This window comes from Rhodococcus sp. FG69, from assembly GCF_057808915.1.
Map to the genome: position 1 here is coordinate 1 of NZ_JBMDIX010000038.1, position 56,594 is coordinate 56,594.

The 56,594-nt window shown below is 63.5% G+C and carries 59 protein-coding genes; 34 read left to right on the forward strand and 25 right to left on the reverse strand.

Features of this window, described 5'->3' with window-relative positions:
• Positions 1-21: 21 nt before the first annotated feature.
• Together ACODSO_RS23570 and ACODSO_RS23575 are read right to left on the reverse strand one after the other, a co-directional pair.
• Complete coding sequence (locus ACODSO_RS23570; protein ID WP_489039095.1) at positions 22-687, reverse strand: acetoacetate decarboxylase family protein; 666 nt, start codon at positions 685-687, stop codon at positions 22-24.
• Positions 684-1,493, reverse strand: coding sequence for an SDR family oxidoreductase (locus ACODSO_RS23575; RefSeq protein WP_489039096.1), 810 nt, complete (start codon positions 1,491-1,493; stop codon positions 684-686). The genes ACODSO_RS23570 and ACODSO_RS23575 overlap by 4 nt, the downstream gene beginning before the upstream one ends.
• A 109-nt stretch (positions 1,494-1,602) precedes the next feature.
• Here ACODSO_RS23575 and ACODSO_RS23580 point away from each other — a divergent pair, with 109 nt between their 5' ends.
• Both ACODSO_RS23580 and dinB read left to right on the forward strand, forming a co-directional pair.
• The gene (locus ACODSO_RS23580; protein ID WP_489039097.1) at positions 1,603-3,468 is read left to right on the forward strand and encodes a Na+/H+ antiporter; all 1,866 of its coding nucleotides are present in this window, start codon (positions 1,603-1,605) and stop codon (positions 3,466-3,468) included.
• Between the two features lie 37 nt (positions 3,469-3,505).
• Entirely contained in the window at positions 3,506-4,687 is a 1,182-nt protein-coding gene (gene dinB, locus ACODSO_RS23585) for a DNA polymerase IV (RefSeq protein WP_489039098.1), read from the forward strand.
• Here the strand turns inward: dinB and ACODSO_RS23590 are convergent.
• Positions 4,673-6,070, reverse strand: coding sequence for a cytochrome P450 (locus ACODSO_RS23590; RefSeq protein WP_489039099.1), 1,398 nt, complete (start codon positions 6,068-6,070; stop codon positions 4,673-4,675). The genes dinB and ACODSO_RS23590 overlap by 15 nt on opposite strands.
• An 87-nt stretch (positions 6,071-6,157) precedes the next feature.
• On the opposite strand from ACODSO_RS23590, the gene ACODSO_RS23595 reads away from it, so the two are divergent.
• Both ACODSO_RS23595 and ACODSO_RS23600 read left to right on the forward strand, forming a co-directional pair.
• A complete protein-coding gene (locus tag ACODSO_RS23595) occupies positions 6,158-6,733 on the forward strand; it encodes a TetR/AcrR family transcriptional regulator (protein ID WP_068373614.1) in 576 nt (191 codons plus the stop codon).
• 21 nt (positions 6,734-6,754) lie between these two features.
• Complete coding sequence (locus tag ACODSO_RS23600; RefSeq protein WP_489039100.1) at positions 6,755-7,051, forward strand: DUF2277 domain-containing protein; 297 nt, start codon at positions 6,755-6,757, stop codon at positions 7,049-7,051.
• A gap of 91 nt (positions 7,052-7,142) precedes the next feature.
• Here ACODSO_RS23600 and ACODSO_RS23605 read toward each other — a convergent pair whose 3' ends face one another.
• Positions 7,143-7,562, reverse strand: a complete 420-nt coding sequence (locus ACODSO_RS23605; protein WP_068373556.1) for a helix-turn-helix domain-containing protein — start codon at positions 7,560-7,562, stop codon at positions 7,143-7,145.
• Between the two features lie 337 nt (positions 7,563-7,899).
• Between ACODSO_RS23605 and ACODSO_RS23610 the strand changes: the two genes are divergently transcribed.
• On the forward strand, positions 7,900-8,574 hold the full coding sequence (locus ACODSO_RS23610) for a hypothetical protein (protein ID WP_489039101.1): 675 nt from the start codon (positions 7,900-7,902) through the stop codon (positions 8,572-8,574).
• Here the strand turns inward: ACODSO_RS23610 and ACODSO_RS23615 are convergent.
• Positions 8,571-9,701, reverse strand: coding sequence for a steroid 3-ketoacyl-CoA thiolase (locus ACODSO_RS23615; RefSeq protein ID WP_489039102.1), 1,131 nt, complete (start codon positions 9,699-9,701; stop codon positions 8,571-8,573). The genes ACODSO_RS23610 and ACODSO_RS23615 overlap by 4 nt on opposite strands.
• A gap of 175 nt (positions 9,702-9,876) precedes the next feature.
• Here ACODSO_RS23615 and ACODSO_RS23620 point away from each other — a divergent pair, with 175 nt between their 5' ends.
• Positions 9,877-11,145: a cytochrome P450 gene (locus tag ACODSO_RS23620; RefSeq protein ID WP_489039103.1), complete on the forward strand. Its 1,269-nt coding sequence runs from the start codon at positions 9,877-9,879 to the stop codon at positions 11,143-11,145.
• An 86-nt stretch (positions 11,146-11,231) separates the two neighbouring features.
• Here ACODSO_RS23620 and ACODSO_RS23625 read toward each other — a convergent pair whose 3' ends face one another.
• From ACODSO_RS23625 to ACODSO_RS23640, 4 genes are read right to left on the reverse strand one after another with little or no spacing between them, the layout of a single operon-like run.
• The gene (locus ACODSO_RS23625; protein ID WP_489039104.1) at positions 11,232-12,095 is read right to left on the reverse strand and encodes a TIGR03619 family F420-dependent LLM class oxidoreductase; all 864 of its coding nucleotides are present in this window, start codon (positions 12,093-12,095) and stop codon (positions 11,232-11,234) included.
• On the reverse strand, positions 12,092-13,261 hold the full coding sequence (locus ACODSO_RS23630; protein WP_489039105.1) for a thiolase domain-containing protein: 1,170 nt from the start codon (positions 13,259-13,261) through the stop codon (positions 12,092-12,094). The genes ACODSO_RS23625 and ACODSO_RS23630 overlap by 4 nt, the downstream gene beginning before the upstream one ends.
• Positions 13,262-14,311 carry a thiolase domain-containing protein gene (locus ACODSO_RS23635; RefSeq protein WP_489039106.1) on the reverse strand — a complete coding sequence of 350 codons (1,050 nt, stop codon included), beginning with the start codon at positions 14,309-14,311 and terminating at the stop codon, positions 13,262-13,264.
• Positions 14,312-14,322: 11 nt separating this feature from the next.
• Positions 14,323-15,294 (reverse strand): Zn-ribbon domain-containing OB-fold protein, encoded by a 972-nt coding sequence (locus tag ACODSO_RS23640; RefSeq protein ID WP_489039107.1) that lies wholly within the window; start codon positions 15,292-15,294, stop codon positions 14,323-14,325.
• A 67-nt stretch (positions 15,295-15,361) separates the two neighbouring features.
• Between ACODSO_RS23640 and ACODSO_RS23645 the strand changes: the two genes are divergently transcribed.
• Both ACODSO_RS23645 and ACODSO_RS23650 read left to right on the forward strand, forming a co-directional pair.
• A complete protein-coding gene (locus tag ACODSO_RS23645) occupies positions 15,362-16,387 on the forward strand; it encodes an LLM class F420-dependent oxidoreductase (protein WP_489039108.1) in 1,026 nt (341 codons plus the stop codon).
• Between the two features lie 24 nt (positions 16,388-16,411).
• Complete coding sequence (locus tag ACODSO_RS23650; protein WP_489039109.1) at positions 16,412-17,968, forward strand: acyl-CoA synthetase; 1,557 nt, start codon at positions 16,412-16,414, stop codon at positions 17,966-17,968.
• A gap of 18 nt (positions 17,969-17,986) precedes the next feature.
• Here the strand turns inward: ACODSO_RS23650 and ACODSO_RS23655 are convergent, their stop codons facing one another.
• Positions 17,987-19,150 carry a globin domain-containing protein gene (locus tag ACODSO_RS23655; RefSeq protein ID WP_489039110.1) on the reverse strand — a complete coding sequence of 388 codons (1,164 nt, stop codon included), beginning with the start codon at positions 19,148-19,150 and terminating at the stop codon, positions 17,987-17,989.
• Positions 19,151-19,349: 199 nt separating this feature from the next.
• On the opposite strand from ACODSO_RS23655, the gene clpB reads away from it, so the two are divergent.
• The 6 genes from clpB to pyrE all read left to right on the forward strand — a co-directional run bounded on the left by clpB (position 19,350) and on the right by pyrE (position 25,974).
• Entirely contained in the window at positions 19,350-21,896 is a 2,547-nt protein-coding gene (gene clpB / locus ACODSO_RS23660; protein ID WP_489039111.1) for an ATP-dependent chaperone ClpB, read from the forward strand.
• Between the two features lie 97 nt (positions 21,897-21,993).
• Complete coding sequence (locus tag ACODSO_RS23665; protein ID WP_489039112.1) at positions 21,994-22,914, forward strand: DUF5666 domain-containing protein; 921 nt, start codon at positions 21,994-21,996, stop codon at positions 22,912-22,914.
• Between the two features lie 64 nt (positions 22,915-22,978).
• Entirely contained in the window at positions 22,979-23,869 is an 891-nt protein-coding gene (locus ACODSO_RS23670; RefSeq protein WP_489039152.1) for a hypothetical protein, read from the forward strand.
• Between the two features lie 59 nt (positions 23,870-23,928).
• On the forward strand, positions 23,929-24,741 hold the full coding sequence (locus tag ACODSO_RS23675; protein ID WP_068373520.1) for an SDR family NAD(P)-dependent oxidoreductase: 813 nt from the start codon (positions 23,929-23,931) through the stop codon (positions 24,739-24,741).
• A 66-nt stretch (positions 24,742-24,807) separates the two neighbouring features.
• Complete coding sequence (locus ACODSO_RS23680; RefSeq protein WP_489039113.1) at positions 24,808-25,377, forward strand: LemA family protein; 570 nt, start codon at positions 24,808-24,810, stop codon at positions 25,375-25,377.
• Positions 25,378-25,434: 57 nt separating this feature from the next.
• Entirely contained in the window at positions 25,435-25,974 is a 540-nt protein-coding gene (gene pyrE / locus ACODSO_RS23685; protein WP_338886663.1) for an orotate phosphoribosyltransferase, read from the forward strand.
• A 105-nt stretch (positions 25,975-26,079) separates the two neighbouring features.
• Here pyrE and ACODSO_RS23690 read toward each other — a convergent pair whose 3' ends face one another.
• The 3 genes from ACODSO_RS23690 to ACODSO_RS23700 form a co-directional block, all read right to left on the reverse strand.
• Entirely contained in the window at positions 26,080-26,571 is a 492-nt protein-coding gene (locus ACODSO_RS23690; protein WP_489039114.1) for a class F sortase, read from the reverse strand.
• 85 nt (positions 26,572-26,656) lie between these two features.
• Positions 26,657-28,453, reverse strand: coding sequence for a hypothetical protein (locus tag ACODSO_RS23695; RefSeq protein ID WP_489039115.1), 1,797 nt, complete (start codon positions 28,451-28,453; stop codon positions 26,657-26,659).
• Between the two features lie 333 nt (positions 28,454-28,786).
• Positions 28,787-29,386 (reverse strand): Rv1733c family protein, encoded by a 600-nt coding sequence (locus tag ACODSO_RS23700; RefSeq protein WP_489039117.1) that lies wholly within the window; start codon positions 29,384-29,386, stop codon positions 28,787-28,789.
• Between the two features lie 123 nt (positions 29,387-29,509).
• On the opposite strand from ACODSO_RS23700, the gene ACODSO_RS23705 reads away from it, so the two are divergent.
• Positions 29,510-30,181 carry a lysoplasmalogenase family protein gene (locus tag ACODSO_RS23705; protein ID WP_489039118.1) on the forward strand — a complete coding sequence of 224 codons (672 nt, stop codon included), beginning with the start codon at positions 29,510-29,512 and terminating at the stop codon, positions 30,179-30,181.
• Here ACODSO_RS23705 and ACODSO_RS23710 read toward each other — a convergent pair.
• Entirely contained in the window at positions 30,146-30,598 is a 453-nt protein-coding gene (locus ACODSO_RS23710) for a hypothetical protein (protein WP_489039119.1), read from the reverse strand. The two genes, ACODSO_RS23705 and ACODSO_RS23710, sit on opposite strands and share 36 nt — an antisense overlap.
• 88 nt (positions 30,599-30,686) lie before the next feature.
• On the opposite strand from ACODSO_RS23710, the gene ACODSO_RS23715 reads away from it, so the two are divergent.
• The 5 genes from ACODSO_RS23715 to ACODSO_RS23735 all read left to right on the forward strand — a co-directional run bounded on the left by ACODSO_RS23715 (position 30,687) and on the right by ACODSO_RS23735 (position 34,819).
• Entirely contained in the window at positions 30,687-31,475 is a 789-nt protein-coding gene (locus ACODSO_RS23715) for an SDR family oxidoreductase (protein WP_489039120.1), read from the forward strand.
• Between the two features lie 83 nt (positions 31,476-31,558).
• The gene (locus ACODSO_RS23720) at positions 31,559-32,164 is read left to right on the forward strand and encodes a DUF6636 domain-containing protein (protein ID WP_489039121.1); all 606 of its coding nucleotides are present in this window, start codon (positions 31,559-31,561) and stop codon (positions 32,162-32,164) included.
• A gap of 14 nt (positions 32,165-32,178) precedes the next feature.
• The gene (locus ACODSO_RS23725) at positions 32,179-32,841 is read left to right on the forward strand and encodes a TrmH family RNA methyltransferase (protein ID WP_489039122.1); all 663 of its coding nucleotides are present in this window, start codon (positions 32,179-32,181) and stop codon (positions 32,839-32,841) included.
• Positions 32,842-32,884: 43 nt separating this feature from the next.
• Complete coding sequence (locus ACODSO_RS23730) at positions 32,885-34,030, forward strand: glycoside hydrolase family 76 protein (RefSeq protein WP_489039123.1); 1,146 nt, start codon at positions 32,885-32,887, stop codon at positions 34,028-34,030.
• A 15-nt stretch (positions 34,031-34,045) separates the two neighbouring features.
• Positions 34,046-34,819 carry a trans-aconitate 2-methyltransferase gene (locus tag ACODSO_RS23735; RefSeq protein ID WP_489039124.1) on the forward strand — a complete coding sequence of 258 codons (774 nt, stop codon included), beginning with the start codon at positions 34,046-34,048 and terminating at the stop codon, positions 34,817-34,819.
• A gap of 1 nt (position 34,820) precedes the next feature.
• On the opposite strand, the gene ACODSO_RS23740 is transcribed toward ACODSO_RS23735, so the two are convergent.
• From ACODSO_RS23740 to ACODSO_RS23750, 3 genes are read right to left on the reverse strand one after another with little or no spacing between them, the layout of a single operon-like run.
• The gene (locus tag ACODSO_RS23740; RefSeq protein ID WP_489039153.1) at positions 34,821-35,471 is read right to left on the reverse strand and encodes a DedA family protein; all 651 of its coding nucleotides are present in this window, start codon (positions 35,469-35,471) and stop codon (positions 34,821-34,823) included.
• 31 nt (positions 35,472-35,502) lie between these two features.
• The gene (locus tag ACODSO_RS23745; protein ID WP_489039125.1) at positions 35,503-36,231 is read right to left on the reverse strand and encodes a VTT domain-containing protein; all 729 of its coding nucleotides are present in this window, start codon (positions 36,229-36,231) and stop codon (positions 35,503-35,505) included.
• Positions 36,228-36,395 (reverse strand): hypothetical protein, encoded by a 168-nt coding sequence (locus tag ACODSO_RS23750; RefSeq protein WP_489039126.1) that lies wholly within the window; start codon positions 36,393-36,395, stop codon positions 36,228-36,230. Before ACODSO_RS23750 ends, ACODSO_RS23745 begins: the two co-directional genes overlap by 4 nt.
• A gap of 29 nt (positions 36,396-36,424) precedes the next feature.
• Here ACODSO_RS23750 and fbaA point away from each other — a divergent pair, with 29 nt between their 5' ends.
• On the forward strand, positions 36,425-37,465 hold the full coding sequence (gene fbaA / locus ACODSO_RS23755) for a class II fructose-bisphosphate aldolase (protein WP_068373458.1): 1,041 nt from the start codon (positions 36,425-36,427) through the stop codon (positions 37,463-37,465).
• 118 nt (positions 37,466-37,583) lie between these two features.
• Here the strand turns inward: fbaA and ACODSO_RS23760 are convergent, their stop codons facing one another.
• The gene (locus ACODSO_RS23760) at positions 37,584-38,486 is read right to left on the reverse strand and encodes an Rv0361 family membrane protein (RefSeq protein ID WP_489039127.1); all 903 of its coding nucleotides are present in this window, start codon (positions 38,484-38,486) and stop codon (positions 37,584-37,586) included.
• 90 nt (positions 38,487-38,576) lie between these two features.
• On the opposite strand from ACODSO_RS23760, the gene ACODSO_RS23765 reads away from it, so the two are divergent.
• The 3 genes from ACODSO_RS23765 (at position 38,577) to ACODSO_RS23775 (ending at position 41,195) form a co-directional block, all read left to right on the forward strand.
• On the forward strand, positions 38,577-38,993 hold the full coding sequence (locus ACODSO_RS23765; protein WP_068373479.1) for a DUF3151 domain-containing protein: 417 nt from the start codon (positions 38,577-38,579) through the stop codon (positions 38,991-38,993).
• Between the two features lie 94 nt (positions 38,994-39,087).
• Positions 39,088-40,158 (forward strand): FUSC family protein, encoded by a 1,071-nt coding sequence (locus tag ACODSO_RS23770; RefSeq protein WP_489039154.1) that lies wholly within the window; start codon positions 39,088-39,090, stop codon positions 40,156-40,158.
• A 110-nt stretch (positions 40,159-40,268) separates the two neighbouring features.
• Positions 40,269-41,195, forward strand: coding sequence for a cation diffusion facilitator family transporter (locus ACODSO_RS23775; RefSeq protein WP_489039128.1), 927 nt, complete (start codon positions 40,269-40,271; stop codon positions 41,193-41,195).
• A gap of 25 nt (positions 41,196-41,220) precedes the next feature.
• Here ACODSO_RS23775 and ACODSO_RS23780 read toward each other — a convergent pair whose 3' ends face one another.
• Complete coding sequence (locus tag ACODSO_RS23780) at positions 41,221-42,213, reverse strand: GGDEF domain-containing protein (protein ID WP_489039129.1); 993 nt, start codon at positions 42,211-42,213, stop codon at positions 41,221-41,223.
• Between the two features lie 28 nt (positions 42,214-42,241).
• The gene (locus ACODSO_RS23785) at positions 42,242-42,709 is read right to left on the reverse strand and encodes a pyridoxamine 5'-phosphate oxidase family protein (RefSeq protein ID WP_489039130.1); all 468 of its coding nucleotides are present in this window, start codon (positions 42,707-42,709) and stop codon (positions 42,242-42,244) included.
• 63 nt (positions 42,710-42,772) lie between these two features.
• Between ACODSO_RS23785 and ACODSO_RS23790 the strand changes: the two genes are divergently transcribed.
• Positions 42,773-43,714, forward strand: coding sequence for a helix-turn-helix transcriptional regulator (locus ACODSO_RS23790; protein ID WP_489039131.1), 942 nt, complete (start codon positions 42,773-42,775; stop codon positions 43,712-43,714).
• 11 nt (positions 43,715-43,725) lie between these two features.
• On the opposite strand, the gene ACODSO_RS23795 is transcribed toward ACODSO_RS23790, so the two are convergent.
• Entirely contained in the window at positions 43,726-44,499 is a 774-nt protein-coding gene (locus ACODSO_RS23795; RefSeq protein WP_489039132.1) for a site-2 protease family protein, read from the reverse strand.
• Positions 44,496-45,161 carry a hypothetical protein gene (locus ACODSO_RS23800; RefSeq protein WP_489039133.1) on the reverse strand — a complete coding sequence of 222 codons (666 nt, stop codon included), beginning with the start codon at positions 45,159-45,161 and terminating at the stop codon, positions 44,496-44,498. The genes ACODSO_RS23795 and ACODSO_RS23800 overlap by 4 nt, the downstream gene beginning before the upstream one ends.
• Positions 45,162-45,361: 200 nt before the next feature.
• Here ACODSO_RS23800 and ACODSO_RS23805 point away from each other — a divergent pair, with 200 nt between their 5' ends.
• The 6 genes from ACODSO_RS23805 (at position 45,362) to ACODSO_RS23830 (ending at position 50,871) form a co-directional block, all read left to right on the forward strand.
• Positions 45,362-46,651 (forward strand): adenylosuccinate synthase, encoded by a 1,290-nt coding sequence (locus ACODSO_RS23805; RefSeq protein ID WP_489039134.1) that lies wholly within the window; start codon positions 45,362-45,364, stop codon positions 46,649-46,651.
• Positions 46,652-46,833: 182 nt separating this feature from the next.
• Positions 46,834-47,271 carry an LGFP repeat-containing protein gene (locus ACODSO_RS23810; protein WP_489039135.1) on the forward strand — a complete coding sequence of 146 codons (438 nt, stop codon included), beginning with the start codon at positions 46,834-46,836 and terminating at the stop codon, positions 47,269-47,271.
• Between the two features lie 235 nt (positions 47,272-47,506).
• Positions 47,507-48,148: a SipW-dependent-type signal peptide-containing protein gene (locus ACODSO_RS23815; protein WP_489039136.1), complete on the forward strand. Its 642-nt coding sequence runs from the start codon at positions 47,507-47,509 to the stop codon at positions 48,146-48,148.
• A 105-nt stretch (positions 48,149-48,253) separates the two neighbouring features.
• Entirely contained in the window at positions 48,254-48,808 is a 555-nt protein-coding gene (locus tag ACODSO_RS23820; protein ID WP_489039137.1) for a hypothetical protein, read from the forward strand.
• Between the two features lie 12 nt (positions 48,809-48,820).
• Complete coding sequence (locus tag ACODSO_RS23825; protein WP_489039138.1) at positions 48,821-49,384, forward strand: signal peptidase I; 564 nt, start codon at positions 48,821-48,823, stop codon at positions 49,382-49,384.
• Positions 49,381-50,871: a hypothetical protein gene (locus tag ACODSO_RS23830; RefSeq protein WP_489039139.1), complete on the forward strand. Its 1,491-nt coding sequence runs from the start codon at positions 49,381-49,383 to the stop codon at positions 50,869-50,871. The genes ACODSO_RS23825 and ACODSO_RS23830 overlap by 4 nt, the downstream gene beginning before the upstream one ends.
• A 19-nt stretch (positions 50,872-50,890) precedes the next feature.
• Here the strand turns inward: ACODSO_RS23830 and ACODSO_RS23835 are convergent, their stop codons facing one another.
• Complete coding sequence (locus tag ACODSO_RS23835) at positions 50,891-51,409, reverse strand: methylated-DNA--[protein]-cysteine S-methyltransferase (RefSeq protein WP_489039140.1); 519 nt, start codon at positions 51,407-51,409, stop codon at positions 50,891-50,893.
• 91 nt (positions 51,410-51,500) lie between these two features.
• Here ACODSO_RS23835 and yczR point away from each other — a divergent pair, with 91 nt between their 5' ends.
• The gene (gene yczR / locus ACODSO_RS23840) at positions 51,501-52,991 is read left to right on the forward strand and encodes a MocR-like transcription factor YczR (RefSeq protein WP_489039141.1); all 1,491 of its coding nucleotides are present in this window, start codon (positions 51,501-51,503) and stop codon (positions 52,989-52,991) included.
• 7 nt (positions 52,992-52,998) lie between these two features.
• Here yczR and ACODSO_RS23845 read toward each other — a convergent pair whose 3' ends face one another.
• The gene (locus ACODSO_RS23845; protein WP_489039142.1) at positions 52,999-54,075 is read right to left on the reverse strand and encodes a CaiB/BaiF CoA transferase family protein; all 1,077 of its coding nucleotides are present in this window, start codon (positions 54,073-54,075) and stop codon (positions 52,999-53,001) included.
• 166 nt (positions 54,076-54,241) lie between these two features.
• Here ACODSO_RS23845 and purT point away from each other — a divergent pair, with 166 nt between their 5' ends.
• Positions 54,242-55,378 carry a formate-dependent phosphoribosylglycinamide formyltransferase gene (gene purT / locus ACODSO_RS23850; RefSeq protein ID WP_489039155.1) on the forward strand — a complete coding sequence of 379 codons (1,137 nt, stop codon included), beginning with the start codon at positions 54,242-54,244 and terminating at the stop codon, positions 55,376-55,378.
• Positions 55,375-55,857: a DUF456 domain-containing protein gene (locus ACODSO_RS23855; protein WP_489039143.1), complete on the forward strand. Its 483-nt coding sequence runs from the start codon at positions 55,375-55,377 to the stop codon at positions 55,855-55,857. The genes purT and ACODSO_RS23855 overlap by 4 nt, the downstream gene beginning before the upstream one ends.
• Here the strand turns inward: ACODSO_RS23855 and ACODSO_RS23860 are convergent.
• A complete protein-coding gene (locus ACODSO_RS23860) occupies positions 55,850-56,584 on the reverse strand; it encodes an amidohydrolase family protein (protein WP_489039156.1) in 735 nt (244 codons plus the stop codon). The two genes, ACODSO_RS23855 and ACODSO_RS23860, sit on opposite strands and share 8 nt — an antisense overlap.
• Positions 56,585-56,594: the final 10 nt, after the last annotated feature.

Sequence of the window (56,594 nt, forward strand, 5' to 3'; positions counted from 1 at the left end):
ACGTGCAGCGGCTCGACCGAACTACATCCTGACGGCGTCCCCGAATTCCATACGTAGAGAGGGCATATGCGTCGTGAGCAGTGCGCGACGGGATAGGTTCAGCTGACGGAGCTCGGAAGCCAGCGGACCCTCGCCGAGGGTGAGTCGAGCGCCGCCCGGCCTCGTCCTGACCGTCCCCGGTGTCATCGTCCAGCTCGTGCTTCGGGTGACGCCGTCGAGACACGAGTAGGCATCGAGCGGCCGTGCGAATGCGCGGCCGGGGGCAGGCAGGCCCGCACGCAGTTCGAGTCGGAGAATCTCCCGACCGTCCTGGCTCAGTCGGCCGTCGAAAGTCGAACCGTACGAGGCGTCGAAGTCTGCCATTTCCTTGGGGAATCCCCAGATCTGTCGGCCCGCAGCCATCGTGAAGTCGCCGTCGACGGGCAGGCGATGGATGAGCACCCCCGTCGTGGTGGGGAAGATGACGCCGAATTCGTTGTACGGCCCCAGATCTCCGTCTTCGTAGCGCACGAAGATGAGCGCGCACAGCCCCCGGCCGGGACGGAACGTGCGGATCTTCAATCCCGCGTAGTCGATGGTTCGTTGTGCGCGTGCTGCATCGACGGAGAACAACGCCATCGCGGACCTGGCGCTGCGCACGTGGACCGGCATCTCGATGCGCCGTCCGAGAACGGTATGTGAACTCACGCCGTCACGCCTCTGAGGCCGTCTGCGCCGAATACTTGCTCGAGCATCGGCGTGTAGTCGGGTCCGCGGCGCAGGCTCTGGCCACCGTCGACGTTGATGATCTGGCCGGTGATCCACGACGACTGCGTGCCGAGGAGGAACAGCGCGAGAGCGGCGATGTCCGATACCTCGCCGACGCGATTCAACGGAGTGCACTGAATGTAGTCGTCGAGAATCGGTCCGCCGTCGGTGATCAACGCGACGAGATCCGTTCGAGTCAGACCTGGCCTGATGCCGTTGACGCGGACGTTGCTCGCCCCGAGCTCGTCCGCGGCGAGTTTCACGAGATGGTCGACGCCGGACTTCGACACCCCGTATGCCCCGAACCATCGATGAGTGTTGCTACTGGCGATGGACGATATCGCCACGAACGATCCGCCGCCGCCTCGCACGAGCTCTCGGGCAGAGTGTTTGAGCGTCAACATCGTTCCGGTCACGTTCAACTCGACGGTACGGCGCCACGCAGCCGCATCGATCTGCGTCACCGGTGCAATCGTCTCGTTGCCACCTGCGCAGGCGACGACGCCATCGAGCCTGCCCGTGTGCGAGGTCGCGAACGCGACAGCATCGACGACGGCATCCTCGTCGGTGACGTCGGCGGGGAAGGTTCGCAACGATGTGGCTTCGGCCGCGTCGTCGAGCTTGCTCTTGGTGCGTCCGACGATGGTGACGGTCGCACCTGCGTCGGCGAGAGCGGTGGCGATGCCGAGCCCGATGCCGCTTCCCCCTCCGGTCACAAGGATCGACTTTCCTTCGAATTCGGTCATTGCTGCCTCTCGTAGGGACTGCCGTCAATAATAAGAACAGGTTCTAGTTTGGGTGGGGTTTTTGTGGCCTGCGCGGTGATTCGGTCGGAACGGGAGCACAATCAGCGGTGTGGAAATCGCTGTCTTGCTCGTGGTTCTCGCGATCGGTGTACTCACCGTCGCGGCGCTCGCGGAACGCTTGGACGTCCCGCCTCCGCTTCTGCTGATCGCGGTCGGCGCGGCGGTGTCGTACATCCCCGGAGTGCCGGAGGTTCATCTCGAACCCGAGGTAGTCCTGCTCGGGCTGTTGCCGCCGCTGTTGTATGCCACCGCGATTCAATCTTCGCTGGTGGACTTCAATACCAATCGCCGTTCGATCCTGTTGCTGTCGATCGTGCTCGTCATCGTAACGACGTTGGGTATCGGCGCAATCGTGCATTCGATTCTGCCAGGAATCTCGTGGCCGGCCGCTTTTGCGATCGGAGCCGTCGTCGCGCCTCCTGATGCCGTGGCTGCGACGGCCATCGGACGGCGGATCGGTCTTCCTCGGCGAATCGTGACGATCCTCGAGGGCGAGTCGCTCCTGAACGATGCGACGGCGCTGGTGGCCCTCGGTACCGCGATCCTCGCGCTCGGCCATTCGCTGCAGGCATGGCGAATCGGATTGGACTTCGTCGTCGCGGCGGGCGGTGGGATTCTCGTCGGGCTGGTGACGTTCAAGATCGTCGCCACCGTGCGGAAGCGGCTCACCGATCCGGTTCTCGACACCGCGATCTCCCTCATCGTCCCCTTCGCGGCGTACCTCGTCGCCGAGGAAATCCACGCGTCGGGAGTGCTCGCGGTGGTCGTTGCCGGACTGCTTCTCGGCCACAAGGCCCCGATCCTGCAGTCGGCGCAATCGAGGATCGCCGAGCGAATCAACTGGCGCACCATCGCCTACATTCTCGAAAACGCAGTGTTCCTGCTGATCGGTCTTCAGGCATCCTGGCTGTTGCGTGACGTGGGCACCAGTTCGCTGCCGGCCACCACGATCGTCGGAGTCTGCGTCGCCACGCTCGTCGGCGTGATCGGGATCAGGATGGTCTGGGTGTTCATCGCCCGCTTCGCGCTGATCAGGCCGGTTGCCGACGCGTCGACCGGGGTCGTCCCGTCCTGGCGATACACGTTCCTGATCGGGTGGGCCGGGATGCGCGGCGTGGTCACCCTCGCCGCCGCGTTCATCATCCCGATCGGCACGGATTACCGCGAGATCCTGCTACTCATCGCGTTCACTGTCGTGGCGGGCACGTTGTTCGTCCAGGGATTGACGTTGCCGGTGCTGGCTCGCTGGTTGGAAGTGCCGTCACCGGACCCGATGGACGACGCGCTGGCCCGCGCGACGTTGCTCCAGCAGGCGTCCAAAGCCGGCTACAAGGCCCTGGACGCACTGGACTACGACGACCCTCACGGCGTGGAGGCGTTGGTTCGACAGCGAGTCGATCAGCGGAACTTCTCGGCGTGGGAGCGACTCGGCACCACCGCCGACCAAGAGACACCCAGCGAGCTCTACGCCCGCGTGCGCCTGGCGATGATCCAGGCCGAGCGTGCTCGGATCCTGGAGATCAGAAGTGCAGGCACCGTGCCGTCCGAGGTGGTCGGCGACGTGCTGGCAATGCTCGACGTCGAGGAATCGATGATCGACGTCGCGACCGAGGCCCGCCAGGACATCAGGACCGCGAACGGGCAACGGGCCCATCCGGGAGTCGGGTGTGACGAACTGGAACGGTATCCGGTGGCCGAGAACGCCTCCGACGGGACGTGCCACGAGTGCATTCGAGCCGGCACCGAGTGGGTCGCGCTACGGCAATGCCTCGAGTGCGGACACGTGGCGTGCTGTGATTCATCACCGCTGCAGCACGCCACCGCGCACTTTCACGACACGACGCACCCGGTGATGCAGTCCGTCGAACCGGGGGAGGATTGGCGGTGGTGCTACATCCACCACCTGACCGCCTGAACGTGTCGTACCCGCGTGGGAACATGAGCTGGTGATCATGCACGCCGACCTGGACTCGTTCTACGCGTCGGTCGAGCAGCGGGATGACCCACGGCTACGGGGAAAGCCTGTGCTCGTCGGCGGCGGAGTCGTGCTTGCAGCCAGCTACGAAGCCAAAGCGTTCGGAGTCCGCACTCCGATGAGCGGATCGCAAGCCAGAGCGCTGTGCCGACACGCGATCGTCGTTCCGCCGCGTATGGACGCCTACATCGAAGCCAGCAAGGCCGTCTTCGAGATCTTCCATGACACCACCCCTATCGTGGAGGGCATCTCCGTCGACGAGGCATTTCTCGACGTCACCGGCCTGCTCAAGATTCGGGGGACGCCTGTTCAGATTGCCCAGCGACTGCGCCGAGAAGTCAAGGATCGGGTCGGGCTCCCCATCACCGTGGGAATTGCCACCACCAAGTTCCTCGCGAAGGTGGCCAGCGCCGTCGGCAAACCGGACGGGTTGCTTCTCGTCGAACCCGGTCGTGAACTCCAATTCCTGCACCCTCTGAAGATCGAGCGGCTTTGGGGCGTCGGCAAGGTCACCGCCGAGAGACTCCACGCGTTCGACATCGTCACGGTCGGCGACATCGCTGCACAGTCCGAAGCGTCGATCGTCTCGATCCTCGGAAAAGGCGCAGGCCACCACCTGTACTCGCTCGCGAACAATCGTGATCCCCGACGAGTGCAGACCTACCGCGGTCGCAGTTCCATCGGTGCCCAGCATGCGCTCGGGCGAGGTCCGACATCACCGAAAGATGTCGAGGTTTCGCTCATTGCGCTGGTCGATCGTGTCACCCAGCGGATGCGTGCGGCGGACCGGACGGGCAGGACCGTCGTGCTCAGGCTCCGATTCGCCGATTTCACGACGATCACTCGTTCGCACACCCTGAACCGTGCCACGGCCGACACACAGGACATCCTCGATGCTGCGCTGACATTGCTGCGCGACGCTGCTTCCCTGATCGCAGAGCAGGGCATCACCCTCGTCGGCGTCACCGTTGCCAACATCGAGCGAAGCGGGGCCGAGCAACTCGAGCTGCAATTCGAGCAGCAACAGGATGCACCGAGCGCGTCGGCGCTCGACCTTGCGCTCGACGGCGTGCACAGCAAGTTCGGAAAGAAGGCGTTGACGAGAGGTGTTCTGCTGGGCCGTGATTCAGGTCTGTCCGTGCCGCTACTTCCGGACTGAGACCGACAGTTCGAAATTCTTCGGCATCAGTGTCAGCCGTTCCTCGATCTGCAGTCGGTACGACGGTTCGGCGGAAAACTCGAACTGCTGCAAGATCGTCCCGAGCACCAGGACAGCCTCGTGGATGGCGAATTGCCTTCCGATGCAGGCGCGTTCGCCTGTTCCCCACGGCTTGTATACGTGTCCTGGACGCGCTCGGACGGCTGCCGACAGGAAACGATCGGGGTCGAACTTCTCCGGGTCCTCACCCCACACCGGATCGCGGTGCAGTCCCGGAATGAGTACGAACGCCCAGTCGCCCTTCTTCATCTCGTGGAATCCGCCGATCACCGTGTCCTCCCGTGCCTCGCGTGCGAACGCCGGCGCGGTCGGCCACAGGCGCAGTGTCTCGTCGAGGATGCGTCGGACGAGTCTGAGCTTGGGGATCTTTTCGAAGGTGGGAGTTTCGGAACCCCATACCTCGTCGACCTCTGCCCGAGCGGCGTCGAGGAGATGCCGATTCTGCGCCAGGTAGTAGAGCGCGAAGGACAGTGCCCCCGAGGTTGTCTCGTGACCGGCAATGAGAAACGTCAGAATCTGTTGCCGAATGTTGACCTCGTCCAGCGCATTCGGATTCGTGGAATCGCGGGCGGCGTCGAGCATGATGTCGAGCAGATCGGAAGTGCCAGTGGTGCCCGGTGAGGCGGAGTCGCGGCGGGTTCTCACGATGTCGTCGAGGACCTGTTCGAGGAAGAGCTGATTCTCGGCGTTCGTGCGGTCGGCCTTTCGGAACACCAAGTTCGCGAGCCACGGAATCGGGATGAATTCCCGACGTTGGTTGTGCGAGAGAACGCCGACCATGGCGTCGACGAAGGGGTGTGGTGTGTCCCGGGTGAACGAGTCGAAGGAGTAGCTGAACCCGGTTCGACCGATAGTGTCGAGAGTCAGTTTGGTCATGTCGGAGGACACGTCGACCGTGCTGTGTGCGCGCCAGTGCGCTACGAGGTCGGACGCGACGTCGAGCATGATCCCGTGGTAGCTACGCATCGCGCTCTGGGCGAATGCGGGCCGCAGCAGATCGTGTGCCTTGCGCCAGTTCGGTTCGTACGAGTGGGCGGTGAACAGGCCGTCTCCGCCGATGGACCGGAGGCCTTCGATCGCGGGGGAGACGTGTTTGACGAACCTCTCTTCGTCGCACAGTTCGCCGGCCAGGTCGGCGCCCGACACCAGGACGTACTGACGCCCGAGGACGACGCGTTCGAAGATTGGACCGAGTTCCCTGGACAGGGCGATCGAATCCTGGACAGGTGTCGACGGGTGCACCCCGACGACGTCGCCGAGCAACGGCAACCGCCTCGGGGGGTGCGGCAGAGCCGAGGCCCGGGGAGCGACGTCGGTGACCATGGCAAACCTCTTCGTTCGTTACTGAACACCAATTCAACAACGAACGTACCCGCTACTGAATCCATGTCAAGTAGCATGGACCGGGATATGACCAGCCCCCGCAAGCGATTGTCACCGGACGCGCGAAGAACCCAGCTCCTCGACATCGGTTCTCGCTTGTTCGCCGACCGGCCGTACGAGGACGTCTGGATCGAGGAGGTTGCCGATCTCGCCGGGGTCTCGCGCGGGTTGATGTACCACTACTTCGCGTCGAAACGCGATTTCTTCGCGGAGATCATGAGGGTGGAATCCGCGCGGATTCTCGACACCACGGCACCCGACACGTCGCTACCGGTCACCGAACAGGTCGCCGCGGGTCTCGACGCCTACATCCGATACACGGTCGAACACGAACACGGTGTGCGAGCGATCAATCGGGGAGCGATGCTGGGTGACGCGGAGATCCAAGCGATCCTGACGGCAGAGCTCGAGGTGCAGCAGGAACGCATACTGGCCGCATTGCCTGCCGAAGTGCGGGAAGACGAAATCACCAAGACTGCGCTTCGTGGGTGGGTCTCGTTCGTTCGGGCGGTGTGCATGGATTGGCTGGATCGTAAATCGATCACCGAATCCGACGTCAGAGACCTGTGCCTTCGTGCGCTCGAGGGGCTGCTCGAGACCTGAGGTAAGAGCTATCGTGGCGGCATGTGCCGAAATATCACCACCCTGCGCGGGCTCGAACCCCACGCCACGGACGAGGAGATCGAAGCCGCGGCAAGGCAATACGTGCGCAAGATCAGCGGTGTTCAGAAGACATCCGACACGACCCGCGATGCGTTCGAGATCGCCGTCGCCGAGGTGACCGCGACGACCCACCGACTGCTCGATGCGCTCCCCGAGCGCAGGCAGCCTCCTCCGACGGTTCCACCGCTACGCAGGCCGGAAGTTCAGGCGCGGATCGCGGCGAAAGCTACACCCTGGAGTCGGCCCACCTCGCTGTAGAACGGGGTCGTACTCAGTGACGACGTGATGGATGCGCCGTTCTGGAAGACCGTGGGCTATCTCGTGGCTATTGTGTGCTCGCGGCACGCGCTCACCGAGTGCTGTCGGGGGGAACCTCCGGCAGTCCTTCGCTTGCGCGCAGTTTTTCGGCCATCGAACTGAGCAGATTCTGCGATTCCTCGGACAAATCGAACGCGCGAGTCGACAACCGACGAAGGCCGTAGCCTTGCAGCTGAGTCACGAGATCGAGATCGGTCTCGATCTGCGCGGCATAGATGTCGTCGAAGAAGTAGTCGGGCTTGACCTTGAAGAATCGTGCGAGTGCGGCGACGGTCTCCTCCGACGGGTTCGTCCTCTGGCCGGAGCGGAGCTGCGATATGTACGGCTTCGAAATCTGGTATCCGCCGTTGGCCAAAGCCTCGGCTACCTCGGCGTTGGTATGGGGCTTGCGGCCGGGTGGGTGCACCTTGTCGAACAGTGTGTTCAGCCGCGAGGCGAAGTCTGCAGGCATCGGGATCTACTAACACCCTTCTCGGTTCACCCGAGCCGTACTCATGTTGACCCGGTAATGATAACGAGTAGGTAACCATATTCGTCGGCAGCTGGTTGATTCGACTCGCCAACCGGTCGTGCGCGCCGTTTGAGCTCTCGCATCCGCGCATAGGTCGACCGGTCGGCCTGTTTTCAGGCTCGACGCGTCATTCGCCCGACCGACACGTAGTCCGTCGAGGGAATTCAATCCTCTCTGTGTGGTTGCTGAAAGTTAGCCCTTCCGGTCTACTTGTGGGTGAAATGCGGCAGTTCGAACGAAGATTTTCGATGGTTGGCGAAATGGGATGGGGGTGCTCATGAACGACAATCGCCGTCGAACATTCGAAACCGGTAGCGGCGGGATGGAGGTCGCGTCGCCCCTCGTGCGGGCAGTCCTGTCCTACGCGCCGTGCGACGAACGCGAGCCGATGCTTCCGACCGAGTGGATCGAACTGTCGGACGAGGGCGCCGGGCCGGTAGACGGTGAATCGTCTGTGCGAATGCGGTTGAGTTGTGCGCCGCAACTCGGTCGCGGAGTTCCGGGCCCTTTCGGATCGATGTTCTATGCCGGTGACCACTTCGAGGTCATCGTGCCGCGGCGTACCGCCGAGCAGGGCGCACTCCTGATGATCAACCTGCTCGACGCCTCGGCGCCGACTCGATTCGAATTCGACACGGAGCTTCCGGCCGGATGGAGTTTTCGAGTCGAACGCGACGGGTCGGTCTCGATCGTCGACGACTACGAGGTGTCCCGAATCTTCATCGGTGCAACGTGGGCGATCGACTCACGTTCGGCTCGCGTCGGGACTCGCTACACCTGTGAGCGGGGGAAACTCGTTCAGAATATCGACGTGAGCGTCGGAACTTCGTTTCCCGTGCTTGTCGACCCGGATCCTGATGCGATCTTCACTCCTGACGGCTACCTCGTCACCGCCACCTGGGAACCTCGCTTGATTCCCGGCGAGACCGACATAGCGGTCGGCGAAGCCTAGATTCGCTCGATGATCGTGCCGGTGGAGAGCGCACCACCCGCACACATCGTGATCAACGCGGTCGAGGCGTCACGCCGTTCGAGTTCGTGCAGAGCAGAGGTGATCAGTCTCGACCCGGTACTGCCGACCGGATGCCCGATCGCGAGTGCGCCACCGTTGACGTTGACCTTGTCCATATCGGGCTTGTGTACCGACGCCCAGGACAGCGGAACCGATGCGAACGCTTCGTTCACTTCGAAGAGATCGAGGTCGCCGATCTTCATGCCGCTCTGCTCGAGAACGCGGGTTGTTGCCTGCACCGGTCCGTCCAGATGGAACTCGGGTTCGGCGCCGACCAGGCACTGCGAGACGATCCGCGCTCGCGGGATGTAGCCCAGCGCTCGGGCGCGGTCCTCGTCCATCAGAATCACGGCGGCGGCGCCGTCGGATATCTGCGAGGACGTTCCGGCGGTGTGGAGACCGTCCTCCATGACGGGCTTCAACCGCGCCAATGACTCGGCCGTGGTGTCGCGCAGTCCTTGATCCCGTGTGACGAGCTCGTCACCTACCCGGACCGGAACTACTTCGCGGTCGTACCTGCCCTGGTCCCACGCTCGTTTCGCGAACGCTTGCGATCTGACTCCGAGAGACTCCAGGTCCGCGCGGGTGAGGCCGCGGCGTCGGGCGATGCGTTCGGCCGCTTCGAACTGATTCGGGAGATCGATGTTCCACGAGTCAGGGCGTCGCGGACCTGCATTCTCGCCGACGTTGGCGCCCAACGGCACACGACTCATCGCCTCGACCCCGCAGGCCATGCCGGCGTCGATCGCGCCGATGGAGATGAGGCCGGCCACAAGGTGATTGGCCTGCTGGGCCGAGCCGCATTGAGCGTCGACCGTCATGCATCCGCTCTGCCACGGTAGGCCCGCGTGAAGCCAGGCCGTCCGGGTGATGTTGTTGGATTGTTCGCCCGCCTGGGTGACGCACCCGCCGATCACCTGCTCGACATCCTCGGCGGCGATCCCGAGCCGATCGATGGCGCCACGTTGGACAACGCCCAGTAGTTCGGCGGCGTGGAGCCCGGCCAACCAGCCTCCTCGCTTGCCGATGGGGGTGCGCACTGCTTCGACGATGACGGGATTGCCCACGGTGGGCTCCTTTCTGGTCACCATGAAAGTAGAACATGTTCTCGAAAGATGGCAAGTGATTGCCTTCCCAGTGGGGCGGGGTTGTGTTTGAATGAATCTAGAACGTGTTCCACAAGTGTCCGCCCCTAGCCTGGTCCGGCTTGCGGAGTGACCCGAATACTGTCAGGAGAACCCAGTGACAGATGTACACCAGGACGTTGCGCGTCCCGATCTGCCCGAGGGCTTCGACCCCACCGATCCGGGCATCTACGAACAACGAATACCGGTCGAAGAGTTCGCGGAGTTGCGTAAGACGGCACCGATCTGGTGGTGTCCGCAACCTCCGACTGTCGGCGGCTTCCACGACGACGGATACTGGGTTGTCACGAAGCACGCCGACATCAAGGAGATCTCCAAGCGCAGCGACGTCTTCTCGAGCTTCGAGAACACCGCCCTGCCACGCTTCAACGACGACATCACCCGCGAACAGATCGAGCTTCAACGCTTCGTGATGCTCAATCAGGATGCGCCGCAGCACACGAAGACGCGCAAGCTGGTATCCAAGGGCTTCACTCCCAAGGCCATCAACGGCCTTCGCGCGGAGTTGGAACGGCGCGCGAACGAGATAGTGAAGAACGCCGCAAAGAACTCCACGGGTGACTTCGTCACCGAGATCGCATCGGAGTTGCCGCTGCAGGCGATTGCCGACCTGATCGGCGTTCCTCAGGAAGATCGCCAGAAGATCTTCGACTGGTCCAACGAGATGACGTCCTACGATGACCCGGAATTCGACATCGACCCGGTCGAGGCGTCGACGCAAATCCTCGGTTACGCCTACCAGATGGCCGACGAGCGACGTAAGTGCCCGAAAGACGACATCATCACCACGCTCATCAATGCCGATATCGACGGTGATCACATGGCGCCGGAAGAATTCGGGTTCTTCGTCATCATCCTGGCGGTGGCAGGCAACGAGACGACCCGCAACGCGATCACCCACGGTATGGCCGCCTTCATGGACAATCCTGAGCAGTGGGAGCTGTACAAGAAGGAGCGTCCGGACACCACTGCCGACGAGATCGTGCGGTATGCAACGCCGATCGTCGCTTTTCAGCGAACGGCCAAGGAAGACTTCGACCTCGGGGGTACGACGATCCAGGCCGGTCAGCGAGTGGCGATGTTCTACAGCTCCGCCAACTTCGACGACGAGGTGTTCGAGGATCCGTACAAGTTCGATATCCTGCGAGACCCCAACCCGCACGTGGGATTCGGTGGACATGGTGCGCATTACTGCATCGGCGCGAATCTTGCTCGGATGGAGATCAACTTGATGTTCAATGCGATCGCCGATCACATACCCGATATCTCCAGGCTCGGCGATCCGCGGCGGTTGCGGTCCGGGTGGCTCAACGGGGTCAAGGAGTTTCAGGTCGACTACACCGGTAAGTGCCCGGTCCAACACTAGCCGCTGTCGCCACTGGCGGCTCCGCCGCCAGTGGCGCGGTCAAGTGTCATGGAGTGCACTCAATCGCGCCACTGGGGCCGGAGGGCCTAGCGAATATACGTATCGGCGAACTTTCGCATCGAGTCCTTCTTGGCTTCCAGCGGACCGTCGAAGCCGATGCCGTCGAAGATCCAGGGCACGGTGATGATGTCGGTGACACCTGCCTCCTCCAGTTCGGCGTACCCGTCCTTGCCGAATCGGTCGATGCACACCGTCTGAATCTCGTAGGGTTCGTCGGCCTTCCCGTACTCGGTGCGTAGCTCTTTCAGCCGGGCGATGACGGACACCAGATCGTCGAACTTGATCATCGCCGACGTCCAACCGTCTCCGACGCGCGCCGCTCGCCGCAACGCGACGTCGGTGTGGCCGCCCACGTAGAACGGAACCGGTTTCGTCGGTGCAGGACTCATCTGCAGCTTGTCGAAGTCGTAGAAATCACCGTGATGCTCGACCATCCCGCCGCCGAGGATCAACTTGATGACCTCGATCATCTCGTCGACGCGCTTCCCACGTTTGGCATAGGGCACTCCGCACCACTCGAATTCCTCGGGCGCCCAACCGATACCGACGCCGAATCCGAACCTGTTGCCCGTCATCGCGGCAACCGATCCGACCTGACGTGCCAGGAGAACTGGATTGCGCGAACCCAGCTTGAGTACCTGGGTGTAGAACTCGATTCTCGTCGTGACCGCGCCCATCGCAGCGGCCGCGATCAGCGGGTCGACCCAGGGAGTCTCCTCGTTCCACATCCGCGAACCGTCGGGCGTGTACGGGTAGTCCGCAGACTGAGTTTGCATGTAGAACAACGAATCCGGAAGAGCAATCGACGTGAAGCCGCACTCCTCCGCGGTCTGTGCCAGTGCCGTCAGCTCATGCAACGGTGTCATCGCGATTCCGACGGTGTACTTCATGGCTGCTCGCTCCCTACTACCCACATCGAAAAGTACTGGGACCCTCCGCCGTACGCGTGGCCGAGGGCCTTCTTGGCGTTTTCGACCTGGTGATCGCCGGCTCGATGCATCACCTGCATCGCAGCTTCGGCGAACCGAATCATCCCCGACGCGCCGATCGGATTGGACGACAGCACGCCGCCCGAGCAATTGACCGGCAATTGTCCGCCGATGGCGGTGTCTCCGGCTTCGGTGAGCTTCCACCCTTCACCTTCGGCCATGAACCCGAGGTTCTCGAGCCACATCGGCTCGAACCATGAGAACGGAACGTAGATCTCCGCGACGTCGATCTCCGACAGCGGGTCGATGATACCGGCCGCCTTCCACAGCGCGGCCGCGGCGTCGCGTCCGGCCTGGGGGTTCACCTGATCTCGCCCGGCGAACGTCGTAGGCTCGGTCCGCATCGCCGTCGCATGGATCCAGGCGACCTTCTTCCCATCGGCCTCGCGTGCGCGCGCAGTCTCCTCGTCGCCGATGACGATTGCACAGGCGCCATCCGAGGACGGGCAGGTCTCGTCGTATCGAATCGGGTCCCACAGCATCTGCGACGCCTGCACCGATTCCAGGGTGATGTTCGGCTGCTTGAGGTGCGCGTAAGGATTGATGCTGCCGTTCAACCGATCCTTGACGGCGACCATGGCGCCGATGTGCTCAGGTGCATGGGACCTACGGATGTACGAGCGCACATGGGGCGCGAAGTAGCCACCCGCGCCTGCACCGACCGGCATGTTGAACGGAACCGGAATCGACAACGCCCACATGGCATTACTCTCGGACTGCTTCTCCCATGCCACCGCGAGTACGCGTCGATGCACGCCCGACTGCACGAGTGACGACGCCACCACCGCAGTCGATCCACCCACGGACCCGGCGGTATGGACGCGAAGGAGCGGTTTGCCGGTAGCGCCGATGGCGTCGGCCATGAACAACTCCGGCATCATGACGCCTTCGAACAGGTCAGGTGCCTTTCCGACGACGACGGCGTCGATGTCGTCCCAGGTCACCTCGGCGTCCTGCATGGCACGATCGATGGCCTCACGGAGGAGCCCGGACATCGAGACGTCGTGACGCTTGGCGACGTAGTGTGTCTGGCCGGTGCCGAGGACGGCGGCGGGGTGCTTACTCACTTACTTTCCCTCCATGACAGCGACCAGATTCTGTTGCAGCAGAGGCCCGCTCGTCGCGTGTGCGAGAACTCTGCTGTCCTTGCCGTCGAATATCCGGGTTGCGGCGTGGCCGATGCGCTCGAGTCCTGCAGAGAACATGGCATTCCCGACGAGGGTGCCCCCGGATGGGTTCAACGTCGTTCCACCTGGCAGCCACTCCGACAGAATCAATTCCTGATGGGTGAACGGTGCGTGCAATTCCGCTGCCGAGATGCTCGACAGATCTCCACCGGACGCCTTCAGTGCTGCGTTGTACGCAGACGGTGCGGTCGTGAGATCGCGAGCTCCGAAATTGGGGGAGTCGACGAGATGCTCGATCCCGGTGATCCATGCCGGGTTCTCCCGCAGCGAGCGCGCCCGGTCACCGGCTGCGAGGACGATCGCCGACGCCCCGTCGGTCACGGGTGCGCAGTCGTGCGCACGAAGTGGGTCCGCGATGTACTCGGTGGCGAGCAACTCGTCGACATCGAGGACGCCGGTGAGTTGTGCGAGGGGGTGCGCATTCGCCCGATTGCGTACGGCGACCTCTGCCATCGCGCGCTCGTCCCACTTACCGGCATCGATCCCGGCACGTGCTTGAATCCCGGCCAGCGACAGCGAGTCCGGCCACAACGGTGCGACGAGATACGGATCGAGTTGCAACGCGAGAACCTTCGCGAGTGTGCCGGCGGAGGACTTGCCGAACCCGTAGACGAGGGCCGTCTCGACTTCTCCCGTCATCAACTTGATCCACGCTTCGTAGAACGCCCACGCCGCGTCCATCTCGACGTGTGACTCGTTGATCGGCGGTACGGCACCGATCGCATCTATGGCGGAGATGAACGAGAACGCTCGACCTGCCAAGTAGTCCGAGGATCCGGAACACCAAAAGCCTATGTCGGACTTGCTGATTCCAAGTTCGGCGTACAGCTGCTGAAAGCACGGAACCAGCATTTCGACGCCATTGGTGGTGCCTGCGGTGTGCGCGACGTTGGGTGCCTGTGCGAAGCCCACCACTGCGATATCGGTCATTGCTCGCCTCTCTACAGGTGGTGCTTGTAGGTGTCGTAGTCCGCGTCGGGCTCACCCGTCGGGCGGAAGTACTCGATGTTTTCGAGGGTGTAACCCCACTCCTCACGCGGCTTCCACTTCGCTGCCACACGCATGCCCATCCGCACTTCCGAGGGCTCGCACTCCAGAATCAGATGCAGAAACGCGATGTCGGCACCGTCGAGCAGCACGTAGGCGGCGATGTAGGGCGGCTTGATGCGTTGGCCGAGGAACGGGACGTTGACGATGCAGTACGTCGTGACGACGCCTGTATCAGGAAGTTCGACCTGCTCTGCCGTCGGCCGCCCGTCGGTGGGGCTGGCGCCGCGAGGGGGGACGTAGACCTTGCCCTCGGAGTCGGTTCGGCCACCGAGGATGCGGCCCTCGGCGAGTCCGCGCAGGTAGTAGCTCTCTTCGGCCGACGCGGAATGCATGTACTGCAGCCGGACCGGGGTGGTGATCATGGTGACGGCCTCGGCGCCGGGATCAGGCCCGGGATCAGAACCGGAATCAGGCTGGTCGCCGCCCTCTCCGGGTTCGAAGAACGCTATGTCATGGATATCGCCGACTCGATCCTCCGCCCATCGGGCATGGACGCGCATACCCGTCGACATGTTCGCCGACGAACCGGCGTCGACGGCATGCAGCAGCGCGGTGTCGGCTCCGTCGAGTTGGATCAGGGCGAAGGCGAAGGGATGTTCGAGCGGCTGCCCGTCGTACGGCACAGGTACCCACGACCACGACACGACGGTGCCGGAAGATCCGACGTCGATGAATTCCGTGATCGGTTCCATTGTGGCGGAATCGAATTCGGGAGGTGGTACGTAGACCCTCCCGTCGCTTCCGCGTCCGCCGATGATCTGTTTGCGGCGCAAGCCCGTCAAGAACTCTCCGATTGTCGGCCCGACCGAGCGGGTGTAATCGAAGGCGTTGTTCAGAGGTGCGCTGAGTGGTGTGTTCACCATAGTCACATTTTTAGTAGAACAGGTTCTTATTATGGTGGCAAGACCGGTCGGATGGAAGGCGTGCGAAATGAAGCTCGGATTGCAACTCGGATACTGGGGCGCGCAGCCACCGTCGGGAGTGGGGGAGCTCGTCGACGCGGCCGAGGCGGCGGGATTCGACGCCATCTTCGCCGCCGAATCGTGGGGATCCGATGCATTCGGCCCGCTTGCGTGGTGGGGGTCGCGGACGACGACTGTGCGGCTGGGGACCTCGGTGGCGCAGCTGTCGGCCCGGACGCCGACGAGCTGTGCAATGCACGCGCTCACGCTCGACCACCTGAGCGGCGGCCGCGCGATCCTCGGCCTCGGTGTGTCCGGGCCGCAGGTCGTCGAGGGGTGGTACGGGCAGCCGTTCGCAAAGCCGTTGGCGCGCACCCGCGAATACGTCGACATCGTGCGTCAGGTTCTCGCGCGTGAAGGTCCGGTGACCAGTGATGGCCCGCACTATCGGCTTCCCGTCGGCGGGACTGGTCTGGGTAAAGCACTCAAGCCGATCACCCACCCGCTTCGGGCGGACCTGCCGATCTGGCTGGGTGCCGAGGGGCCCAAGAACGTCGCACTGACAGCGGAGATCGCCGACGGGTGGCTCGCGATCTACTACTCCCCACGGCTCGCGCCGATGTACGACAAGTGGCTCGACGAGGGGTTCGCGCGTCCCGGCGCTCGGCGAACTCGGCAGGATTTCGAGATCGCCGCAACGTGTCAGGTGGTGCTCACCGACGATCGGGTCGCGGCAATCGCCGAGCTCAAGCCCACCATTGCGTTGTACGTCGGTGGCATGGGTGCGCCCGAACTCAACTTCCATGCGCAGGTCTATCGCCGAATGGGGTACGAGCGCGAGGTCGACGAGATCGGAAGACTGTTCATGTCCGGCCGCAAAGCGGAGGCCGCGGCCGTCGTGCCCGACGAGATGGTGGCCGAGACGATGATCATCGGTGACGCCGATCATGCCCGTCGCGAAGTGAAGCGCTGGGAGGATGCGGGGGTGACGATGTTGTTGGTGACTGCGCGCACTGCGTCGGAAGTGACTGACATCGGGGCCTTGCTCAACTAGTAGAACACGTTCTAGATTGGGGGCATGACGACTGCGACGCGAACGGGTGGACTCTGGAATATCGCCGCCGAGGAACCGGACCGGATCGCCTTGGTCGACGCCGGCCAACCGGGTGGCGTGAGCTACACCTACGGCGAGTTGGTCTCCGACGCCAATAGATACGGACGGGGTCTGCAGGACATGGGGCTGCGACCCGGTGACAGTGTGGTGATGATGCTCCACAACAGCGCCGATCTCGTAGCGTTCTATTTCGCTGCGTTCCAGACCGGCCTCTACATCGTCGCGGTCAACTGGCATCTCACCGGACCCGAGGTCGCGTACATCTTGAAGGACAGTGAGGCGAAAGCCTTTGTCGCATCGGAGCGTTTCGCCGACGCCGCTCGCCAGGCCGCCGACGAGGCAGGCACCCCGGGTAGGTTCTCGGTCGGATCGATAGACGGGTTCACGCCGCTGCGCGATCTCGGTGGTTCCGACGAGCGACCCGATATTCGTACCGCCGGTGGGCCGATGCTGTACACGTCGGGCACGACCGGAAAGCCGAAAGGCGTCAGGCGCCCGCTCACCGGTGCAGATCCGGATCAGGTGCCTCTGGCGTCGAGCGGATTCTTCGGGATATTCGGAATCGAACCGTTCGACGATCACGTCCATATCTGCGGTTCTCCGCTCTATCACACGGCAGTGTTGAACTTCGTTGCGATCTCGATTCAGTTGGGACACAAAGTAGTTCTGATGGATCGGTGGGATCCGGAAGAGATGCTCGCGCTGATCGAGCGGCATCGCGTCACGCACAGCCACATGGTCCCGACACAATTCCATCGGCTGCTTGCGTTGCCGGACGAAGTCCGTGCGAAGTACGACGTGTCCTCGCTGCGGGTGATGATTCACGGAGCTGCGCCGTGTCCGCAGGAGGTGAAACGACGGATGCTCGACTGGTGGGGGCCGGTCGTCACCGAGTACTACGCCGCGACCGAGGGCGGGGGCACGGTCATCTCAGGTGAGGAGTGGCTGCGCAAACCAGGTTCCGTCGGCACTGCCTGGCCGAATTCGGTGGTCAAGGTGCTCGGCGACGACGGCAGTGAGCTTCCCGTCGGTACACCCGGTCAGGTGTACATGCGGATGGGCGGGTCCAGCTTCGAATACCACCACGACAAGAAGAAGACCGAGGAGTCACGCGTCGGGGATCTGTTCACGCTCGGCGATATCGGCTACCTCGACGAGGACGGCTATCTGTTTCTCTGTGATCGCAAGTCCGACATGATCATCTCGGGTGGTGTGAACATCTATCCCGCCGAGATTGAAGGCGAGTTGATCACACACCCGAAGGTGGCCGACGTCGCGGTCTTCGGTGTGCCACATGTCGATTGGGGTGAGGAGATCAAAGCCGTCGTGCAGCCGGAGGTGGGCGTCGAGCCGAACGAAGAGCTGACCGAGGAAATCATGGCCTTCGCGCGGGAGCGGCTGGCCAAATTCAAGCTCCCTAAATCCGTCGACTACACCGACGAGCTACCGCGCGATCCGAACGGAAAGCTGTACAAGCGCAAGCTTCGTGATCCGTACTGGCAGGGACGCGCGAAAATCTAGGCCACTGGGCGGAGCCGCCTACAGCGGATCGTGCTGCACGTGCTCCATCGGAGTGCCGACTTTGCGAAGCGCATAGAGGGTCATTCGAACCATGGACGGCGAACCGCAGATCTGAATCTGCCGATCTGCCCACGATCCGAACTGAGTGACCACCTTGCCTATCGGTCCATGCAGCCGTTGGTGCATTCCCCATGGAAGTTCGAGCGTTCCCGTGGTGTGCCACCACGGGTCCTCGTCTTCCTCGGTGACCGGAACGACGGTGAGCCATGGATTGGACAGCGACAGTTGCCACAAGGTGTGCATGTCGTAGAGGTCCCGCGGATAGGTACCGCCCACGAAGAGATGGACTCGTGGATTGCGGCTGTACCGCGCCATCTCCATGATCTGTGCGCGCAGCGGCGCCAAGCCGGTCCCACCCGCGATCATCAAGACGTCGTCCTGGACGCTGCGATCGACCTGCAGCCCGCCGAACGGAGGGCTGATGGCCCAGCGATCGCCGACGACCGACTCGGTGACGATCGCCGGGCTGACCCAGCCACCGGACACGCGTCGGACGTGGAATTCGATCTCGCCCTGTGGGTTGCATGGGATCGCCGGGGAGAGATAGCGCCATAGCCTCGGACGCTGTGGAATCTGCACGCTGACGTACTGGCCGGGAAAGTAGTGAATGCCCTCGTCGACCTGAAGCCGAACGATCGCCAGGTCGTCCAGCACGCGTTGATGCTCGACGATGGTCGCGCCCCAGTAGGGCGGAAGTTCATCGGAGTCCGCTGCGACGGCCATGTTGTCGGTGACGAATGCAAGGGTCCTGTGCCATGCATCTTCTATCTCGTCCGTCCACACTTCGTTGCCGACGAAGTTGCGGAACGCTGCGATCAGCGCCGAGCCGCCTGCGCGGAAGTGTGATCCGTCGATCCCGTGCTTGCGGTGATCGCGTCCGAGCTGTCGAAGAAACGACTCGACACGGTCGTCCTTGTCCAAGTTGTCGAAGACGTACGCCAATGCTCGAACGAAGTGGTCGCGTTGCTCGTCCATCGATGCGGGAAAGTAGGACCGAAACTCAGGATGTTCGACGAACAATTGGGCGTAGAAAGACCGCGCGAGGTGCGCCGGACCGTCATCAGCCGCCAGAACGGACTTGAAACCGGCGCGAACCAGGGAAATAGTTCGCGCATCGAGCATCGATCAACCTCCGCCATTGCTAGACGGTTCCGAAGTAGACCGCCCGAGGGTATCGCGTTTGCGGTCACGTGGCCATGCTCGCTGCGAGTTGTCCGTTGAGCCTTCCTGCAAAATTCGCTAAGTTGAGCGGAACAGACTCAACCTTTGTAACGTTGTACCCATCGACATCAAGTTCTTCTCCGTTGAAAGAAGGTGACCGGTGGACAGTTTCACACCCACCACGAAGACACAGGCTGCTCTCAGCGCAGCTCTGCAGGCCGCATCCGCGGCCGGAAACCCGGATATCCGTCCGGCGCACTTATTGGTGGCGTTGCTCGATCAGACCGACGGCATCGCCTCTCCGTTGTTGAAGGCTGTCGGCGTCGATCCAGCTGCGGTGCGCGGTGAAGCACAGACACTGGTCGATCGCCTTCCCTCCGCCACAGGATCGACGACAACCCCGCAGCTCGGGCGCGAAGCGCTCGCCGCGATCACCACTGCTCAGAGCCTTGCGACCGAACTCGACGACGAGTTCGTCTCCACTGAGCACCTGATGGTCGGTCTTGCGACGGGCGACTCCGACGTCGCGAAGCTCCTCACCGGCCGCGGTGCAAGTGCCGGCGAATTGCGCGACGCCTTCCAGACGGTTCGCGGCAGCGCCCGCGTCACCAGTGCAGACCCCGAGAGCACCTACCAGGCGCTGGAAAAGTACAGCACCGATCTGACCGCTCAAGCGCGCGAAGGCAAGCTCGATCCGGTCATCGGCCGCGACACCGAGATTCGACGCGTCGTACAGGTTCTGTCTCGCCGTACCAAGAACAACCCTGTTCTCATCGGTGAACCCGGCGTCGGCAAGACCGCCATCGTCGAGGGTCTGGCCCAACGCATCATCGCCGGTGACGTGCCGGAGAGCCTGCGCGGCAAGACCGTCGTATCGCTCGATCTCGGTTCGATGGTCGCGGGAGCCAAGTACCGCGGCGAGTTCGAGGAACGGCTCAAAGCCGTGCTCGACGACATCAAGAACTCCGCGGGCCAGGTCATCACATTCATCGACGAGTTGCACACGATCGTCGGTGCTGGCGCGACCGGCGAGTCGGCGATGGACGCGGGCAACATGATCAAGCCGATGCTCGCCAGGGGCGAACTGCGGTTGGTCGGCGCGACGACCCTGGAGGAGTACCGCAAATACGTCGAGAAGGACGCCGCGCTCGAACGCCGATTCCAACAGGTGTACGTCGGTGAACCGTCTGTCGAGGACACTGTCGGCATTCTGCGTGGTCTCAAGGAGCGCTACGAGGTGCACCACGGTGTCCGCATCACGGACTCCGCCCTGGTGTCGGCCGCGACACTGTCCGATCGCTACATCACCTCGAGGTTCCTCCCGGACAAGGCAATCGACCTGGTCGACGAGGCTGCGTCGAGGCTGCGGATGGAGATCGACTCACGTCCCGTCGAGATCGACGAAGTCGAGCGGGCGGTCCGTCGTCTCGAAATCGAGGAGATGGCGCTCGAGAAGGAGACCGACGACGCGTCGAAAGCTCGGTTGGACAAGCTGCGAGCCGAGCTGGCCGACAGCCAGGAGAAGCTGAACCAGCTCAGTACTCGCTGGCAGAACGAAAAGAATGCCATCGACTCGGTGCGAGTTCTCAAGGAGGAGCTCGAAAACCTCCGCGGCGAGTCCGAGCGCGCCGAGCGAGACGGCGACCTGGGCAAAGCAGCAGAGCTGCGCTACGGGCGCATTCCGACGCTGGAGAAAGAACTCGCCCAGAAGACCGAAGCCTCGCCGAAGCAGGGCGACGTCATGCTCAAGGAAGAGGTCGGCCCGGACGACGTCGCCGATGTCGTCGCAGCATGGACGGGTATCCCCGCAGGTCGGATGCTGGAGGGCGAGACCGCCAAGCTCTTGCGCATGGAAGACGAGCTGGGTAAGCGCGTCGTCGGCCAGAAGGATGCCGTGCAAGCGGTGTCCGACGCCGTCAGGCGGTCTCGTGCAGGCGTCGCCGATCCGAACCGTCCGACGGGATCCTTCCTGTTCCTCGGTCCCACCGGCGTCGGCAAGACCGAACTCGCGAAGTCGCTTGCGGATTTCCTGTTCGACGACGAACGAGCGATGGTCCGGATCGACATGAGTGAGTACAGCGAAAAGCACGCTGTCGCACGGCTCGTCGGGGCCCCTCCGGGCTATGTCGGGTACGAGGCAGGCGGTCAGCTCACCGAAGCAGTGCGCAGGCGCCCGTACACCGTGGTGCTGTTCGACGAGGTCGAGAAGGCCCACCCGGATGTCTTCGACATCCTGCTGGCGGTGCTCGACGAAGGCAGGCTGACGGACGGCCAGGGCCGAACGGTCGACTTTCGAAATACGATCCTGATCCTCACCTCGAACCTCGGTGCGGGCGGATCGAAGGACGAGGTAATGGACGCTGTCCGGCGCGCGTTCAAACCTGAGTTCGTCAACCGACTCGACGACGTCGTGGTGTTCGACTCGCTATCGGAGGAACAGCTGGAATCGATCGTCGACATCCAACTCGGCTTGCTGGCGAAGCGGCTGGCGACGCGCAGGCTGACTCTCGACGTGACCTCGTCGGCGAAGTTGTGGCTCGCGGCCCGCGGGTACGACCCGCTCTACGGTGCTCGTCCGTTGCGCAGGCTGATCCAGCAGGCCATCGGTGATCAGTTGGCAAAGCTGTTGCTGGCAGGCAAGGTTCACGACGGAGATGTCGTGTCGGTGAACGTCAGCCCCGATGGAGACGGCTTGGTCCTGGGCTAGCAGACCGCTCTACTATTGCGCGACAACGTGCCTGTTGCCGCGCAATAGTGGGGTTCGGCCACCGCGCGCCACGACCGCGGGGACGTACCCTCGGTACATGACTTATCCGGAAGATCCGCGCGAACGGCCGTGGGACGACGGGACGGCGAACCCGCCGCCCGATCGTCCAGAGTCCGACCAGCCGACCGAGACATGGCAGGCATACCCGGACTCCCAGCCGCTGCCGGATCAGCCGACCCAGCAGTATCCCTCGGGCCAGCAGTACGGTCAGCCCCAGCAGTATCCGTCGGGACAGCAGTATCCGTCGGGACAGCAGTATCCGTCGGGACAGCAGTACGGTCAGCCCCAGTACGGCCAGCCGAACCCGACGCAGGCTATGCCGCCGTACGACCCGAATCAGCACTACGCGGCGAATCAGAACTACGCAGATCAGGGCTATACGGGTCAAAACTATGCAGGTCAGGACTATGCAGGTCAGAACTATGGACAGCCCCCCAACTACACAGGCGAGACGGCGTACGTTTCCGAAGATCCGGGATCGGGCGGCAATTCCTCCAGAAAGTGGCTACTTGCGCTGGTGGCCCTTGCTGCGCTGGCCGTAGTCGTGCTGGCGGGCTTTTTCGTCCTGTCCAATCAGGAGTCGGAGCCGGCCACCGCGCTCGGTCCCTCGTCGACGTCGCGGGCGCCGCTACCGACGGTGCCGCCGAGTCAGGTGCCGTCCGTGTCACCGTCGGTTCCAGGGGGTTTGGTGCCGGGTGGGATCCCCGAGATTCTCGGTGAGTCCGGAGCCGCGATCGGAACCATCACGGCGATCGACGGCTCGACTCTGTCGATACAGGGCATCGACGGTGCACCGGTCACGGTTCTCGTCACCCCGCAGACTCAGGTGCTGTCGCTGTCGGGGTTCGATGTCTCGTCGCTGAAAGTGGGTTCGCTCGTCGTGGTGAACGGTAGCCCGATGGAGGACGGCACGATCACCGCCGATGTCATCGTCGAAACGCCGGACCTCGGGGGATAGGCGCTCCCGGGTCGTTCCGCGGGCTTCGACCGTCGACGCTATAAGCTGACGATCGATGACGGCTATGTGGTTCGGACTTGCAGCGATCGCTCTCGTGGGCGCGGTCGCCCTTCTCTATATCGATCGTTCGCGTCGAGACCAAGTCGGACGCGTGCGTCAGATGTGGGCGAAGGCCCAGGGCTACACCTACTCTGCCGACGACGACGAGATCGTCCTTCGATTCAGCCGCGCGGCGTTGGCCAAGCCCGAGCACACCACGGCGCTCGATCTCGTGCGCGGTGTTCGGCGTGGGGAGAAGTTCGTACTCTTCGACGTCGAGGAGCTCGCGACTATCGTCGCAGTACAGCGCCCGGTCGGTTCCGACGTGGACATCGATCTGCGCCTGAAGTCGACACCTCCGCCGCGGGATCCAGACATGGAGCTTCTCGGGTCGATCGGGCCGCGTGTCGTGTTCGCAACCGACACCGATGTAGCCCGTCGAGTATGCGACCAGCGAATGGCTGCGTTCACCGAATCCGTTCCGGCGAAGATGTCGTTGATCTGGAGCGAGAACGACTGGACCCTCGGTTCCTTGCCCCTCGGGAGCACCGGTCGAGATTGGGACGCCGCGATCGACGCCGTCGCGAGGCTGTCGGGGATGTTGCACGTGCTTCCGCCCGTCGTTCGCGCATCCGCCGGTTCGGGCAGGGTCGACGCACCGCGGCAGGGCCGTCGTTCGCAGACTCCTGCCGGACGCTCCGACATGGACGCAACGCCGCGACGACGGGGTGGAAGCGTCCCCGACGATGGCCGCCCCGCCCCAGGCCACGTGGAACCCGACCAAGCGCGCGATGCGGGTATTCGTCGCGACGGTTCACGGCCAGGCACACGACCTGCCCCGCCGTCGCGGGTCGAGCCTCAGAATCGTCCGACTCCGATCACCCGAGATGCGGACCGTCGCCCGACCGACTACTGAATTCTCCTCGTCGCGGCGGGTCTGCAGAACGACCGGCAAACGCCGTAGCCTACAGTTCCATGACCGCCGAACCGATCGAACCAGCCTCCCCTGTCACCGTCCGTCCGGTTGCCCTTGTCACCGGTCCTACCTCAGGTCTCGGAGCGGGCTTTGCAACCCACCTCGCCGCACGTGGCTACGACCTGGTACTTGTCGCCAGAAACGAACTGAAGTTGCGGGCGCTCGCTGACGACCTGCGGGTTCGATTCGGCGCCGACTCGGAGATCATTGCCGCGGATCTTTCGACGCAGGCGGGACGTGATGCGACTGCGGAACGGCTGCATCGGGGCGTCGAGTTCCTCGTCAACAACGCCGGATTCGGGACGGCGGGCGAATTCTGGACGGCTGAGCCAGACCTCCTGCAATCCCAGCTCGACGTCAACGTCACCGCGGTGATGCAGTTGACGCGTGCCGCTCTGCCGTCGATGGTCGCAGCTGCCAAAGGCACGGTCGTCAACGTTGCCAGCGTCGCGGGCATCTTGGCCGGACGCGGGTCGACCTATTCGGCGTCGAAGGCCTACGTCGTTTCCTTCTCCGAGGGACTGTCCGGGGGACTCGCCGGAACCGGTGTTCAGGTGCAGGCGTTGTGCCCCGGCTTCGTCAAGACCGAGTTTCACGAGCGCGCGGGCATCGAGATGTCCTCGATTCCGAAGTTCATGTGGTTGAACGTCGAGCAGGTCGTGCGCGAATCGATGCGCGACCTGGGCAAAGGCAAGGTCATCAGCGTTCCCGGTGCCCAGTACAAAATACTGACTGCGGTCGGGACGAAAATACCCAAGAGCGCGGTGCGCAAGCTGACAAATCTGGTCGGTCGGGGGCGCGGACGAACTTAACGAGAATCCGTTCTCACGGGCGAGCCTCCGGGCGAGTTCCGCATAGTGCCGTTAAATTCAGACCTTGTGACTGTTTTCGTGATTGCGGCGATCCTCGTCCTTGCAGTTCTCGCGTACGCGGCGAGTGTCGAACGGCGTGTGCGTCGCTACCGCTCGAACACCGTCGCGAGCAGGGAGCTCGTGACGGTCGAGCTCGAGCGGCGTCATGGGCAGTTGGAACCGTTCATCGCGGCACTCGAGTCCTCGGATCTGGACCAGTCCCTTGTGCGTCAACTCGTCGGTGCACGCTCGTGGTCCAAGGCAGTGCGTGAACGCGAACTCGGTCTCGCAGCGCAAGCCGCGGCCGAGAACGCACTGTCGGCGGCTGTGCACGCCGTACTGTCGGAGTCCGACACGCATCCGAGCCTCCGATCCAACTGGGCGTTCCAGGGACCTGCAGGAGATCTGGAAACGACCGAGAAGCGCATCGCTGGCGCAGTCCGGGTGTACAACGACAATGCATACAAGCTCGCTCAGCTCCGCACGTCGTTCGCAACGAAGCCGATGGCGAAAGCACTGAAGGTCTCCGCCCCCGAACCGTTCGTCGAACATGTCGATCTCGTCGCCGACGGGCAGCCGGAGGATGTGCCCGCATAGCCCGAGAAGGAATGCGGTCGGTAGATTCATCCACGGAATCGACCGAAGGGAACCACAATGGCCGACAGTGCCCAGCGCGCCGAACTGGCCGAGCTGGTTCGAGAGCTCGCCGTCGTACACGGCAAGGTGACGTTGTCCTCCGGCAACGAAGCCGACTACTACGTCGATCTGCGACGTGCGACGCTTCATCATCGCGCGAGCGCGCTGATCGGCTCCCTGATGCGCGACCTCGTCGCCGACTGGGATTTCGATGCCGTCGGCGGGTTGACGATGGGAGCGGATCCCGTCGCACTGTCGATCGTGCACGCACCGGGGAGGCCGATCGACGGTTTCGTCGTGCGCAAAGCTGCGAAAGCGCACGGGATGCAGCGTCAGATCGAAGGTCCCGACGTCGTCGGGAAGCGTGTTCTGGTGGTAGAAGACACCACTACAACTGGCAATTCGCCGCTCACTGCGGTCAAGGCGCTGCGCGACGTCGGTGCGACGGTCGTCGGGGTGGCAACCGTTGTGGACCGAGCAACCGGTGCGGACGATGTCATCGCCGCCGAGGGGCTCGAGTACCGCTCGCTCCTCGGGCTGGCGGATCTAGGTCTGTAGCGTCGCTGGCGCCCTGTGGGGGGCTCCGCCCCCAGTGGCGCGGTTAAGTGTTCTGGGATGCACTCAACCGCGCCACTGGGCCGGAGGCCCACGGGGACCAGATGACTACTGCAACTGAGCGACGACGATGTAGTTGTCGTCCGTGGGTTCCCCGTCGCGAACGTCGCAATTGGCGAGAATCAATCGCCCCGGTACGGAGCGACGAAGCTCGTTGTCGCCCAACAACGAACCCTTGGGCAGCGGTCCGACGGTCTCGACGGAGTACTGCAGAACACCGGACGGTGTCGACAGCACGACCTGATCGCCGGGCTGCGTCACGCTCAGCGCCCTGAAAGGTGCATCGCGCGTCGAATAGTTATGTCCCACAACCACAACGGTCTGCTGGGTGTCGGATCCCGGCAGACCACTCTCGGCCCACCATGCCGGACGCTCGTCGACCGGGTTCAGAACCTGCCCGCTCTCACCACCGCGATAGAGCCCGCCAGGGTTTATCTCGTTGCTCATGTACGTCACCGAATCGGCCGACCTCAGTTCGATCCAGTCGGGCTGTGCCGCGGCGACGGGGGCCGGTGGCGTCACCGAAATTCGTGACTCCACCGGCGATCGATCCGCGGGTGCACTATCGAGTTGCTCGCTCGCGCAACCCGATACCAGCAACGCGACGCTCAGAGCGACCGCGAAACTACGAAGCCGCATCTGACGAGTTACGACGACGCAGGTAGACGGTGGTACCGACGGCAGCGACGCCGACCACTCCCGCACCGATCAGGATCGCGGGCAGATTGCTCGATCCGCTGTCGCTGTCTGCGGCCGCAGACGAATCACCGAGTGCCAGGTCGACGGCAGGCAGTTCACCCGCGGCGACGGTCACACCGTCTTCGTTGGTCGTGAAGTAGTCGACCACGGTGAAGGATCCGTCGTCGTTCGAGACACCGACCAGTCGAACACCCGTCTCGTCGACGACGACGGTGTTGTCATCGACCTCGGTGACGTCGACGTTCTCGCGAACAGCGTTGCCCAGGTTGATCGTCCAGTTGAACTTCGGACCGCTCGCAGCGAGTTCTGCGGCCTCGGCCTTCAGGTTTGCTTCGGCCGTCGCTGCGGCGTCAGCCTTGGTCTTCGCTTCGGCTGCCGCAGTTTTTGCAGCTTCTGCGTCTGCGGTTGCCTTGTCGGCCGCATCCTTCGCGTCCTGTGCCGCAGCAGCGAGCTCGTCCGCCTTGGCGGTTGCCGCGTCGGCAGCAGTCTCGGCGGCTGCAAGTGCAGTAGCTGCGTCGTCGGACTTGGTTTGAAGATCCGCCGATGCATCGCCCGCGGCGGTGGCAGCGGACGCTGCGTCCTCGGCGGCCGTCGCTTTGGCTGCGGCGTCGGCTGCCGCCGCATCCGCTGCGGTTCTTGCCTCTTCGGCTGCCTTGCTTGCTTCGGTGGCTGCGTCGGTCGAGGTTGCAGCCGCTGCTTCGAGGTCCAGTGCGGTGGACTCGGCGGCGGCGGAGATTGCTGCAGCACTTCGTGCTTCCACTGCCAGTGACAGTGCCTTGGCTGTGGCTGCTGCTGCCGCACGAACGGCGGTATTGATCTTCGCTGCATTCAGAGTTTCGAATGCGGCGGGCAAGGCGTCGAAGGCATCGCGTGCGGCTTGTGTCGCTGCATCGGAATCAGCTTTGGCGGAGGCGGCAAGCTCGGCCTTTGCGCTCGCATCGGCGCGAGCCTCGGCTGCTGCTTCGACCGCTTCGGGGGTTCCGGCGGCAATGGCGTCGGCCTCCAGCTTCGTGGCGTTCGCGTCGGCAGCCGTTGCCTCCGCGGCCGCGGTGTCCGCTGCGGCCTTCGCATCGGCTGCGGTCTTGTCGGCCGCTGCGGCTTCCTCCTTGGCCTTGGTGGCGAGTCCGGACGCAGTGATGCTGTCGAGTTTGGCAGCTTCCGCGGCCTGGGTCGCCTTCGTTGCCTCCAGAGCGGCGGCCGCAGCGTCGACCTCTGCCTTTGCCGACGCTTCGGTCGTGTCTGCGGCGGCGGCGACTGCTGCGTCGTATCGAGTCTGCGCTGCCACCGACGCGTCGGTCGCCGCCTTCGTTGCCTGTTCTGCCGCAGCCAGAGCTGCCTTCTCGGCATCGGACAGTTGAGGAACGACGTCGACATTGAACGTGACCGATCCGTCAGCGTTGACGACCACTCCGCCCGTGACCTGCGGGAGCGGGCGTTCAGCGGAGGGCGCAGGAGCAGCAGCGGCGCCGCCTTCGGCAACGATCACATTGGGGACCACCAGCGGATCCGGTGTCTCCGCGGCGCTCTCGGTGGGAGCACTCGGCGCCCCGGACTCACCGGTCGAATCGTCGGCAGGGGGAGCTTCTTCGACGACGCTCTCCGGTGTGGGTGTTTCCTGGGCCAATGCTGTTCCCGGTCCTGCAACAGCGAACGACAGTGCAAGTGCAGCTCCGGCTGCAGCGAGGCGGGTCCGCCGTGATCGAGCAATCGACTTCTGCGACATGGATGTTCTAGCCCTTCGGTCGTGGTGGCTCGCGCCACCGACACCTCCGTCCCGATCCGGAAATGCTTTTAGTGAGGCACACGTACTTGTGCTTCAAGGACCGTAACCGACCGTTAGGTATTTGAACCTTTGTCGTCTGTTTGGTTATGGAAGTGTGACTGATGGTGTTGCCGTGACTCGAGTGGCTGTTGGGGTGGGCCGGCCCGGAGCGAACGGCTGTTTCGGTCACTCTGAGTGCGCGAACGACTCATTCGGTCACCTGGGGCCCGGTCACCTCGGTCACCTGGGGCCCGGTCACCTCGGTCACCTGGGGCCCGGTCACGCCGAGCCGGGTCAGCTCAGGCTGTTCTCGTCCATGAAGTTCTTGATCGCAAGATCCCATTCGGATTCGCGCTGATTGTCGAGGTGGAAGCGGTATGCGGCGTACATGCCGTAGAGGAGGAGGGTCACCGTGAGGAGGCTGCCGATTCCGGTGAACATAGCGGCTGCGACGGCGTCGCCGTGTGTGAGTGGTTGCATAGAACGGACTCCGTTGTCGTCCACCCAGATGGCGGTCTCGGTGCCTGCAGGGGATCCGCTGACGGCGGAGACCTGACCCTGGTGCTCGACGCCCGCATATGTCCACGTCGCGTCGACAGCCGTGGTTGTCTGGACGCTGACGTCGGACTGCGCGAGCGCCGTGGCCTTGGCCTCGGCCGTCGTCGTGGCGGTGACGGAATGGCGGGAGTGCTGCTGCTCGGACACTCGATCGATCTGGGTGGACAGGGTGGTCATCGCGAACCATGCAGAGAGCGGGAGCATGAGAATCATCAAGGTGACGACGATGCTCTTCGTCCGTGCCTGCGCGCGATCGGATCGGCGAAGCAGGGGATTGTGACCGATGTGGGGGTCGATACTGGACGCCTTGGCGTGGTCTGAGTGCTTCCGGCGCATAGTCGTCCCTACTTCCCGTGTCCTGTGTTTACCTTTCAACAGTGACAAGGTGCTCGGCTGCGGACAAGCAGAAGGGGCCAGCATCACACAATTGTTAGCCCGGCAAAATTACGGAGATGCCCGATGAATCGCTCGACGCTGTCCAGGCTCGCCTTCGTGGGGGCGACGTCAGCCACCGTATTCGGGGCGGTCACCGGTTCGGAGAGACTGCAGCGAATTGCCAAGCCGTTGATGGTCCCGGCGCTGGCGGCGCGCGGAGTTCGGCCAATGTCGACGCTCGGGGTTGCGCTCACTGCGGCCACCGTCGGCGACGTGCTGTTGATCGATCCGGACGACGATGCCCGCATTCTTCGCGGCGCTACGGCTTTCGCAGTGATGCAAGGTTGCTACTGCTGGTTGCTGGCCGAGCGCGGTGCCAGGCCGACTGCAGCGAACGCCGTCCCGAGGCTGGCGGGGTGGGCCACTGCCGCCGCGCTGCTGACGCGTAGGTCACCGGCAGTGGCGCCAGGACTTGCCGGCTACGGACTGACCCTCGCCGCGATGTCGACCCTTGCCGCCGACCGAGCGGTCGCGCCGGGATCCGACACTGTCGCGGGGGTGGTTGTTCCTGGCTCGGACCCTAGATCGAGGCTCGCACTCGGCGGAATACTGTTCACCGCCTCGGATGCACTGATCGTGTTCCGGCGACTGTTTCTCGACAGGGAGTCGCATCGCCGAGTGGCGGAAGGCGCGATCCTTGCGACGTACGCGCTTGCCCAGCTATTCCTCGTCGAGGGGCTCGCGGGGGAGAAGTAGTACACGGTGTCGGTCCGAGGGGTCGACCAAGATCGGCACGATCGCTCCGGCGTGAAACCGCGCCTTCTCTCCCGGCGGGATCGAGTAGACGACACGGCCCGCGAACGATTCCGATCCAGGGATAGTGAAGAGCATCTGCAGTTCGGTGTGGGTGTCGTCGACCGGACGAACCTCTTCGACGGTGGCCCACCCCTCGACGCCGCTTCTCGCCAATCGGCGTTGCTCAGCCGTCCGCCGATTGGCAACCATCATCGCCAACCCCAGCGCGGTACCGAAGCCTGCGACCAGCGCTGCAAGTTGATAGGGGAGTGTGTCCGGTGGTGCCGCGGCTCTGAACCAACCGATCCAGACAACGAGGACGACGAGATAAACCGCAGTGACGACGGCCACTGCGCGCGCGGTTCGTTGGTGGTTCATCCGAAATCTCCTCGAGGCTTTTCCAGCCTAGACCGAAATTGTGCTCGAGGGGCTTACCGATAATCGAGGTAACGCTTATCATGTCGAAGTGTCCTCACCTACTGTGTTCATCACCGGCGCTGCCGCCGGGATCGGACGATCCACTGCCCTCAAATTTGCCCGTTCCGGTTACCTCGTCGGTGCCTATGACATCGACGAGACGGGGCTGGCCTCGCTGAACAAGGCGATCACCTCGACCGGGGGGCGTGTAGTCACCGGAATCCTCGACGTCACCGACCCCAAGCAGTGGGAAGAGCGGCTGAAGGAGTTCGACGCCGAAGCGAACGGTCGTCTCGACGTCTTGATCAACAATGCAGGAATCCTGGTTGCCGGGCGCTTCGAGGAGATGCCCATCGAAGTCCACAAGCGCCAGATCGACATCAACTTCAATGGCGTCGTCTACGGCACGCTTGCTGCGTTCCCGTACCTGAAGGCCACCCGAGGTGCGCAGGTCATCAATCTCTGTTCGGCATCGGCCATCTACGGTCAGCCCGAGTTGGTCACCTACGGAGCTACCAAGTTCGCGGTTCGGGGGATCACCGAGGCGCTCGACCTCGAATGGGCTGAATACGACATCTCGGTGAAGGCGATGTGGCCGCTGTTCGTCCAGACCGCAATGACGCAGGGCGTGTCGACCGGCACCACCAACTCGCTCGGCATCAAGCTCACCGCCGAGGACGTGTCTCAGGCGATCTTCGACGCAACCAGGCCGTCGAAGCGGCTTTATCACAAGGTGCACTTCCCGGTCGGGATCCAGTCCAAGGCGCTCTCGCTCGGCTCGCGATTCTCGCCGGCATGGCTTACCCGCGAGGTCAACCGGCGGCTCAGTCACAAGTAGCCGCCTGCCAACGGCACGGTTCCGGCTACGCCGGTAGGGTCGCTCAGCAGTACGGGTGAGCGAAAGTGGGGTCGGGGTTTTCTATGGCAAGAACGCGTGTGAACAAGCGTGTGGCGGCGTCGGTGGCGATCGTGGCAGTTCTGTCCGGGTGTGGCAGCGAGTCGGGTGCAGAAACCGCTGCCGCACCCACCACTACGACGACAACGGTTGCGCCGACCACCACTACCGAGCTTCCCACGCCCGTCACGACGACGGAGGCCCCGCCTCCGCCTCCGCCCGTCGAACCCGAACCGATCCCTACGCCGCAGACCACATACGCCGCGCTGGACGGTGCATATTACTTCTCCTCACCCGACGGACTGTTCCAGTGCGGCATCGTCACCCTCGCCAGCAGGACCGAGGCAGGATGCCAGGGAACCACGGCGCCGGTGCCGCCGAGGCCCGAGGACTGCATGATCAGCTGGGGCAACGGGATTCGAGTCACCAACGCTGGTGAGGCCGAGTTCATGTGTTCCGGCGGCGCTGTTTACACTTCGGGTGGCGAGACCATCGACCCCCCGCTTGCGGTGGGTCAGTCGATCGAGGCCGACGGCTACTCGTGCCAATCCATGGCGAACGGTATCTCGTGCACCAACGACGAGACCGGGCACGGCTTCCGCATCGCTCCGGACAGCAACGAAATCTATTGAGCAGCAACGATATCGTGGGAGAGGGCTCCGGTCCCACCGAGTGGGGCGAGCATCCGCACGGCGTCGGGCCGTGGGAGCAGGAACACGATGCGCCAAGGCCGCTGGGTTCGGAGTACGACACCGACCTGCTCGACGCGGGCGACCGTCGCAACGTCGTCGACGCCTACCGTTACTGGACGCGGGAAGCGATAGTCGCCGACATCGATACCCGGCGTCATCCGCTCCATGTAGCCATCGAGAATTTCGGCAACGATGCCAACATCGGAACTGTGGTTCGGACCGCCAATGCATTTGCCGCGCAGGCAGTTCACATCGTGGGGCGCCGACGGTGGAACAGGCGAGGTGCCATGGTCACCGATCGCTACCAGCACATCCACCACCACGAGACGGTGGCAGATCTTCTCGAGTACGCTCGCGCCGAGAGGCTGACCGTGGTGGCGGTCGACAACACGCCGGGATCGGTGCCGATCGAGACTGCCGACCTACCGCGCGAGTGTGTGCTGCTGTTCGGTCAGGAAGGCCCCGGTGTGACTGCCGATGCCCGGGCAGGTGCATCCATGACGGTCTCCATCGCCCAGTTCGGTTCGACTCGAAGCATCAATGCCGGCGTCGCCGCCGGGATCGCGATGCACTCGTGGATCAGGCGTCATGCTGATCTGTCACAGGCCTGGCCCTGACTGTTTGTGACGACTCCAGTCGCAGATGGCAGGATCTCAGGTTATGCAAGAGCTATGGGCGCAGCGGGCTGACGCGGCGGAGGGGGCGGTTCTCGCGCGGCACGTTCGGCGGCTGTGGGGCCTGCCGGGCACGGCGCTCGGCGTCGTCGCATGGCCACCTGTGCGGCGCGAGCGCCTATTTCTCAAATGGCACTACTGGTGGCAGGCGCATCTGCTCGATTGCGCAGTCGATGCGGCCAGTCGTGAGCCTACGTCGAAGCGTCGTCGGCGACTGGCGAAAATAGCTCGTGCGCACCGCATTCGAAACATCACCGGCTGGACCAACAACTATTACGACGATATGGCCTGGCTCGGTCTGGCACTCGAACGTGCCCAGCGGTTGCATTCGGTGGGTAACCGGACCGGGATTCAGAAGATCGAGATGGAGTTGTTCGACGCCTGGTCCCCGCGGGCGGGCGGCGGAATACCGTGGCGTAAAGGCGACGATTTCTTCAACGCGCCGGCAAACGGACCCGCATCGATCCTTCTCGCGAGGACGGGACGACTCTGGCGCGCGCAGGCGATGGCCGACTGGATGGACACGAAGCTCAAGGATCGTCAGAGCGGCCTGATACTCGACGGCATCCGATCGAGCGGAACGGCCGGGGACCCGGGTGTGCTCGATCGGGCGGTGTACAGCTACTGCCAGGGTGTCGTGCTCGGCATCGAGACCGAGCTCGCTGTTCGGCTCGGCGACGCTCGGCATCGCGAACGAGTACACGCACTGGTGGCGGCCGTCGAGGCTCGGCTATGTCGCGATCTCGTCATCGTCGGGGGCGGCGGAGGTGACGGCGGGTTGTTCAACGGTATTCTCGCCCGGTATCTCGCGTTCGTTGCGACCGACCTGCCCGGCGACACCGACGAGGACCAGGCGTCGCGCGCTCTGGCGGCATCGATCGTGCTCGCCTCCGCCGAGGCAGCGTGGGAGAACCGCCTCGAGGTGGAGGACCACCCGCTGTTCGGTGCGGCGTGGGAGACGCAGGCGCATTTGCCCGGTCCGGGATTGTCCGTGGCGACCTTCAGTGGCGGAACGGTCCGGTCCTCGTCGGAGCCCGAGCGGGACTTTGCCGTCCAACTGAGCGGGTGGATGCTGATGGAGGCTGCGTTCACGGTGTCGGCCGCAGGCTTCCACAGCTGGACAATTGCTTAGCTAAGGTATCGGGTTATGGGAACCTCGTGGAATCCGACCGTCTACCAGCGCTACGCAGACGAGAGGACGCGGCCGTATTTCGAGCTCGTCAGCCGCATACGGCACGAGTCACCGAAGCACGTCGTAGATCTCGGATGCGGCACGGGGGTGCACACCGCGACACTGGCGGAGCGGTGGCCGGAGGCGAATATCGTCGGGATCGATTCCTCACCCGATATGGTCGCCCAGCAGCCGAGTCGACTACCGGCGAATGTGACGGTAGTCGAGGGTGACATCGCCGCGTTCGACGCGACCGGTGTCGATGTGGTGGTGTCCAATGCGGCCCTGCAGTGGGTGCCGCGACATCGAGAACTGATTCGCGATTGGGCGTCCCAGTTGAATGCCGGGGGCAGCCTCGCGTGGCAGGTGCCCGGGAACTTCGACGCCCAGTCGCACGTCCTCATGCGGGGCCTCGCCGACTCCGAAGACTGGTCGCCACTCCTGAGTGGAGTTCTTCGCGGCGGGGACAGCACCGATACGGCCGAGCAGTACGCGTCGGCGCTGCTCGATACGGGCATGGCCGTCGACGCCTGGGAAACGACGTACGTGCATGTGCTGCAGGGTGAGGACCCCGTGCTCGAATGGGTACGCGGAACCGGTCTTAGGCCGGTCTTGGATGTCCTCGATGACGATCAGCGGCAGCGTTTCGAGAAGCAGTACGCTCGGCTGCTTCGGGACGCGTATCCGTCGACATCCTCGGGAACGCTGTTCCCGTTCCGGCGAATCTTCGTCGTCGGGCACAAGAGCTGAGTTACTCGACGACCTCTTCGACCTCGATTGTCTCGGCGGGTCTTGCCATCTCTTTGCGATATTGCCAGATGCCGAGGCCGGTGCCGGTGACGAGAAGGAGGATCATCGCGATCAGGACTGCGGGCAGTAGCCACGGCACCATCTCGAGGAAGCTCCCGAAGTAGAAGCCCGCGAGCAGAAGTACCGGTGCCCAGATGATCGCGCCGAGGGTGCTGGCGATGGTGTACCGACGGTGGTTCATCTTCGCTGCGCCGGCAACCATCGGGCAGAGCGTACGGACCCAGGGGATCCACCGGGCCACGAGGACTGCCCAGAACCCGTGCTTTTCGAGCAGCAGGTTGACCTTGTGCAAGTTCTTGGTGTTGAGGTACTTGCCGTTCTTACGTGCGACGAGCGTAGAGCCGGTTCGATGTCCTATGACGTAGCCGACCTGGTTACCCGCGATCGCCGCGACCATCGCGCCGGCTGACAAAGCCCACACATGCGCTGTGCCCGACGCGTGCGTCGCCATGACGATGCCTGCGGTGATGAGCATCGAGTCGCCGGGAAGGAATAGGCCGATGATGACGGCGCATTCGATGAACACGAATGTCACCACCACGATCCACACGACGAGCGGACCGGCGGTTGCAAGGGGGCCGAACTGCCCCATCGACTCAATCACGATTGCAGAGTTCCGCGGTCTAGGAGTGGGGATCCTGCTGCGCTTCGATGGCGTCGGTCGCTTCCGCCAGTGGCGTCTTGCGCGCCTTGAGCATGCGCTTGCCGACCTCGATGACGATCGGCAGCACAGAGACGAAGACGATCAGGAGGAAGATGATGTCGACGTTGTCCCGGATGAACTGAATCTGGCCGAGCAGGTAGCCGAGCATGGTCACACCTGCACCCCAGAGGATGCCGCCGACGACGTTGTAGGTGAGGAAAATCGAGTACTTCATCTTCGATGCGCCGGCGACGACGGGCGCGAACGTGCGCACGATCGGCACGAATCGAGCCAGGATGATCGTGATCGGGCCGTGCTTCTCGAAGAACGCGTGCGACTCGTCGATGTACTTCTTCTTGAAGAACTTCGAGTCGTTGGACTTGAACAGGGCGGCGCCGCCCTTGGTTCCGATGAAGTATCCGACCTGATCGCCGAGTATGGCAGCGATCGGAATGAGGATGACCAGCACCCAGATCGACGCGAACGGCGGGATCTCGTCGGACTTCGATGCCGCGATCAAGCCAGCGGTGAACAGCAGTGAGTCACCGGGTAGCAGCGGGAACAGCAGCCCGGATTCGATGAAGACGACGAGCAGCAACCCGACCAGCACCCAGGTGCCGAACGAGTTGAGCAGATTCACCGGATCGAGAAACCCTGGCAGAAGTGCCAGGTTTGTCGTCACGGATTCCGAGGCAGCAAGAAGACTCACGGCGCCCACCCTACCGGCCGAACCTGGGACAACCTGAACAACAGCTGGTGAACTGCCGCGAAGGCGATGTCCGATTCGTCACGTTCGGGAGTGGTGGTGCCGAGGGGGAAGTGGGTGGGTACCGCGACACGCAGCGCTAGGACTTGCCATACTGCACTGGACAATCGATCTCTTCACATGGAGGAATGACGCCGTGCCGATAGCAACTCCCGAGGTCTACGCCGAGATGCTCGGCCGGGCCAAGGAACACCAATTCGCATTTCCGGCAATCAACTGCGTGGGTTCCGAGTCCATCAACGCCGCGATCAAGGGCTTTGCCGACGCGGGAAGTGACGGCATCATCCAGTTCTCGACCGGTGGCGCCGAGTTCGGCTCGGGCCTGGGTATCAAGGACATGGTCACCGGCGCGGTGGCGCTGGCCGAGTTCGCGCACGTGATCGCCGCGAAGTACGACGTCACCATCGCGCTGCACACCGACCACTGCCCCAAGGACAAGCTGGATACGTACGTCCGCCCGTTGCTCGCGATTTCGCAGGAGCGCGTCGACGCCGGCCGCAACCCGCTGTTCCAGTCGCACATGTGGGACGGATCCGCAGTTCCGATCGACGAGAACCTCGAGATTGCGAAGGATCTGCTCGCCAAGGCTGCAGCTGCTCGCATCATCCTGGAAATCGAGATCGGCGTCGTCGGCGGCGAAGAAGACGGTGTCGAAGCCGAGATCAACGACAAGCTCTACACCTCCGACGAGGACTTCTTGAAGACCGTCGAGGCTCTGGGCGCGGGCGATGCAGGATCCCGCTATCTCCTCGCCGCGACGTTCGGCAACGTGCACGGCGTCTACAAGCCTGGCAACGTGAAGCTGAAGCCGTCCGTGCTAGCCGACGGGCAGCGCGTGGCTTCGGAGAAGCTCGGTCTTGCGTCCGGATCGAAGCCGTTCGACTTCGTCTTCCACGGCGGATCCGGCTCGGCGAAGAGCGAGATCGAAGAGGCTCTGAACTACGGCACCGTGAAGATGAACGTCGACACAGACACCCAGTATGCGTTCAGTCGTCCCATTGCCGGTCACTTCTTCAGCAACTACGACGGCGTGCTGAAGATCGACGGTGAGGTCGGCAACAAGAAGGCCTACGACCCGCGCAGCTACCTCAAGAAGGCCGAGGCCGGCATGACGGCTCGCGTCATCGAGGCATGCAACGATCTGAAGTCGGCCGGGCGCAGCGTTTCTGCTGGATAGCGCGTCCCGCGCAGTGGCACGGTTAAGTATGTGATGGTGCACCTAACCGTGCCACTGCGGCGGAGCCGCACTTCCGGATCGGCGGCGGAGCCGCTATTCCGGATCGGCGGCGGAGCCGCTATTCCGGATTACACACCTTCCAGTCCTCGCCTTCGAGCCGCAGATCGAACGTTCGCGGTGATCGCTCGTTCGGATTCGCAGCGGTGTACGCGAGGACCTGCACGATTGCGGTGTCGCCAGTGATCTGTACGGCATCGATACCGTCGACAACGGGAATGTTTCCCTGCTCGGCAGCGATACGGTGCACCTCGGCGAACTCGGCGTCCGGGATTTCGCGGTAGTACACGGCCAGGTCACCGCACGACGACGCGCGGAGCGTCGCCAGATTGCCTGACGACAGCGCTTCCGTGAACGACGTGACCTGTGTTCGGATCTGCGCGTCCGGGGAGTTGTCGGCGTGATCACCGGAGAGATAGAGATACCCCGCGACGCCGACGGCTGCGAACAGCAATACTGCTGCTGCCAGCGCCGCGATCCATCTGCGGCCGCCTTTGCTGCGCGGCTTCGTCTGCTCTGGCGTCGGGCCGACTCTGAGCGGTTTCGCTTGCTGTGCAGAGCTGCGGGGCCGAGGGTCCTCGCCACGTGCTGGGATGCGACGCGGCCCGACCGGCGGCTTCGCGACGGCCCGGGGCTGGGCGCGTACCACCTTCGGCAATGCGGTTGTCTCGGCCTCAGCGGGGTCGGTCTTCTTGCGGTCGGGCTTCGTGATGTCGACGGCCTGCGTGGGCGCGTCCGCCGTCTCCGGAAGCGATTCGGACGGAACAGGTGTGGATTCTGGGGGATCCGACTTCTCAGAGCTAGGTCTTGCCGGGGGAGTGGCAGCCGGCTTCGCTTCGACCGACTCCGGGAGCTTCGGCGGCGTCGGCATCGCGGCGCCGCCCTGCTTCGGGATTGCCTCGGTGGCGGGCTCGTCTGCCCGCGGTTTCGATTCGTCCTTCTCCGACACCTTGCCTGCTCCCAACTGACCGAGACTGCGCGAAACAACGAGCCTAATGCGCGAGGGTGGGTGGCCGGCCGCAACCTCTGCGGGTGTCGGGGCACAATGGTCGTCATGACTTCTTTCGGTGACTTGCTCGGACCACAGCCGACGCTGCTTCCCGGCGACGACGAGGCGGAGTCCGCTCTGCTCAACCACGCGGATCCGGCGAAGGTGGCGGCCGACAATCCGACGGCGTCCATCGCGTGGGCTTACCTGGCCGAGGCCGCTCTGGAGAGCGGGCAGACCATTACCGCGTACGCCTATGCTCGTACCGGATATCACCGCGGGCTCGATCAGCTTCGCCGCAACGGATGGAAGGGATTCGGGCCGGTCCCGTACAGCCATGAGCCCAACCGAGGATTCCTCCGCTGCGTCGCCGTTCTCGCGAAGGCTGCGCGCGATATCGGGGAGAACGACGAGTACGCCCGCTGCCTCGACCTCCTCGAAGACAGTGACCCCAAGGCTGCGGAAGCTCTCGGCCTCGGCTGACACGCAGGCCCCTGGCAAGCGCACTCCTGAACGGCTCCGCCCGGCATCTCGACGCGGCAAAGCCCGCATCCGGGCGGGCCGAGCACGCCTGCGCCTGTCGATGCTTCCGGTCGTGCAATGTGCACTGGCCGCGGGTCTCGCCTGGTTCGTGGCGACGGACATCGTCGGTCACTCGCAACCATTCTTCGCGCCGATTGCAGCGGTGGTGTCACTCGGGGTCTCCCTGGGTGCACGCTTGCGACGTTCCGCCGAGTTGGTCGCTGGGGTCACTGTCGGGATAGGCGTCGGCGATCTGATCATTTCCGCGATCGGCAGCGGCCCGTGGCAGATTGCGCTCGTGGTCGCCCTTGCGATGGCGACCGCGGTATTCCTCGACGGCGGTCCCCTCATCGCGATGCAGGCGGGTTCGTCGGCCGTGCTCGTCGCGACGCTCATTCCTCCCGGTGATTCGGGTGGACTCGACCGGATGGTCGACGCCTTGACCGGCGGTCTCGTCGGGATCGCCATCGTCGCTCTCATCCCGACGCACCCGGTCTGGCGTGCTCGCAAGGACGCGGCCAAAGTCCTCGGAACCGCGTCCGAAGTCCTGCAGAAGGTCGCTGACGGTTTGGTCGCGAACGACACGAAACCGATCGAGGATGCACTCCGGAAGGCGCGTGCGACGCAGTCCGACATCGACACGCTGCGGACGGACCTCAAGGGTGGGCGGGAGATCGCGCGCCTGTCCCCGCTGTTCTGGGGTCATCGCGATCGGCTGGCAGGGTTGGAAAAGACCGCCGATCCCATCGACAACGCGATCCGAAATATCCGAGTTCTGGCTCGCCGGTCGCTGACCTTGGTGCGCGATGACGAGATACTCGATCCGCGGGTGGTGGACGAGGTCGAGAAGTTGGCTCAGGCGACCGACGTCTTGCGAAGGATGGTTCTTGCGGACCCAGGCCAGCAGCCCGACGCGGCGGAGGCTGCCAGGGTGCTGCGCGCGGTCGCGGCGGGAGCCAAGCCGGAGCTGATCTCGAACGCCGGTTTGTCTGCGACGGTAGTGGTGGCGCAGTTGCGCTCGATCATCGTCGACCTGCTCCAGGTTGCCGGTTTGAAGCGAATCTCCGCCCTTGCGACGCTACCGCCGACGGTGCAGAAGCCGGATGTGACGCCGGATCTGTTCTGACGGGTCGTATCGGAGGACCGGACGGCCCACGCGATTGCACATATGCACATGTACGCATATGGTAATTCCTGGGTCGATCGAGCGGCATCGACGGACACCGAAGGGGAATCATGGGCGCGGGGCACGGGCACAGTCATGGAATGGGGGGCGCGGGCGAGACTGCAGCGGCGTCGACCAAGCGCATTCGGAACATGGTGATCGCGCTCGGCATTCTCGTCGTGTTCCTCGTTCTCGAAGCGACAGTCGCGCTGATCATCAACTCGCTCGGTCTGCTCGCCGACGCCGGGCACATGCTCACCGATGTCCTCGGAATGTCGATGGGACTCGTCGCATTGCTGCTCGCTCGCAAGGGAAGTGCGGCTGCGGCCCGAACATTCGGTTGGCATCGCGCCGAGGTCCTGACGGCCATCGCCAACGCGGTACTTCTTCTCGGGGTCGCCGCGTTCATCATGTACGAGGCAATCGACCGAATCGGCGACGCCCCGGATATCCCAGGGCTTGCACTGATTCTCACCGCAGCGGCTGGTCTACTGGCCAATCTCGTGGTCATCGTGCTCATTCGGGGCGACGCCAAGGAGAGCATCGCAGTTCGAGGCGCATACATGGAGGTCCTCGCCGACGCCGTGGGGAGCGTCGGAGTCCTCGTGGCGGGGTTCGTGATGCTCGTGTTCGGGTGGACGTGGGCGGACATCGTCGTCGGTGTTTTGATCTCGCTGTGGGTCATCCCGCGGGCGATCAAGCTCGCCGGCTCCGCGCTACGGATCCTCACGCAGGCGAGCCCCGGTCATGTCGACGTCGAAGCGGTCGAAGCGGACCTCGCGGCGCTGCCCGGCGTGGTCGGGGTGCACGACCTGCACGTGTGGACTCTCACTACCGGGATGGACGTTGCGACGGTACATCTCGAATGCGACGGGTCCAGTTCGGTGCTGCTGGCGCGGGCCAAGACGGTCCTGGCGACGTACGGTCTCGATCACGCAACCGTTCAGGTCGAACCGAGCGCCCATGGCGCAACGTGCAAGGACGAACTCACCTGGTGATTCTTCTGGCGGCGGATCCGCTACCTCACGCACGATCCGTACGGCCACGTTTGGCCTGATACAGCTCGGCGTCCGCACGAGCGAGAATGTCGGAGATCGGCTCGTCGATATCTCTGGATGCCGCCACTCCGATACTCGTGTATGGCAGCGATTCGACGGTGGTCGACACGAATTCATCCACGATCTCCGTCGGGTGGCCGGGCAGGAGGGCGGCGAATTCGTCCCCGCCGATCCGCGCGACCACAGTGCCCTCGGGTGCCGCTCGAGTCCAGGTCGACGCTAGGTTCGCCAGCAATTCGTCACCTGCGCGGTGACCTTGGGTGTCGTTCACCGCCTTGAAGTTGTCGACGTCGACGATCACCACTGTTACGGGCAACCTCGACGGGTCGATGCGGCGTCCGCTCGGGCCCGTCACCGCCTCCGTGGTCGCGATCTCCCAGCCGGCACGGTTGAGCACTCCGGTCAGTGGATCGGTGCACGAGGCCGAGATCAACGCTTTCGTGACCGAGCCGAACATCTCGGACGCTGCGAGAATTGCCACGGCAAAGACGAAGTAGGTGATTGGATACACCGGCGCCGGCGAGCGAAGCGTCGCCAGTAGAACCAGAGCAATCAGGATGCCGATCGCGATATGGGCGTCGCGACTGCGATGGAATGCGCGGATGTACATCGCCAGAAACATCGCTCCGATCAAGCAGGGGAACAGTGCTGCGGTGAGAACATGGAATGCCATCACTGCAGGTGTTGCCAACATGGCAGCGCCCAATGCGACGTGTTGCCCGGCAATCGTTCGAGGACGAAGCCGCAACGTCACCAATCCGGCGATTCCGAGACCAACAGCGATCATCCCACCGGTGATGTCCGCCGTGACCCGGCTTCCGTGGGGAAGGACCGTCGCGGTCACGCCTGCCCCGTAGAGAACGGTGGTGACCACGAGGAACTGCCCTAGAAGTCGCGTGCGAAGCCGCGCGACACCGTGTACCGATCCCGGATTCCGAACATGATCGAACAGGCGCATGCATCCAGTCTTTCAGGACATGTCGAATTCACCTGGTGAAAATCTTCACTGCCGCGCCGGGACGCCACAGTTCGATCTTCATGCGATCGTCGACCAGCGATGTCAGTACGACCTCGCCGATGTCGAGGTCGAAGACGTGGTAGGGCGACAGTTCGGACGGAGCGGCGTCGAAAATCCTCTGCAGCGCTTCGGGATCCACGAGTTCGACGGCCGTCCCCGAGATTTTTGCATCGCCGCCGTCCATCGAGTGATGTCCCGGATTGCTGTGCAGGGCGAACCGAGCATCACGTTGTAAGTCAACAGCTTTCAGTGCGTTCAACATCGAGCCGAGCCGTAGGGTGCCGTCTGCCGAGAATTCGACTTCGGTACCGCTGACGCGCGGTGATCCGTCGGATCGCAGCGTTGCCAGGACGTGATGCTTGTGCGCGCGAAACCGTGCGGCCACGGCCGCGGCGATGTCGGGTTCTGCGGTGTCGAATTCTCTCCAGGTAGCCATGCAGTGCAGTATTGCCCAGAATCGCTGACACCTTCTGTCAGCAATTTCTCGTAGGATCGGCACATGCGCTCGGCTCGCTTGCTGCAGTTGATGCTGACTCTGCAACACGGGCGCTCGGCGACGGCCAGTGCGCTCGCCGAGCAGGCGGGGGTGTCGGTGCGCACGATCTACCGCGACATCTCGGCCCTCGGCGCCGCGGGTGTCCCGCTGTGGACCGAATCCGGGCCCGGCGGTGGGATCCGATTGCTCGACGGGTGGCAATCGAAGTTGAGCGGAATGACCGGCGTCGAGACCTCGGCGCTGATGCTGCTCGGCGTGCCTTCCATAGCGGCTGATCTCGGTCTCGCCGACGCGAGCGAGGCCGCCGAGAACAAGCTGCTCGGAGCTCTGCCCGAGCCTTTGCGTGCCGACGCCCGACTGTGGCGCGAGCGGCTCCACATCGATGTGCCTGCGTGGTTCCGGCAACCCGCGTCGACGCCGTATCTGCCTGTGATCAGTGCGGCGGTGTTCGCGGGACGTCGTCTGGAACTGGGCTATCGCGGGTCGACGCGGCAGGTCGATCCGCTCGGTCTCGTCGTCAAGGCGGCGATCTGGTACCTGGTTGCCTCGCGAACGGGAACGGTTCTCTCGTATCGAGTGGATCGCATCGAAGCAGCGGAGATGACGTCCGGCGCGGTCGTCCGACCCGTCGGCTTCGATCTCGCCGAATGGTGGCGCGAGGCCGCCGCATCCTTCGACCGGACCCTGCGGACCTACGAGTGCAGAGTCAGGCTCTCGGCATCGGCGCAGCGCATGTTGCCGGATGTCATCGGGCACGAGGCGACCCCCGAAAATCTCGTCCCGGACGACGATGGATGGTCGACGACGGATCTCGTGTTGGAGACCGAGCAGGTCGCGCTCGGGCAGCTCACCGCGCTCGGCGCGGGTGTCCAGGTGCTTGCGCCGACGTCGTTGCGCGACGGTATTCGGCGGGTCGCCGCCGACATGATCCGGTTCAACTCCTGACTATCTCGAAATCAGAGCCAGAACCTCATGAGGTAGTTGCCGTACTGGGCGTAGATCTCCGGGACGCCGGAGAGGCCGAACACGGTGTAGATCGCGCCGAAGAACGCAGAGTTGATCTGGGGCACGAAAAGAAACGCCACCAGGATCAGAATCCCGTACCCCTTGAAGTTCTCCAGTGCCCGGCGAGTGTCGTGGGACAGATACGGTTCGATCGCGGCATATCCGTCGAGACCCGGTACCGGCAGCAGGTTCAGGATCGTGGCCATGACCTGAAGGAACGCCAGAAAGCTCAGGCCCCACCAGAATGCGGAATGGTCGCCGTCCATTCCGAACACCCGGATGACGATCAACAGGATCACCGCCACGACTAGGTTCGCAGTCGGCCCTGCCAACGCAATTCGACGCTGAACTTTCGGCTCGAACATTCCGGTGCGCAGATATACCGCGCCGCCCGGTAGTCCGATGCCACCGATGGCGATGAAGACGATCGGGAGTATGACCGACAGCAGCGGGTGGCTGTACTTCAGCGGATTCAGAGTCAGGTAGCCGCGAAGTTCGACCTCTCGGTCACCTGCTCGGTACGCGGTGTAGGCGTGGCCGAATTCGTGCAAGCACACCGTCACTATCCACCCGGCGAGAACGAGCACGAACACCCCGACGCGGGCGGCAATCGATGCGGGGGACTGGGCAGTCCACGCGAGCACGCCACCTACGGCGGTGACTGCGGCGACCGCGAGGAAGACCGGACTCGGCCTGACGGGGTTGCGCCGAACCGGAATGCTCACCGGACCAACAACCACTCCCGGTCGTGCCGGTAGAACGTCGAACGCTTGACCTCGCGATCACCGGGGACTCCGTCGCGGGTGAGATGAGCGGCGATAGCACCCAGTTGCATTGCACGTCCAGACGTCCAACGACGTCCGAAGAGACGCCGTCGCCCCGTCACACGGGCCTTGAGCCCAGGCATCTCGGGAGTCGGGATCACTTCGACGCCGGAGACCGCACCGGAAAAAAGCTGGGTGTCGTCGACGTACGCCTCGCCTTCGAGGTCCGTACCCGCTGGTCCGTGTACTACCGCGCGCCCGACGACCGCCTTGCCGGCGTCGTCGCGGATGAGCGGCACGGGGCTGGCAGTTCCAGTCATCGCTACTTTGGCCGCACGCGAGCCGGTGCCGAGACGGTATATGTGTCCGGCCGACGTCGCGGTCTCGGGCACGAATGCAATCTCGAAGTGCAGACGTTCGGTTCGCATCAGTCGAGTCAGGACTGCGGCGAGGGAGGCGTCGTTTCCCAACACGATCACTCGGGGGTCAGCGATGGTGCCGACCGCGGAGAAGAGCGAGTCGCACTCCTCGTTGGTCGGAACCGGCGACGCAGAGGTGAGGGGAACGTCCGTCAGCGAAATCGGCAGCGGAGGATTTCCGCAGTGCAGGACAAACGGTGTCACAGCGCTCCCTTTGTCACAGTGCTCCAATATCAGCTGGTGTGCGGTGTCGTAACCCTTCGCGCACGAGCTGTCTTGCTCGAGACCACCGTAGCGCCATGACGGGTGCCACACCCTCTCGGCTAGACTTACGTCCCGGCCTGCCCCGATACCTGGCAGCAACCTGCTTACGTCACTACACAGAAGAGACACCAGGAGAGCACATGCCGGCGATAGTCCTGATCGGCGCCCAATGGGGCGACGAGGGCAAAGGCAAAGCGACCGATCTGTTCGGCGAACAACTTCAGTGGGTTGTCCGCTATCAGGGCGGCAACAACGCAGGCCACACGGTGGTGCTCCCCAACGGTGACAAGTTCGCTCTGCACCTGATCCCGTCGGGCATTCTGACGCCGGGAGTGAAGAACATCATCGGCAACGGAGTCGTGGTCGACCCCGGCGTTCTGCTGACCGAACTGGCCGGGCTCGAGGAGCGCAATGTCGACACCTCAGGGCTGCTGCTCAGCGCCGATGCGCACCTGATCATGCCGTACCACGTAGCCATCGACAAGGTCACCGAGCGTTTCCTCGGAGCCAAGAAGATCGGCACCACGGGCCGCGGAATCGGGCCGTGCTACCAGGACAAATTCGCCCGTGTCGGCGTTCGTGCGGCCGACGTTCTGGACGAGAAGATCCTGACGCAGAAGGTCGAGGCGGCGCTCGAGTTCAAGAATCAGGTGCTCTCGAAGATCTACAACCGCCGGGCGCTGGATTCGCAGCAGGTCGTCGACGAGGTTCTCGGCCAGGCCGAGCATTTCAAGCATCGCATCGCCGACACCCGGCTCGAGCTGAACTTGGCACTGGAACGCGGCGAGACTGTGCTGTTGGAAGGATCGCAGGGAACGTTGCTCGACGTCGACCACGGCACGTATCCATACGTGACGTCGTCCAACCCGACGGCGGGTGGCGCGGCTGTCGGTTCCGGAATCGGACCCAACAAGATTTCGACGGTCCTCGGCATTCTCAAGGCTTATACGACGCGTGTCGGATCGGGCCCGTTCCCGACGGAGCTGTTCGACAACTTCGGCGAGTATCTCGCCAAGCAGGGTGGTGAGGTCGGCGTGACGACCGGGCGTGCGCGACGCACCGGATGGTTCGACGCTGTCATTGCGCGCTACGCGACCCGCGTCAATGGAATCACCGATTACTTCCTGACCAAGCTCGATGTGCTCTCCAGTCTCGACACCGTCCCGATTTGTGTCGCGTACGACGTCGACGGCGTGCGGCACGACGAGATGCCGATGACGCAGACCGGTTTCCATCACGCGAAGCCGATCTACGAGGAGATGCCCGGTTGGTGGGAAGACATCTCTGCTGCACGCACTTTCGAGGATCTTCCGCAGAATGCGCAGAACTACGTGCTGCGACTCGAGGAGCTCTCCGGTGCCCATATGTCGTGCATCGGCGTCGGTCCCGGCCGCGACCAGACAATCGTGCGTCGGGACATTTTGAAATAACGCCGCATTAGAGAATCCCCGCACTTTTACCGAGTGTGGGGTTTCTTTTTCCCGGACGATTCAGGCGTACGGTCTTTTTTGTGCACCGGTGGTGACATTCTGCGATATATGTGAGCTATTTGTTGGTCCGACTCGACAAAGGGGTGGATACTCGACGCCAGGTACACGAGGAGGGGCGTGCGATGTCCACGACATACAACGGTCTCGATGTTTTCGGGTTGCAATTCGATCGCTTTGCTTACGAACATTCCTGGATCGGCGAACAGGTCGGGGAGTTCATGCTCGGACCGAATGGCGGCGGGATGCTCGAGTATCAGCATGCCACTGTCTTCGCACTCCCCGAGGGCGGTGCTCACGAGGTGCACGGACCCATCCTCGCCTGGTATCTCTCTCACGGCGGGCCCTACGGCACCCTCGGTTACCCCATCAGCGACGAGAAGCCGACTCCGACCGGCTTCGGTCGATACAACTTGTTCGAACGAGGCGCGGTGGGCTGGCTGCCCGAGACGGGCGCCTTCACCATCGGTGGGACACGCGAAGACCAAGATCTACACCCAGGTCCAGACGCGGACGATGTATCCGTCGTGGACACACCGAACATCGAGTCTTTTCTGGTCTGAGCGATCCGATCGAGCGGTCTGATTTTGCCGCGTTACACCTGGTGTTCATATGTAAATCAGCGCTGCAGCGCATTTCATTCCCTGTCTATTCCATTTATTTCGGCCGGCAGGAATTTTTCTCCCATAACATTTTGGCATTCTTTTGCATTTCGGTAACGCGCGCAGATTATCCGTCGATGATTGGTCAAGTCAGCGCACAAAGCGCTCGCTTTTCGTTCGAGGAAAAGAGTCGAGCATGACCGATCAGGTCCAGAAGTCAAACAGGAAACGCAAGATTCGGGCTTTGTTGGCAGGTGGATTGGTCTTGGGAGTCGGTGCGGCAATAACCTTGGCCGCGTGGACCGACAATGTCTTCGGAAATTCCGATTTCGCGACGGGTGATGCGGCGTGGAACATTCAAGCAAGTTTCAGTACAACAGACACGCCGAACTGGGTCGAGGCCGACGTAAGCCCGGGTGAGCCTTTCGGATTCCCGGTCGGGCGGTTGAATCTAACGCCGGGTGAAACGGTCTACGCGCCCATTGCCCTCCGATTGCAGAATGCACAAACTTTGAATGCGGCTGTCACTTTGGACGGTGCGGTGCCAGGTACGCCCGCGGGTTCGGCTGCGTTGACCGCTGCGCTGACGTACTCGGTCACCTCGGGCGGCACCGCGGAGGGGTGCACTGCGGGCACTCCAGGCGGCACCTCTGTCGTCGCGCCAGGATCTGCGCTGACCACGGGGAGCGCGCCGAGTGCTATCACGCTACTGGCGGCGGGTACGCCTGTACAGCTTTGTTACGCAGTAACTTTGCCAGCAGGGTCTCCCCTCGACCTAGCTGGTCTCAATACCGGGCAGCTGATCTGGCAGTTCGTCGGCACATCGGTCACTCCGTAGCACGTGCATTCTCAGCACGTGTCATCTCGTAGCAAGCAGCAGAGAAAGAGACAACGGCGGGCACTGGCAGCCGGGGGGATCGTCCTCGGCGTTGGGGCGGTGCTCGTGGCTGCCAGCTGGACCGACCGGGTGCTCGGCAACAGTGACTTCGGATCGTCGAAGTTCGGGATCGAGTCCAGTACCGACGGTGGGTTTGCCTGGTCATCTCACCCTATCGGCGCACCGAACTCGTTGGTATTCACAAGCATCGCAACAGGTCTGGTTCCGGGCTCTGTGGTGTACGCGCCGGTCCAGCTGCGTGTCGAAGCTGGTTCCGAACCAGCGTCGGTCGCGTTACAGGGCGCGTCGTTCTCCGGCACCGGCGTCGGTAACTTGTCGACGGAACTCCGGTACCGGGTAGTTCGCAACGCACCGACATGCGACGCGGCAGCTTTTGCCTCGAGTCCGACGTTCGTGGTCGGTGCCGGGGGAGCAGCAGCGTTGAACACTCCTGCGCCGTCCAGCTTCCCGCTCGTCGCTGGGGCTGTCCCCACCGATGCCGGTCCTGCTGTTCCGTTGTGTTTCGAAATCAGCTTGCCTGCGACCAACGATAATTGGTCCAACGCCGCATTGCCCAACAAGACGCTGGTCGCTAACTGGCCCTTCATCGGAACTTTGTAGAAGGCGGAAGAAATGGGTGCGATGACACACACTGCGACGCCACGAGCGCGACGCTCCCCCTGGACCGTTGTCGGTGACATATTGTTGAACATTCTCGCGATCGGCGGAGTCATCTGTCTGGCACTGGTCGCGTGCGCGTTCTTCTTCAATATCACGCTGATCATGTTCAAGACCGGTTCGATGTCGCCGTCGATTCCGACAGGTTCGCTCGCAGTTGTCCGCGCGGTACCGGCGGCTTCGGTGGAGATCGGGGACGTAGTCACTGTCGATCGAGAGGGTAAACTCCCCGTCACGCACCGAGTGGTCGCGATCGATCCGATCACGAAAACGGGAGTTACCGTTCTCGAACTCAAAGGCGACGCGAATGCCGACGCTGATCCTGGATTCTACGAGGTTACAGAAGTGCGCAAGGTGCTGTGGTCTGTCCCTGGACTTGCGCGCGTCATTGTCTACTTTTCCAACCCATATGTTCTCGGCGCGATCACCTTGGCGATGGCAACCCTGGTAGTGGCTGTCTTCTGGCCGCGCGACCGAGATATCTCCGATCCGCCGGAGGGTAGCGAGCGCGCTGGATGACAAATCTCCGTCGATGGCCCGCCAAGGGGCGATGGTCTGCGCTGATGTGCGTAGCGTTGCTCTGCCTCGCGCTTGTATCGGGCAAGAGTCTCTTCGGGTACACGGAAGCGTTGTGGAGCGATTCCGAATATGTGGCCGGCACTGTCGAATCGGGATCGTGGGTCACCAGCGGGTACGGACTCGGCGTCGGTCCTCGAGTGAACAGTGCGGGCGGCATCTCGATTCTCCCTATCAATCCGACGCCTCTACCCTGGAACTCCGCCAGAATCGGTCGCGATTCGACCAATCCTGGAACAGCAACCACCGCAGGTGCGGGGCCTTTTGCGTCGTCGGCTGTCGCGATGGTGAACCAATTGAGGATGTCCGGCGCGTCTGCGTCGACCGCTCCTGTCGGGGCGGCTGCTTGCGGTTCGTACATAGTGGGCGCGGCTGGCGTTCCAACATATTGCACCGCCGCAACGCCTACGGCGAGCGCATCGGCGTCTGTGTCCTCGATGCGACTGACCGGCAGCGTTGTGGGAGTCAGTTTGTTGGGTGTCGTCAGCCTCGTCAACACGGACATCGTGGCCGTCAGCAGTGCCGGCCAGATCATCACAACTTCTGTTGGCTGCCAGTTGGACGCCGGTACGAACACGTGGACTGCTCCTGCCGCCGCCAACGCCACCACGGCCAACCCCAACGGAAGCGTTCTCGTCGGCGATCGGTCCGTCCGCATCCCCAACGCAAACTCGACGACCTCTCCTGGAGCGTTTGTGGATGGACTTCTGGGTTACTCGAACGTTGCTTTGACCAGTAGCCAGTCGCCGACGGGCGAAGAGGCAGGGTTCAGTCGGCTGACGTTGACCGGTTCGGTCAGTTTGCTTGCACTCGGGGTTCTGCCGCTGACCTTTTCGATCGATCTCGTGAGTGCAGAATGCGGTCCCGGAGCTACGCCGACAGCAGCGAGCGTGGCTCAACCAATGGCACGCGGAGTATCTCCAGCAACAACACCGACCACGCCGGAGGTGCCGAGTACCACCGACGTCCCGAGTGCCGCCGACGTGCCGAGTACCGCCGACGTCCCGAGTGCCACCGACGAAGCAGCGGCCGCGCAGAGCCCTGAAGTGACCACTACAACGGAGGTGTCTGCGACGACGGAAGCTCCGATCGAGGAAGCCGAGCCGCCCCCTGCCGAACCACCCCCTGTTGATCCACCTGCAGACACTGCCGAGCCGACACCACTGGAAGCGGCGACGCTGTTTACCGGGCCGGCCGAGGGCAACGTCGAGACGCTGACGTTCGACGGCGGAGTCGTGTGCAGCGCGCCCGCGGGATCCGACTACACCGGAAGCGTCGAATTATCCTGCAGTGACGGAAGTTCGATCAGTGCTCTCGGTTCGTCGCTGACACCCGACGGCGTCGCTCAGGCAACCGTCGAGGGCGTGTGGGAGCCGGTGCTGTCACCCGGGGGCGCCGCGCAAACCGTCGTTGCTGCGACGCGCGGCTAACTGACCGGCAATTCCCCGCTCAGAACAGTGTCGGCTCCCCGAAGCCCGAGACTCCTTCGATGGCGAGGATTCGCTGCTTCGTCGGCGCACCGCCGGGGGCCGAGAATCCGCCCACCTCGCGGCCGGCGCCAAGGACGCGGTGGCACGGGATGATGACGGGCACCGGATTGCGCCCCAGCGCGCCCCCTACGGCCTGGGCGCCCGCAGGTCGGCCCACTTCGGCTGCCACGGCCCCGTAAGTGAGCGTCGAGCCGCGTGGAATCGAGCGAGTGACCTCGTAGACCGCTCTGTCGAATTCCGATACATCGAGCACCACCGGCACCGACGATAGATCCGGGGCCGAACCGTCGAGCAGCGCCTGGATTCCCTCGATCGCCTCGAGTGCAAGGCCGTCCGGGGTACCGGCCACTGCGTCGAAATCGGCAAGGTAGGCGATCATGGCGTCCGTGGGCTCAGGGAGTGCGACTGCGCTGACACCTCGGTGCGTCCATGCGAGGCCACACCGACCGAGGGTGGTGTCGAAGAGCGCGTAGGGCACTCAGCCAGTATGAACCAAATCAATCGAACCAGTCCACCGATCTTAGAATTGGACTTGATTTGTCATACCAGTACGGCGAATACTGGCGTCCATGGCGATCCGAGTACTCAACGCAACCTCCTTGGCCCGCGATCTGGGCCGCTGGAGGACGGACACCGAGGATGCGGCGGGGTCTCGACGGACATCTCGCCGGACCTCACGCCCGACCTATCGCGCACTGGCCGACGGCGTCAGGCTGCTGATTCACGACGGGCGAATTCCTCTCGGAGTCGGGTTGCCCAGCGAGCGCGACTTATCGGCCGCACTCGATCTCAGTCGAACCACCATCACCTCGTCGTACGCTGTACTCCGCGAAGAGGGCTACCTGATCAGCAAGCAGGGCGCGCGCAGTACTGTCGCGCTTCCGGACATGGCGAGACCGAACGGGCTGCTCGTGCAATCACGCACATCGAGCGGACCGGTCATCGACATGAGCCACGCCGCGATGGCTGCCCCGACCGAAGCCATGATGTCCGCGTACAACGCTGCGCTGCAGGCACTTCCGGCGTATCTGTCCAATCACGGTATGGAGCCCATCGGACTGTCGGTGCTCCGACAGTCCATCGCGCGCCGTTTCTCGGAGCGCGGGTTGCCGACGACCGAGGACCAGATCATGGTGACTTCGGGCGCCCAGCAGGCCGTCCGTCTCCTGCTCGGCACCCTGACCTCGCCCGGCGACCGGGTGCTGATCGATCATCCGACGTATCCCAATGCTCTGGAAGCGATTCGACGCGTCGGGGCTCGGCCGGTTCCGGTGCCGATCAGGCCCGATGGCGATCCGTGGGACCTGGACGGAATCCGAAGCGCAGCACGGCAAACCGCGTCGAAGGTCGCGTACATGATCCCCGACTTCCACAATCCCACCGGTCGGTGCCTCGCGGCCGACGGCCGTGCCGAACTCGCCAGGATCGCGCGGGATACCTCGATGACACTTATCGTCGACGAGACGATGGTCGACCTGTGGCTCGACGCGCCCCCGCCGCCACCGGTTGCCTCGTTCGGCCGGGTGTCGGGTACCGACATCGTCACGATCGGATCTGCGTCGAAGTCGTACTGGGGGGGTCTGCGCATCGGGTGGATTCGCGCCAACCCGTCGTTGATCAGTCGTCTGGCAGGATCGCGCGCCGCACACGACCTCGGCACTTCGGTGATGGATCAGCTCGCCGCGGGATTTCTGTTGGAGGACGCCGATGCCATCCTCGAGGCACGGCGGGTTCAGCTACGAGAACGTCGTGATGTACTGGAAAATGCGTTGGCCGAACATCTTCCGGGTTGGAGCTATCGTCGTTCGACCGGTGGGATGTCGTTGTGGCTCCAACTTCCAGCGCCTGTGTCCAGTGCGTTGGCGGCGACGGTTCCTGCGTTCGGTGCAGTGTTGGCGGCCGGGCCGAGGTTCGGCGTCGAGGGAGCATTCGAGCGGTTCATCCGTATGCCCTACACGCGCGAGCCCGCCGAGTTGGCGGCCGCTGTCTCGGCGACGGCGGCCGCATACCAGGCTCTTGCGCCGAACGTCGACGCCGAGCAGCCAGCCTTGGTGTTCTGAAAAATACTCAGCGCCAGACTGATTCGGCGTCGACGGCCGTCGATGCCGGAGCGGTCGGAATGCCGTTGGGAGTGCGGGAGAAGCGCGGAGCCGGCCGATGCTGGGTGACTCCACCGACCTCGATGAGAGTCTCTCGTGCCGCGAGGTGCACCTGCTGCGGTGCTTCGCCGAACGTCAGGACGGGTGAGACGCACGCGTCGGTGCCGTCGAATATTTTCGCCCATTCGTCGCGTGTCTTCGTCTTGAATGTCGTCGTGAAGAGTTCACGCATCTCGGGCCAACGATCCCGATCGCCTTGTCCCGGAGTGGTGGCCGGGTCGAGTTCGAGCAGTCTGAGCAGCTCGGCGAAGAACTGAGGTTCCAGAGCGCCGACCGCCATGTACTTGCCGTCGGCTGTTTCGTAGGTGTCGTAGTACGGCCAACCGGTGTCGAGCATGTTCACGCCGCGTTCGTCGGACCAGGCGCCGACCCCTCGCATGCCCCAGATCATGTGGGAGAGTGCCGCGGTGCCGTCGACCATTGCCGCGTCGACTACTTGCCCTTCACCTGAGGTCTGTCGTTCGAAGAGCGCTGCAAGGATTCCGAAGATCAGGAACATCGATCCGCCGCCGAAGTCGCCGACCATGTTGAGCGGCGGCACGGGACGCTCGCCTTGTCTGCCGATGGCGTGAAGTACGCCCGTCACGGAGATGTAGTTGATGTCGTGTCCGGCAGCCGAGGCCCATGGGCCTTCCTGGCCCCAGCCGGTCATGCGGCCGTAGACAAGCCGTGGGTTTCGGGCGAGCGCGGCGTCGGGACCGAGTCCGAGACGCTCGGTGACACCGGGCCTGAAGCCCTCGATGAGCACGTCGGCACGCTCGATCAACCCGAGCACCTTCTCGATGTCCGCGGGATCCTTGAGGTTGGCCTCGACGAGGGTGCGGCTGCGGAGTTGCTGATCGTGCTCGGAGATCTGACCTGCGCGCTGCACTCGAACGACGTCGGCACCCAGATCGGCCAGCAGCAACGCTGCATGCGGGCCCGGTCCGATCCCCGCGAGCTCGACGACGCGAAGTCCTGTCAGCGGTCCACCACTACTCGACACGTTTCCCTCGTTCCGATCGGGCCGTCAATGTGAATTGAGGTTAACTTAAGCCTGGACGTCCAACTAGTCCGGGCCATGCTTTCGTGCAATGGATAATGGCCGGGTGAGCGTAGCTACGGAACCAACACGGATCGGCACACCACTGACACCGGGAGCCACGCGAGTGATGCTGCTCGGTGCGGGCGAGCTGGGCAAAGAGGTGATCATTGCGTTCCAACGCCTCGGCGTCGAGGTCATTGCCGTCGACCGCTACGACAATGCGCCGGGACATCAGGTAGCCCATCACGCGTTCACCATCGACATGAGTGATCCGGAACAACTCCTTGCGCTGATCGACGCACAGCAGCCCGACTTCGTCGTGCCCGAGATCGAGGCGATCGCCACCGACGCGTTGGCGGAGATCGAGAAGCGCGGCCGGACCGTCGTCATCCCGACGGCGCGCGCCACCCAGTTGACGATGAACCGCGAGGGCATTCGACGCCTCGCCGCCGAGGAACTAGGACTGCCGACCTCGCCGTATGCGTTCGCCGAGTCGTTGCCAGAAGTGCAGGATGCGCTGGCCACGATCGGGTTTCCGGCGGTGATCAAACCCGTCATGTCCTCGTCGGGCAAAGGGCAGTCCGTCGTGCGGGGCACCGACGAGGTGGAGGCCGCATGGGAGTACGCCCTGAAAGGTGGACGCGTCGACCTGGGCCGTGTCATCGTCGAGGGATTCGTCGATTTCGACTACGAGATAACGCTTCTCACGATCCGGTCCATTCAGGGCACGGACTTCTGCGAGCCGATCGGACACCTTCAGCAATCGGGTGACTACGTCGAATCCTGGCAGCCGCAACCGATGTCGGATGTCGCACTCGCGGGCGCGAAGGACGTCGCCGAGAGGATCACGGCCGCTCTCGGTGGCCGCGGTCTGTTCGGCGTCGAACTGTTCGTCAAGGGTGATGACGTCTACTTCTCCGAGGTCAGTCCGCGCCCACACGATACGGGGTTGGTGACGCTTCGTACACAACGCTTTTCGGAGTTCGAGCTGCACGCGCGGGCGATCCTGGGGCTGCCGGTGGACACGTCGCTGGTCTCTCCAGGGGCGTCCGCGGTGATCTACGGCGGCGTCGACGCCGAGGGGATCGCATTCGACGGCGTCGGCGACGCCTTGGCGGTGCCCGAGACGGACCTTCGACTCTTCGGTAAGCCCGAGAGCTTCGTTCGTCGACGCATGGGCGTCGCGGTGTCGACTGCCGGCGACGTCGACACGGCGCGTGCGCGGGCGACCGAGGCTGCAGGCAAAGTCAGACCAGTCTTGTGAGCGCCTGGGGGGAGTTGCTCGTCGGGGTGGCGATTCTGATCGGCCTGGCAGGCATCGTTGTCCCGATCCTGCCCGGCACGATTCTGATATTCGCGGCAATTGCTGTGTGGGCGTTCATGACCGGTGGCGGCGCCGCGTGGACGGCGTTCGCGATTGCTGCGCTCCTGCTGGTGGCGAGTGGCGTCGTGAAATACACCTGGCCGGGGCGTCGAATGAAGGACGCGGGAATTCCGACGCGTTCGCTCATCGTCGGTGGCCTGGTCGGGATCGTCGGGTTCTTCGTGATCCCGATCGTGGGATTGTTCATCGGGTTCATCCTCGGCACCTATGTCGCCGAGCTGCCGCGGCACCGAAATCACTCCGATGCTTGGCGATCCACCGTGCACGCGACCAAGGCGGCAGGACTGTCGATTCTCGTCGAGCTCCTCGGTGCGCTGCTCGCCACCGGAGTGTGGCTCGGAGCAGCAATCTTCATTTGACCCGATACCAGGCCCTGGCGTTGCCGTCGAGGACTGCGGGGAGATCGCCGCCGACGGCTTCGGCGATCAAGTCGATATCGGACTCCTGGAACCGCCTCGGCGCGCGGGTTCCGGGGAGGTCGGTTCCGAACATCAGGGCGGACGGGTTCACCGCGTGGATCTGCCGCATCGCGTCGACGATATCCATGTCGACGCGCCCGAATCCTGTTGCCTTCACTCGGACTCCACGGTCCACGAGGTCGAGTAGATAGGGCAGCCCCTGCGCCGACATCCCCAGATGGTCGATGCTGACCGCCGGAAGTTTGCACAGGATCGGTTCGAGGGACAGCAACATCGAGGCGTCGACGTACAACTCCGCGTGCCAACCGACCAGATCGTGCGCGCGTCTGGCCTGCGCAGTGAGGGTCTGAACGTCGGTGGCGCCGCGCTTGAGGTTGAGCCGAATGGCACGGACACCAGCCGCCTCCAGAGCGAGAATGTCCGCATCGGTGGCATCGGGTTCGAGTTGTGTGACCCCGGCCCAGCCGTCCCCGAGCGTATCGAGAGCGGACAGCAGGAAGCTCTGATCGGTGGCGTGGAACGACGCGCTGATCACCGCTCCGCCGGTGATGCCCAACCCATCTGTGTCGCGGTCGTAGTCGGCGATCGTGTACGGATCGGGAACGAAGCCCTGGTTCTCGATCAGCGGAAACCGAGGGTCGAGGATGTAGCGATGGGCGTCGAACACTCCGTCAGCA

Coding starts and splice junctions, on each gene's coding strand:
- ACODSO_RS23575 (WP_489039096.1), bottom strand. CDS start 1,493: ATGACCGAATTCGAAGGAAAGTCGATCCTTGTGACCGGAGGGGGAAGC.
- dinB (WP_489039098.1), top strand. CDS start 3,506: ATGCACGCCGACCTGGACTCGTTCTACGCGTCGGTCGAGCAGCGGGAT.
- ACODSO_RS23590 (WP_489039099.1), bottom strand. CDS start 6,070: ATGGTCACCGACGTCGCTCCCCGGGCCTCGGCTCTGCCGCACCCCCCG.
- ACODSO_RS23595 (WP_068373614.1), top strand. CDS start 6,158: ATGACCAGCCCCCGCAAGCGATTGTCACCGGACGCGCGAAGAACCCAG.
- ACODSO_RS23600 (WP_489039100.1), top strand. CDS start 6,755: ATGTGCCGAAATATCACCACCCTGCGCGGGCTCGAACCCCACGCCACG.
- ACODSO_RS23605 (WP_068373556.1), bottom strand. CDS start 7,562: ATGCCTGCAGACTTCGCCTCGCGGCTGAACACACTGTTCGACAAGGTG.
- ACODSO_RS23610 (WP_489039101.1), top strand. CDS start 7,900: ATGAACGACAATCGCCGTCGAACATTCGAAACCGGTAGCGGCGGGATG.
- ACODSO_RS23625 (WP_489039104.1), bottom strand. CDS start 12,095: ATGAAGTACACCGTCGGAATCGCGATGACACCGTTGCATGAGCTGACG.
- ACODSO_RS23635 (WP_489039106.1), bottom strand. CDS start 14,311: ATGACCGATATCGCAGTGGTGGGCTTCGCACAGGCACCCAACGTCGCG.
- ACODSO_RS23640 (WP_489039107.1), bottom strand. CDS start 15,294: ATGGTGAACACACCACTCAGCGCACCTCTGAACAACGCCTTCGATTAC.
- ACODSO_RS23645 (WP_489039108.1), top strand. CDS start 15,362: ATGAAGCTCGGATTGCAACTCGGATACTGGGGCGCGCAGCCACCGTCG.
- ACODSO_RS23650 (WP_489039109.1), top strand. CDS start 16,412: ATGACGACTGCGACGCGAACGGGTGGACTCTGGAATATCGCCGCCGAG.
- ACODSO_RS23655 (WP_489039110.1), bottom strand. CDS start 19,150: ATGCTCGATGCGCGAACTATTTCCCTGGTTCGCGCCGGTTTCAAGTCC.
- ACODSO_RS23665 (WP_489039112.1), top strand. CDS start 21,994: ATGACTTATCCGGAAGATCCGCGCGAACGGCCGTGGGACGACGGGACG.
- ACODSO_RS23670 (WP_489039152.1), top strand. CDS start 22,979: ATGTGGTTCGGACTTGCAGCGATCGCTCTCGTGGGCGCGGTCGCCCTT.
- ACODSO_RS23675 (WP_068373520.1), top strand. CDS start 23,929: ATGACCGCCGAACCGATCGAACCAGCCTCCCCTGTCACCGTCCGTCCG.
- pyrE (WP_338886663.1), top strand. CDS start 25,435: ATGGCCGACAGTGCCCAGCGCGCCGAACTGGCCGAGCTGGTTCGAGAG.
- ACODSO_RS23695 (WP_489039115.1), bottom strand. CDS start 28,453: ATGTCGCAGAAGTCGATTGCTCGATCACGGCGGACCCGCCTCGCTGCA.
- ACODSO_RS23700 (WP_489039117.1), bottom strand. CDS start 29,386: ATGCGCCGGAAGCACTCAGACCACGCCAAGGCGTCCAGTATCGACCCC.
- ACODSO_RS23705 (WP_489039118.1), top strand. CDS start 29,510: ATGAATCGCTCGACGCTGTCCAGGCTCGCCTTCGTGGGGGCGACGTCA.
- ACODSO_RS23710 (WP_489039119.1), bottom strand. CDS start 30,598: ATGAACCACCAACGAACCGCGCGCGCAGTGGCCGTCGTCACTGCGGTT.
- ACODSO_RS23720 (WP_489039121.1), top strand. CDS start 31,559: ATGGCAAGAACGCGTGTGAACAAGCGTGTGGCGGCGTCGGTGGCGATC.
- ACODSO_RS23730 (WP_489039123.1), top strand. CDS start 32,885: ATGCAAGAGCTATGGGCGCAGCGGGCTGACGCGGCGGAGGGGGCGGTT.
- ACODSO_RS23735 (WP_489039124.1), top strand. CDS start 34,046: ATGGGAACCTCGTGGAATCCGACCGTCTACCAGCGCTACGCAGACGAG.
- ACODSO_RS23740 (WP_489039153.1), bottom strand. CDS start 35,471: ATGGGGCAGTTCGGCCCCCTTGCAACCGCCGGTCCGCTCGTCGTGTGG.
- ACODSO_RS23765 (WP_068373479.1), top strand. CDS start 38,577: ATGACTTCTTTCGGTGACTTGCTCGGACCACAGCCGACGCTGCTTCCC.
- ACODSO_RS23775 (WP_489039128.1), top strand. CDS start 40,269: ATGGGCGCGGGGCACGGGCACAGTCATGGAATGGGGGGCGCGGGCGAG.
- ACODSO_RS23780 (WP_489039129.1), bottom strand. CDS start 42,213: ATGCGCCTGTTCGATCATGTTCGGAATCCGGGATCGGTACACGGTGTC.
- ACODSO_RS23785 (WP_489039130.1), bottom strand. CDS start 42,709: ATGGCTACCTGGAGAGAATTCGACACCGCAGAACCCGACATCGCCGCG.
- ACODSO_RS23790 (WP_489039131.1), top strand. CDS start 42,773: ATGCGCTCGGCTCGCTTGCTGCAGTTGATGCTGACTCTGCAACACGGG.
- ACODSO_RS23805 (WP_489039134.1), top strand. CDS start 45,362: ATGCCGGCGATAGTCCTGATCGGCGCCCAATGGGGCGACGAGGGCAAA.
- ACODSO_RS23810 (WP_489039135.1), top strand. CDS start 46,834: ATGTCCACGACATACAACGGTCTCGATGTTTTCGGGTTGCAATTCGAT.
- ACODSO_RS23815 (WP_489039136.1), top strand. CDS start 47,507: ATGACCGATCAGGTCCAGAAGTCAAACAGGAAACGCAAGATTCGGGCT.
- ACODSO_RS23825 (WP_489039138.1), top strand. CDS start 48,821: ATGGGTGCGATGACACACACTGCGACGCCACGAGCGCGACGCTCCCCC.
- ACODSO_RS23830 (WP_489039139.1), top strand. CDS start 49,381: ATGACAAATCTCCGTCGATGGCCCGCCAAGGGGCGATGGTCTGCGCTG.
- yczR (WP_489039141.1), top strand. CDS start 51,501: ATGGCGATCCGAGTACTCAACGCAACCTCCTTGGCCCGCGATCTGGGC.
- purT (WP_489039155.1), top strand. CDS start 54,242: ATGCTGCTCGGTGCGGGCGAGCTGGGCAAAGAGGTGATCATTGCGTTC.